This window comes from Kribbella sp. NPDC059898 (assembly GCF_042730855.1).
Classification (GTDB): domain Bacteria; phylum Actinomycetota; class Actinomycetes; order Propionibacteriales; family Kribbellaceae; genus Kribbella.
The window spans coordinates 273,983-326,823 of the sequence record NZ_JBHWKR010000011.1 but is presented as its reverse complement, the minus strand read 5'-3'; the positions used below and the strand labels follow the sequence as shown (position 1 = coordinate 326,823).

52 protein-coding genes and 1 pseudogene (1 of these 53 cut by a window edge) are annotated in these 52,841 nt (G+C 67.8%); 22 read left to right on the top strand and 31 right to left on the bottom strand.

The annotated features are described in order from the left end of the window. Positions 1–1,148: FAD-dependent oxidoreductase (locus ACFV9C_RS31195; RefSeq protein WP_380199122.1), on the bottom strand; the 1,148-nt coding region annotated here is incomplete at its 3' end. Positions 1,149–1,205: 57 nt separating this feature from the next. Further along, on the bottom strand, positions 1,206–2,039 hold the full coding sequence (locus ACFV9C_RS31190; RefSeq protein WP_380199121.1) for an alpha/beta fold hydrolase: 834 nt from the start codon (positions 2,037–2,039) through the stop codon (positions 1,206–1,208). A 103-nt stretch (positions 2,040–2,142) separates the two neighbouring features. On the opposite strand from ACFV9C_RS31190, the gene ACFV9C_RS31185 reads away from it, so the two are divergent. After that, entirely contained in the window at positions 2,143–2,511 is a 369-nt protein-coding gene (locus tag ACFV9C_RS31185; RefSeq protein ID WP_380199120.1) for a winged helix-turn-helix transcriptional regulator, read from the top strand. 278 nt (positions 2,512–2,789) lie between these two features. Here ACFV9C_RS31185 and ACFV9C_RS31180 read toward each other — a convergent pair whose 3' ends face one another. Then, positions 2,790–5,651: a helix-turn-helix transcriptional regulator gene (locus tag ACFV9C_RS31180; RefSeq protein ID WP_380199119.1), complete on the bottom strand. Its 2,862-nt coding sequence runs from the start codon at positions 5,649–5,651 to the stop codon at positions 2,790–2,792. 135 nt (positions 5,652–5,786) lie between these two features. On the opposite strand from ACFV9C_RS31180, the gene ACFV9C_RS31175 reads away from it, so the two are divergent. Together ACFV9C_RS31175 and ACFV9C_RS31170 are read left to right on the top strand one after the other, a co-directional pair. Continuing rightward, positions 5,787–6,353 (top strand): dihydrofolate reductase family protein, encoded by a 567-nt coding sequence (locus tag ACFV9C_RS31175; protein WP_380199118.1) that lies wholly within the window; start codon positions 5,787–5,789, stop codon positions 6,351–6,353. Between the two features lie 26 nt (positions 6,354–6,379). Then, entirely contained in the window at positions 6,380–8,098 is a 1,719-nt protein-coding gene (locus ACFV9C_RS31170; protein ID WP_380199117.1) for an MFS transporter, read from the top strand. Positions 8,099–8,572: 474 nt separating this feature from the next. Here the strand turns inward: ACFV9C_RS31170 and ACFV9C_RS31165 are convergent, their stop codons facing one another. Together ACFV9C_RS31165 and ACFV9C_RS31160 are read right to left on the bottom strand one after the other, a co-directional pair. Further along, positions 8,573–9,001, bottom strand: coding sequence for a DUF3237 domain-containing protein (locus tag ACFV9C_RS31165; protein WP_380199116.1), 429 nt, complete (start codon positions 8,999–9,001; stop codon positions 8,573–8,575). Positions 9,002–9,033: 32 nt separating this feature from the next. Beyond that, positions 9,034–9,252, bottom strand: coding sequence for a hypothetical protein (locus ACFV9C_RS31160; protein WP_380199115.1), 219 nt, complete (start codon positions 9,250–9,252; stop codon positions 9,034–9,036). 219 nt (positions 9,253–9,471) lie between these two features. Here ACFV9C_RS31160 and ACFV9C_RS31155 point away from each other — a divergent pair, with 219 nt between their 5' ends. Together ACFV9C_RS31155 and ACFV9C_RS31150 are read left to right on the top strand one after the other, a co-directional pair. Further along, on the top strand, positions 9,472–10,887 hold the full coding sequence (locus tag ACFV9C_RS31155; protein ID WP_380199114.1) for a hypothetical protein: 1,416 nt from the start codon (positions 9,472–9,474) through the stop codon (positions 10,885–10,887). 78 nt (positions 10,888–10,965) lie between these two features. Beyond that, a complete protein-coding gene (locus tag ACFV9C_RS31150; RefSeq protein ID WP_380199113.1) occupies positions 10,966–13,683 on the top strand; it encodes a LuxR C-terminal-related transcriptional regulator in 2,718 nt (905 codons plus the stop codon). Positions 13,684–13,712: 29 nt separating this feature from the next. Here ACFV9C_RS31150 and ACFV9C_RS31145 read toward each other — a convergent pair whose 3' ends face one another. Then, entirely contained in the window at positions 13,713–14,594 is an 882-nt protein-coding gene (locus ACFV9C_RS31145; RefSeq protein ID WP_380199112.1) for an NAD(P)-dependent oxidoreductase, read from the bottom strand. Beyond that, a complete protein-coding gene (locus ACFV9C_RS31140; protein WP_380199111.1) occupies positions 14,591–15,553 on the bottom strand; it encodes an aldo/keto reductase in 963 nt (320 codons plus the stop codon). Before ACFV9C_RS31140 ends, ACFV9C_RS31145 begins: the two co-directional genes overlap by 4 nt. A gap of 162 nt (positions 15,554–15,715) precedes the next feature. On the opposite strand from ACFV9C_RS31140, the gene ACFV9C_RS31135 reads away from it, so the two are divergent. The 5 genes from ACFV9C_RS31135 (at position 15,716) to ACFV9C_RS31115 (ending at position 19,394) form a co-directional block, all read left to right on the top strand. After that, positions 15,716–16,204, top strand: coding sequence for a hypothetical protein (locus tag ACFV9C_RS31135; RefSeq protein WP_380199110.1), 489 nt, complete (start codon positions 15,716–15,718; stop codon positions 16,202–16,204). A 62-nt stretch (positions 16,205–16,266) separates the two neighbouring features. Next, positions 16,267–17,748 (top strand): GAF domain-containing protein, encoded by a 1,482-nt coding sequence (locus ACFV9C_RS31130; RefSeq protein WP_380199109.1) that lies wholly within the window; start codon positions 16,267–16,269, stop codon positions 17,746–17,748. A gap of 99 nt (positions 17,749–17,847) precedes the next feature. After that, positions 17,848–18,387 carry a sigma-70 family RNA polymerase sigma factor gene (locus ACFV9C_RS31125; RefSeq protein WP_380199108.1) on the top strand — a complete coding sequence of 180 codons (540 nt, stop codon included), beginning with the start codon at positions 17,848–17,850 and terminating at the stop codon, positions 18,385–18,387. 75 nt (positions 18,388–18,462) lie between these two features. Next, positions 18,463–18,675: a DUF1275 family protein gene (locus tag ACFV9C_RS31120; RefSeq protein ID WP_380199107.1), complete on the top strand. Its 213-nt coding sequence runs from the start codon at positions 18,463–18,465 to the stop codon at positions 18,673–18,675. 26 nt (positions 18,676–18,701) lie between these two features. Further along, positions 18,702–19,394: a response regulator gene (locus ACFV9C_RS31115; RefSeq protein WP_380199106.1), complete on the top strand. Its 693-nt coding sequence runs from the start codon at positions 18,702–18,704 to the stop codon at positions 19,392–19,394. A gap of 12 nt (positions 19,395–19,406) precedes the next feature. Here the strand turns inward: ACFV9C_RS31115 and ACFV9C_RS31110 are convergent, their stop codons facing one another. Further along, positions 19,407–19,775, bottom strand: a complete 369-nt coding sequence (locus ACFV9C_RS31110; RefSeq protein ID WP_380199105.1) for a response regulator — start codon at positions 19,773–19,775, stop codon at positions 19,407–19,409. A 189-nt stretch (positions 19,776–19,964) separates the two neighbouring features. On the opposite strand from ACFV9C_RS31110, the gene ACFV9C_RS31105 reads away from it, so the two are divergent. Next, positions 19,965–20,867, top strand: coding sequence for a hypothetical protein (locus tag ACFV9C_RS31105; RefSeq protein WP_380199104.1), 903 nt, complete (start codon positions 19,965–19,967; stop codon positions 20,865–20,867). A gap of 24 nt (positions 20,868–20,891) precedes the next feature. After that, positions 20,892–21,392, top strand: a complete 501-nt coding sequence (locus tag ACFV9C_RS31100) for a Dps family protein (protein WP_380199103.1) — start codon at positions 20,892–20,894, stop codon at positions 21,390–21,392. Between the two features lie 445 nt (positions 21,393–21,837). On the opposite strand, the gene ACFV9C_RS31095 is transcribed toward ACFV9C_RS31100, so the two are convergent. From ACFV9C_RS31095 to ACFV9C_RS31065, 7 genes are read right to left on the bottom strand one after another with little or no spacing between them, the layout of a single operon-like run. Then, complete coding sequence (locus ACFV9C_RS31095; RefSeq protein WP_380199102.1) at positions 21,838–22,605, bottom strand: SDR family oxidoreductase; 768 nt, start codon at positions 22,603–22,605, stop codon at positions 21,838–21,840. After that, positions 22,602–23,354, bottom strand: coding sequence for an amidohydrolase family protein (locus tag ACFV9C_RS31090; RefSeq protein ID WP_380199101.1), 753 nt, complete (start codon positions 23,352–23,354; stop codon positions 22,602–22,604). The genes ACFV9C_RS31095 and ACFV9C_RS31090 overlap by 4 nt, the downstream gene beginning before the upstream one ends. Then, a complete protein-coding gene (locus ACFV9C_RS31085; RefSeq protein WP_380199100.1) occupies positions 23,351–24,091 on the bottom strand; it encodes an amidohydrolase family protein in 741 nt (246 codons plus the stop codon). The genes ACFV9C_RS31090 and ACFV9C_RS31085 overlap by 4 nt, the downstream gene beginning before the upstream one ends. Positions 24,092–24,122: 31 nt before the next feature. Continuing rightward, on the bottom strand, positions 24,123–25,367 hold the full coding sequence (locus ACFV9C_RS31080; RefSeq protein WP_380199099.1) for an amidohydrolase family protein: 1,245 nt from the start codon (positions 25,365–25,367) through the stop codon (positions 24,123–24,125). Next, positions 25,364–26,059 (bottom strand): cysteine hydrolase family protein, encoded by a 696-nt coding sequence (locus tag ACFV9C_RS31075; RefSeq protein WP_380199098.1) that lies wholly within the window; start codon positions 26,057–26,059, stop codon positions 25,364–25,366. The genes ACFV9C_RS31080 and ACFV9C_RS31075 overlap by 4 nt, the downstream gene beginning before the upstream one ends. After that, on the bottom strand, positions 26,056–27,717 hold the full coding sequence (locus ACFV9C_RS31070; RefSeq protein ID WP_380199097.1) for an ABC transporter substrate-binding protein: 1,662 nt from the start codon (positions 27,715–27,717) through the stop codon (positions 26,056–26,058). The genes ACFV9C_RS31075 and ACFV9C_RS31070 overlap by 4 nt, the downstream gene beginning before the upstream one ends. Beyond that, positions 27,714–28,961 (bottom strand): M20 family metallopeptidase, encoded by a 1,248-nt coding sequence (locus ACFV9C_RS31065; protein ID WP_380199096.1) that lies wholly within the window; start codon positions 28,959–28,961, stop codon positions 27,714–27,716. Before ACFV9C_RS31065 ends, ACFV9C_RS31070 begins: the two co-directional genes overlap by 4 nt. Positions 28,962–29,056: 95 nt before the next feature. Between ACFV9C_RS31065 and ACFV9C_RS31060 the strand changes: the two genes are divergently transcribed. From ACFV9C_RS31060 to ACFV9C_RS31040, 5 genes are all read left to right on the top strand, one after another. Next, positions 29,057–30,118 (top strand): Lrp/AsnC family transcriptional regulator, encoded by a 1,062-nt coding sequence (locus ACFV9C_RS31060; RefSeq protein WP_380199095.1) that lies wholly within the window; start codon positions 29,057–29,059, stop codon positions 30,116–30,118. 110 nt (positions 30,119–30,228) lie between these two features. Then, positions 30,229–31,158, top strand: a complete 930-nt coding sequence (locus tag ACFV9C_RS31055) for an ABC transporter permease (protein WP_380199094.1) — start codon at positions 30,229–30,231, stop codon at positions 31,156–31,158. 31 nt (positions 31,159–31,189) lie between these two features. Continuing rightward, entirely contained in the window at positions 31,190–32,164 is a 975-nt protein-coding gene (locus tag ACFV9C_RS31050) for an ABC transporter permease (RefSeq protein WP_380199093.1), read from the top strand. After that, positions 32,161–34,251 (top strand): dipeptide ABC transporter ATP-binding protein, encoded by a 2,091-nt coding sequence (locus ACFV9C_RS31045; protein WP_380199092.1) that lies wholly within the window; start codon positions 32,161–32,163, stop codon positions 34,249–34,251. Before ACFV9C_RS31050 ends, ACFV9C_RS31045 begins: the two co-directional genes overlap by 4 nt. 377 nt (positions 34,252–34,628) lie before the next feature. After that, positions 34,629–34,754, top strand: coding sequence for a hypothetical protein (locus tag ACFV9C_RS31040; RefSeq protein WP_380199091.1), 126 nt, complete (start codon positions 34,629–34,631; stop codon positions 34,752–34,754). A gap of 139 nt (positions 34,755–34,893) precedes the next feature. Here ACFV9C_RS31040 and ACFV9C_RS31035 read toward each other — a convergent pair whose 3' ends face one another. From ACFV9C_RS31035 to ACFV9C_RS30980, 12 genes are all read right to left on the bottom strand, one after another. Beyond that, entirely contained in the window at positions 34,894–35,634 is a 741-nt protein-coding gene (locus tag ACFV9C_RS31035) for a hypothetical protein (protein ID WP_380199090.1), read from the bottom strand. Positions 35,635–36,235: 601 nt separating this feature from the next. Then, entirely contained in the window at positions 36,236–37,321 is a 1,086-nt protein-coding gene (locus ACFV9C_RS31030) for a serine hydrolase domain-containing protein (RefSeq protein WP_380199089.1), read from the bottom strand. Continuing rightward, positions 37,321–37,749 carry a YybH family protein gene (locus ACFV9C_RS31025; RefSeq protein ID WP_380199088.1) on the bottom strand — a complete coding sequence of 143 codons (429 nt, stop codon included), beginning with the start codon at positions 37,747–37,749 and terminating at the stop codon, positions 37,321–37,323. Before ACFV9C_RS31025 ends, ACFV9C_RS31030 begins: the two co-directional genes overlap by 1 nt. Continuing rightward, entirely contained in the window at positions 37,746–38,189 is a 444-nt protein-coding gene (locus ACFV9C_RS31020) for an SRPBCC domain-containing protein (RefSeq protein WP_380199087.1), read from the bottom strand. Before ACFV9C_RS31020 ends, ACFV9C_RS31025 begins: the two co-directional genes overlap by 4 nt. A gap of 5 nt (positions 38,190–38,194) precedes the next feature. Further along, complete coding sequence (locus ACFV9C_RS31015; RefSeq protein WP_380199086.1) at positions 38,195–38,530, bottom strand: ArsR/SmtB family transcription factor; 336 nt, start codon at positions 38,528–38,530, stop codon at positions 38,195–38,197. 168 nt (positions 38,531–38,698) lie between these two features. Beyond that, a complete protein-coding gene (locus ACFV9C_RS31010) occupies positions 38,699–38,812 on the bottom strand; it encodes a helix-turn-helix domain-containing protein (RefSeq protein WP_380199127.1) in 114 nt (37 codons plus the stop codon). A gap of 15 nt (positions 38,813–38,827) precedes the next feature. Continuing rightward, positions 38,828–39,214: a recombinase family protein gene (locus tag ACFV9C_RS31005; protein WP_380199085.1), complete on the bottom strand. Its 387-nt coding sequence runs from the start codon at positions 39,212–39,214 to the stop codon at positions 38,828–38,830. A gap of 173 nt (positions 39,215–39,387) precedes the next feature. After that, positions 39,388–40,311 (bottom strand): SDR family NAD(P)-dependent oxidoreductase, encoded by a 924-nt coding sequence (locus ACFV9C_RS31000; RefSeq protein WP_380199084.1) that lies wholly within the window; start codon positions 40,309–40,311, stop codon positions 39,388–39,390. A 239-nt stretch (positions 40,312–40,550) separates the two neighbouring features. Continuing rightward, complete coding sequence (locus tag ACFV9C_RS30995; RefSeq protein ID WP_380199083.1) at positions 40,551–41,009, bottom strand: nitroreductase/quinone reductase family protein; 459 nt, start codon at positions 41,007–41,009, stop codon at positions 40,551–40,553. 40 nt (positions 41,010–41,049) lie between these two features. After that, a complete protein-coding gene (locus tag ACFV9C_RS30990; RefSeq protein WP_380199082.1) occupies positions 41,050–41,700 on the bottom strand; it encodes a hemerythrin domain-containing protein in 651 nt (216 codons plus the stop codon). After that, positions 41,697–42,566: an NAD(P)H-binding protein gene (locus ACFV9C_RS30985; RefSeq protein ID WP_380199081.1), complete on the bottom strand. Its 870-nt coding sequence runs from the start codon at positions 42,564–42,566 to the stop codon at positions 41,697–41,699. The genes ACFV9C_RS30990 and ACFV9C_RS30985 overlap by 4 nt, the downstream gene beginning before the upstream one ends. Before the next feature lie 57 nt (positions 42,567–42,623). Continuing rightward, complete coding sequence (locus tag ACFV9C_RS30980) at positions 42,624–43,406, bottom strand: SDR family NAD(P)-dependent oxidoreductase (protein ID WP_380199080.1); 783 nt, start codon at positions 43,404–43,406, stop codon at positions 42,624–42,626. A 195-nt stretch (positions 43,407–43,601) separates the two neighbouring features. Here ACFV9C_RS30980 and ACFV9C_RS30975 point away from each other — a divergent pair, with 195 nt between their 5' ends. Further along, entirely contained in the window at positions 43,602–44,045 is a 444-nt protein-coding gene (locus ACFV9C_RS30975) for a MarR family winged helix-turn-helix transcriptional regulator (RefSeq protein ID WP_380199079.1), read from the top strand. A gap of 38 nt (positions 44,046–44,083) precedes the next feature. Here ACFV9C_RS30975 and ACFV9C_RS30970 read toward each other — a convergent pair whose 3' ends face one another. Then, positions 44,084–44,719, bottom strand: coding sequence for a TetR/AcrR family transcriptional regulator (locus ACFV9C_RS30970; RefSeq protein ID WP_380199078.1), 636 nt, complete (start codon positions 44,717–44,719; stop codon positions 44,084–44,086). A gap of 81 nt (positions 44,720–44,800) precedes the next feature. Here ACFV9C_RS30970 and ACFV9C_RS30965 point away from each other — a divergent pair, with 81 nt between their 5' ends. Beyond that, positions 44,801–45,652, top strand: coding sequence for an NmrA family NAD(P)-binding protein (locus ACFV9C_RS30965; protein WP_380199077.1), 852 nt, complete (start codon positions 44,801–44,803; stop codon positions 45,650–45,652). A 250-nt stretch (positions 45,653–45,902) separates the two neighbouring features. Here the strand turns inward: ACFV9C_RS30965 and ACFV9C_RS30960 are convergent, their stop codons facing one another. The 3 genes from ACFV9C_RS30960 to ACFV9C_RS30950 all read right to left on the bottom strand — a co-directional run bounded on the left by ACFV9C_RS30960 (position 45,903) and on the right by ACFV9C_RS30950 (position 48,641). Continuing rightward, positions 45,903–46,667, bottom strand: a complete 765-nt coding sequence (locus ACFV9C_RS30960) for a tyrosine-type recombinase/integrase (protein ID WP_380199076.1) — start codon at positions 46,665–46,667, stop codon at positions 45,903–45,905. 460 nt (positions 46,668–47,127) lie between these two features. Beyond that, positions 47,128–47,865 (bottom strand): hypothetical protein, encoded by a 738-nt coding sequence (locus ACFV9C_RS30955; RefSeq protein WP_380199075.1) that lies wholly within the window; start codon positions 47,863–47,865, stop codon positions 47,128–47,130. Beyond that, positions 47,856–48,641 carry a hypothetical protein gene (locus tag ACFV9C_RS30950; protein ID WP_380199074.1) on the bottom strand — a complete coding sequence of 262 codons (786 nt, stop codon included), beginning with the start codon at positions 48,639–48,641 and terminating at the stop codon, positions 47,856–47,858. The genes ACFV9C_RS30955 and ACFV9C_RS30950 overlap by 10 nt, the downstream gene beginning before the upstream one ends. Before the next feature lie 279 nt (positions 48,642–48,920). Here ACFV9C_RS30950 and ACFV9C_RS30945 point away from each other — a divergent pair. From ACFV9C_RS30945 to ACFV9C_RS30935, 3 genes and pseudogenes are all read left to right on the top strand, one after another. After that, positions 48,921–50,295 (top strand): annotated as a pseudogene (locus ACFV9C_RS30945) (IS1380 family transposase). Positions 50,296–50,755: 460 nt separating this feature from the next. Then, entirely contained in the window at positions 50,756–51,820 is a 1,065-nt protein-coding gene (locus tag ACFV9C_RS30940; RefSeq protein ID WP_380199073.1) for a helix-turn-helix domain-containing protein, read from the top strand. After that, positions 51,817–52,841 carry the 5' portion of a hypothetical protein gene (locus ACFV9C_RS30935; protein WP_380199072.1) on the top strand. Its footprint extends 130 nt past the window's final position, so the window shows 1,025 of its 1,155 coding nt (coding positions 1–1,025); its start codon is at positions 51,817–51,819; its stop codon lies beyond the right edge, outside the window. Before ACFV9C_RS30940 ends, ACFV9C_RS30935 begins: the two co-directional genes overlap by 4 nt.

Sequence of the window (52,841 nt, the reverse complement as noted above, 5' to 3'; positions counted from 1 at the left end):
TCGTAGCCGCCGCCGAGGTACGGAAAGCGTGCGAGCGACTCGTCGGAGAGCTCGCTCGGGGGTTGGTAGCGATCGGCCCACAACGCAACGTGGTCTGCAATCTCGGCAAGCTCCGGGCGCGTCCTCGGGTTGTACTGATAGCCCGTACCGGCGATCACGAAGTCGAACAGATGCGATCCGTCGGCCGCATCGACACGCACCTTGCCGTCCTCGACCCGGGCATGGTGCCAGGGCGCGGACAGATGCACGCGGAACCCGCTGAACGCGGATGCATGCTGGACGGACTCCAGCGTGCAACTGCGCCCGGCCCCTGCCGCGCTCGCCTTGGCACGCCAGCGGTCGGCGTCGCTGCGCCGGTGGAAGTGTTCCCGTCCGCCCAGATTCTGTGCGGGACCCGCCTTCGGTCCTTGCACGATCAGCTCGGGACGCCTGGTGAAGAGGTGTACCTCACTCGCGCCGGCTTCAAGCGCCGTACCGGCTGCGTCGAGGGCGGACGCGCCGGCTCCGAGCACAGCGACGACTTGACCCGCGAGTGCCGGGAAGTCGATCCGGTCTCCTGTGTGGGCGGCGAGGTGCCTGGGCAGATCGGCGACCGGTGGAGGCAGGTACGGGCCGCCGGTGCCCTCGACGCCGTTGGCCAGCACGAGCTTCCGGGTGGTCTCCACGACCTCGTCCACACCGGCGTCCGGCCGGGTCACCGCGAGCCGCAGTACCAGGTGGTCCGCGGCCGGGGTGACGCCGATCAACCGGGTGTGGTTGCGGACGGCAACCTTCACGGTCTGCTCGAACCATGCGACATAGCCGGCCCACACGGTCCGCGGGATGCGGTCGAGTTCGTCGTACGCCGCCTCGTCGTACCGCCCCTCGTACCAAGCCCGGAAGCTGAGTTCCGGGAACCCGTACTCCGGCTCCGGCCACGCCTTCGGCGTCCGCAACGTCCGCATCCGCGCCGTCGTGGTCCACACCCCGGCCTCGCCGGGAGCCGCGGCGTCGACGACCGTCGCCCGCCCGATCCCTGCGCGCCGTAAGGCGAACCCGATCCCCAGCCCCGCCTGCCCGGCACCGACGACGACGACATCGTGATCGAACACCGTCGTCCGGACCCAGTTCGCCGGGGCCGGTCCGAAGTACCGCAGCTGGTCGCTCATTCGTCCAGATTAAGTCTACTGAATGAGTAGACATTGGATCGTCCGGATGCTGAGCCGTCAGCCGCCGGTGTACTGCCGCGCCAGGAAGGACGCGATGGCGGCAGCGAGCGCCGCCGGCTGTTCGAGCGGGATGATGTGACCGCAGTCGGGGACGCAGGTCAGCGTGAGATCGTCGGCGATCGCGACGAGTTGTGAGTGGATCGCGTCGCCGACGACGCCGCCACTGATGGCGAGGGTCGGAACGGTCAGCCTCGTCGTCGTCAGCGTTTCGCGGAGTTGCGCGGCGTTGCCGTCAGCCTCGCGGTACAAGTCGAAGCCGGCTCTGAGTGCGTCCTGCCCGGTGTAGGCAGCGACGAAGTTGTCGCGGGCGTCGGCCCCGATGTCGCGTCGCACGCTCGGACCGGTCAGGAACCAGTCGAGGTACTCCGCTTCGTTGCCGAGCAGCACCGTTTCCGCCAAGCCTGGTACCGAATGGAACCCGAACCACCACGGTGGCGCGAAGTTCTCGGCGCCCGCTACGCCCGGGAGGATCCCCTCCATCAGCACCAGTTGCGAAACCCGATCCGGATACCGTAGCGCGGCCAGGAACCCGGGTGGAACGGCGGCATCGATCGCGACGACTGCCGCTTCGGCGATCTCGAGCGTGTCGAGCAGTTGGACGACGTCGGCGGCGAGCGTTCCGGCGTCGCGGCCGTCGGCCGTGGGTTCGCTCGCGCCCAGGCCCCGGAGGTCCGGCGCCAGGACGAGGTGATGCCGGGCCAGCGGTGGGATGACGCGGTGCCAGAGGTACGAGGTGTGCGGCCATCCGTGGAGCAGCACCACGGCCGGGCCTTCGCCTGCGACCACCACGTTGAGTTCGGCGTCACTGACCGCCAGGCGTACGGACCTCACTGAGTAACCGCCTGTCATCAGGTAACCTCCAGTTACCGACCAGCCTGATCGACTCGGCTGGGCGTGACAAGAAGGCACTTTCGCGAAAGGTGGTGAGCCGGCGGTGACCGATCGCAGAGGAGACTTGTTCTCGGCCGAGTGCCCGACCCGGCATCTGCTGGACCGCATCGGCGACAAGTGGACGTCGATGACCGTGAAGCTCCTCGCCGAGCGGTATCCCGAGGCTGCGCGTTTCTCGGAGCTCCGGCGTGCCATGCCAGGCGTAAGCCACAAGATGCTGTCGCAAACCCTTCAGCGTCTCGCGGCCGACGGCCTGGTCACCAGGAGGGTCGAGGACTCGGTGCCACCCGCAGTGCACTACTCGCTGACCGAACTCGGCCGCTCACTCGACGAGCCACTGGCGCTGCTGCGCGAGTGGGCAGAAACCCATATGCCCGAAATCGACCGTCACCGGACAGCCGCGCCGCGATGACGATGCCGCGTCGGCGCGCGACGACTGATCGGCAGCACGATCTTCCTCGACAGCTTTGTCGTCCTCGTCGCCCAAGGACTGCTCATGGTCGGGTCTCAGGAGGCCGCGGACATCCTGCGCCGGCACGCGCCACGCCGCCGCCTGCCCGTCCTCGAGGTCGCCCGCTGGCTGATCGCCACCGGATCGTTGCTCTGGGCGGGCGCCCACAGCCGCAACGAACGGTGCGGCTTCGCGCCGGCGACACACCACGGCGGTGGGCCTTCGAGCTTGGCTGAGGTTCAGGTGAGTAGGCCCAAGGTCCGGGCCTGTGCGCTGGCCTCGGTGCGGGTGGTGGCGTTCAGCTTGGCGAGGATGCGAGAGACGTGCACGCCGACGGTGGCAGGGGAGATGTAGAGTTCCGCGGCGATCTGGCGGTTGGGCAGGCCGCGGGCGAGGAGCCGGAGTACCTCGTACTCGCGGGGCGTCAGGCCCATCAGGTCGGTCTTGGCGGCGGGTGGTTCCAGGCGGGCTCGCCGGGCGACGGCGGCGATGCGGTCGAGGTACATAGCGGCGCGCAGGGGAGTGGCCAGTTCGCGGGCTTCTTCGAGACGGCGACGGGCGCCGGCGCGGTTGCTGGTGCTGAGCGCGGCTTCGGCGGCGGCGATCAGGCACTCGATCGCGCCGGGGAGGTGTTTCAGCCGTCGCCAGTGTTCGGCAGCCTCGTCCCAGTCGGTCAGTCGGCCGGGTCCGAGTGCGGCTGCGATGGTGGTCCGGCATGCCGCCGGGTACGGCGTACGTGGCTGGAAGCGGTCCATCAGCAGGGTGAGTGTTGCGCGGATCTCGGCGACGTCGGCGGCGATCTCTTTGTTGCGGGGTGCCGTGGCGATTCGTGCGCGCTGGAGCATTGCGATGCGCATCAGGCCATCCCCGTCCGGACGGTGTGGCGCATCCGGGCCAAGGGCGTGCTGCAGGAAACCGGCGACCACCGATCCGGCCGATTCAGGTTCGTTCCGGGCGACAGCCAGCTCGCACCACGCGGCGGTGACATAGCCCAGCAGGTAGTTGCGCAGCACTGACGATCCGGCGGACAGCTCTTCGGGTGTTGGCATCAAGGCGACAGCCTGATCGAACTCCGCCCGGTACAGGTGCACTGTCGCGAGCTGCGAGCGCAATGCCAGTTCGTACAAGGTTTCGGGTTCTGCGGCGAGCGCCCGCTCGATCGCCTGGATGGCGTCGTCCCAGCGGCCGAGGCTCAGCTGGGCGAGCGCGAGATTGACCGTCAGCAGAGGTACGCGCCACTTGCCCATTCCGAGCAGTTCTGCCTCGCGGATCGCGACAGGTACATGGGCGACCACTTTCTCGAACAGTCCGGTCGCTCCGAGCACCGCACACTCCCAGAGCGAGTTGGCGACCAGGACGAAGTGATCGCCGCTCGCGGCCGCGATTCGCCGCGCGTGTGCCTGCGCCTCCTGTGCGGCATCGAGGTTCTCGCCGGCATACTCGGCGTATCCCAAGGCGGCATAGCCACGGCAACGCAGCCGGTCGTCGTCGAGCAGGCCGCCGATGCGCAGCGCGGCGAGAGCGTGCTCGCGGGAGGAGTCCGCATGCTGCGCGGTCGCCTGGTCGATCGCAAGCACGTAATGCAGCATCCCCAGCGCGTACGACGGCCGGTCCGGCGGCAGCAGTGCCTGTGCACGATCCACGTCCGCTCGCCCCGTTAGGTCCAGGCGACCGCGGAACTGCGCCCGGTTCAGCAGCAGGAGCGCGGCCCGCTCCGGCTCCTCGAGCCTGTCGACGAGCTCGAGCGCGGCCGTGCAGTGCTCCACACCTTGCTCTCCCTGACCCGCGGGCAGCGCCGCGGTGACGGCGCGCTCGAGCAGCTCGAGCCGAACCCGATCCCGGGCCGGCCGGACCGCCAGCGCGCGTTCGATATGCCGGAGCTCCTCGCCGTAGGCGAATCTCGCCCGCGCTTCGTCAGCGGCGACCACTGCCGCGGGGTAGGCCTCGTCGGATCGGCCGGCCAAGTACCAGTGCTCGGCTAGCTCGGCGGCCTGCAGGCCTCGAGCCGCAAGGTCCGGTCGCTGGGTCAGCGCGGCGGCGGCGCGCGCGTGCAATCGGCGTCGCTGGCCCGGCAACAGGCCGTTGTACACCGCCTCCCGGATCAGCGCGTGCCGGAACGCGTACCCCGATGCCGTCGGCATCAGTTGCCCCCGATCCACCAGCTCACGCAAAGTCTGGTCGAGCTCATCGTCTGGAAGGTCGACGAGCAGGGTGAGCAAGTCGTGGCTCACTGACGCCCCGGCTGTCGAGGCGACCGCGAGGACCAGTCTGGCCGTACCCGACAACCTCGCGACCCGCGCCTGCAGCAGCGTTCGCAGTGCGGTCGTCGCTGCCGGGGTTGACCGCTGTTCGCGAGCCAGGGCCTCGATGAACAACGGGTTCCCGCCGGACCTTCGATGGATCGAGGCAGTGCGTGCCGGATCGTACCTGCCGTCGAGCGCCGTCAGGAGCTCGGCGACGTCTCGCTGCTCCAAGGGCTCCAGCGGCAACGTCGCGATATCCGTGCGCCGCCCGAGCTCGGCGACGAGCTGACGCACCGGATGGCCGGCCGGCAGTTCGCCGGTGCGGACGGTGCCGATGAGCAGGACCGGCAGCCGGCCCAGGTTCCGGGCGAGGTAGCCGAAAAGCTCACGGCTTGCGCTGTCCGCCCAGTGCAGGTCCTCGATCACGAGCAGCAACGGACGGCGAGCCGCCGAGCCTTCGATGAGGGCGATCACCTCGTTGAGCTGTGCGAGCCGGTCGGCAGGGTTCCCCGTCCCACCCGGTAGCAGGCTCCGTAGTGCCTGCCGCGATGCTGTGCCGCCGTCGGCCTCGACGAGTTGCTGGATGACCGGGAGGAACGCGACGTACGGGAAATGCTCGGCGCCGAGCTCGGGACAGGTGCCTGTGACGGTCAGCCACCCCGGTGCGAGGGCCGCGGTGAGCTCGGTGATCAGCCGGGTCTTGCCGATCCCAGCCTCGCCGACCACCAGGACCCGTGCCGAGCCGCCGTCGTCGACCTCTTTGGCGGCCGAACGAAGCGCGGCGAGCTCGGCGCTGCGACCGACGTACGGCACGTTCGACGGCCCTGGGGTGAAGCGGGACAGATCGTCACCGGACATGGATATACCGCAAACCATGGATTCGCTGCAGTCGATCGGCCAGCACGCTTGATCCTAAACCGGCTCCGGGCCGCGAGGGGCGGGCCCCGAAGCCGACCACACATCTGACGATTGCCATTGTGTAAGGAGCAGCGCGTGTCCGAGAACAGGATCGTCGTTTCGGTGCAGCTGTCGCTGGACGGGCGGACGGCCGGACCTGCGGGAGAGCTCGACTGGTTCGCCGTCAAGGACGAGCTGCATGAGCACTTCGTCACCGAGCACAGCCAGGCCGGGGCGTTCATGTACGGGCGCCGGACCTACGAGGGGATGGCGGCGTACTGGCCGACCGCCGACCAGGACCCGGACAACGATCCGTGGCTGATCGAGTACTCGAAGGTGTGGAAGTCGATGCCGAAGGCCGTGTTCTCGAGGACGCTGACATCGGCGGAGTGGGACACCACGGTACTGCGAGATGTCGCGGCTCTGGACGCTTTCCGGGCACGGGCGACGGGGGATCTCTATCTGCTCGGCAGCGGCCGGATGATCACCGAGCTGACGGCTGCGGAGCTGGTCGACGAGTTCCAGCTCTACGTCCATCCGTCGGTGCTGGGCCGTGGCCCGTCGCTTCTCGAGGGTCTTTCGCGGCGGCTCGACCTGGAGCTGGTGGACAGCCAGACCTTCGACCGGGCCGTGACGAAACTGACCTACCACCGCGCGCAGTGACGACGAACAAGCGAGAGGCACCGGAAATGGATGACACACGAGCGGGGCTGAAGCAGTGGTTCGGGCTTGCGGTGCTGGTGCTTCCGACGCTGGTGGTGGCGTTGGACATGAACGCGTTGTTCCTGGCGTTGCCGCGGTTGAGCTCCCAGTTGGGCGCGAGCGGTGCGCAGCAGCTGTGGATCACCGACAGCTACGGGTTCATGGTGGCTGGGCTGGTGATCACGATGGGCACCTTGGGCGACCGGATCGGCCGCCGCCGGCTGCTGATGATCGGGGCGGCGGGATTCACGATCGCATCCGTCCTGGCCGCGTACGCCACCACCGCGCCGATGCTGATCGGCGCCCGGGTGGCGATGGGCATCGCGGGCGCGACCCTGATGCCGTCGACGCTGGCGCTGATCAGCAACATGTTCCGCGACGATCGGCAGCGCGGCAACGCGATCTCGATCTGGGCGACGTCGATGTTCGCGGGTGCGGCGCTCGGACCCGTCTTCGGCGGCTTCCTGCTGAGGCATTTCTGGTGGGGATCAGTGTTCCTGATCGCCGTACCGGTCATGCTGCTGCTCCTGATCACTGCGCCGGCGCTGCTTCCGGAGTACAGCAACCCCTCGGCCGACCGGCTCGACCTGGTCAGTTCGGCGCTCTCGCTGGCAGCGGTGCTCCCCTTCGTCTACGGTCTCAAGCAGTTGGCAGCCGGCGTCCACAGCGGGCGGGTCGTCCCTGTCGCCGCCATGCTGGCCGGCGCGATCCTCGCGTCGTTGTTCGTACGGCGCCAGCTCGCGCTGCCGGATCCGCTCCTCGACCTGCGGCTGTTTCGCAACGCCCGGTTCAGTGGCGTCCTGACGACGTTGATTCTCGCCGGCGCGGTGATGGCCGGGGTCGGTCTGCTCGTGACGCAGTACCTGCAGAGTGTCCTCGGCTACGATCCGGAGCGTGCGGCAATTCTGTTCGCGCCGATGGGGTTGGGTGTGGCTGCCGGAACGATGCTCGCACCTCGCCTGACGCGCCGTCTCGCGCCGGGAACGGCGATCGCGGCAGGTCTCGCGTTATCGGTGCCCGGATGCCTGCTGCTCGTGTTCGTCGGGCACGGTTCCGGTCTCCTGCTGATGATGATCGGAATCTGTCTTCTGGCTCTCGGTACCGGTCCGTTGTTTGCACTCGGGACCGGTCTGGTGCTGGGATCAGTGCCCCCTGAGCGGGCAGGCTCAGCCGCTTCGTTGTCGGAGACCGGCAACTACCTCGGCGGCGCGCTCGGCCTCGCGGTACTGGGCGCGCTCAGCGCGGCGATCTACCGGCGAGGAATGACCGTCGCCGGCGCACCCGAAGCCGCGCGGCAAACCCTGGCCGGCGCGATCTCCACCACGCACCACCTCCCGCCCGGCGAGGCAGCCGATCTCATTCACACAGCTGCGGACGCTTACCTCACCAGCCTCCACGCCATGGCCCTGATCGCCGCGGTGACGTTCGCCGCTCTCGCCGTACTGGTCGGCTTCACCAGCCGGCACCAGTTCCTCGCTGTGGGTCGAAGCGGTCGTCGCCACCAGCGCGCCCATCCGAGCAGCCAGCTGAACAGCCAGGGTGCCGACGCCGCCGGCCCCACCGGAGATGAACACCCGGTCACCCGCGGTAACGCCCAGCTCGTCGCGCAGCGCCTGCAGGGCAGTCAAACCGGCCAGCGGCAGGCCGGCCGCCTCGGCGAAGTTCAGCGACTCGGGCATCTTTCCCCACCTTGGCGGACCTTGTAGTCGATCGGGTTCAGTCCTGCGGCTCGGACCGGATGAGTACTTCGCCATCGCCCGCTTCGGGCACAGGAACGTCCCGGAACTCCATCGCACTCGCGTCCCCGTAGCGGGTCATCACGTATGCCTGCATGTCAGTTGCCTGCTTTCACTGCGCCTGGCCGTTGTGTTGCCAACCCGGAAACTGCGTGTACGGCGGCGCGGACCCGATCGCTGACCGCCGCTGGGATCGCGGGCGAGTCCCGATGAGTCCAGAACAGGCCCGTCGGCATGGGCGAGAACCCGGCGCGCCGGGCCACGGCCCGCAGTGACAGCCCCGCGTCGCCGTCCTCCTCCAGCAGCTCCCGCGCCGCCCGCAGACACGCGGCGCGGAGATCCCCATGATGGTAGGGCCCCAGCGCCTTCGGCATCAGGTACCTCGCAAAGTTGACGCCGCTTACATACGCTCCGATGTTAGCACTGCCTACATGGCGCCTACGACTAGCGGATCTCGTACCACTCGTAGTCGACTGAGAGGTCCTCGTTGATCGTGCCCTTGCCGACGGCCTGGATGCCGTTGAGCCAGGCGTAGCGCTCGTCGCCGGTCTCGAAGCGAGGGGCGACGTAGACGGTCAGTGGGGGCGTGAGGCCGCGCGATCCGTCGAGGCGGCCGTGGTACTGCACGTAGATCAGGGCGCCGTCGTCGGTACGAATCGTCTCGCGGACGTCCAGGGTTCCCGTGCCGTCGGGACCGATCAGGATCCAGTCGCCGGTGGTGCGGCCCTCCATCTGTCCGCTCAGGCGTTCCCCTTTGACCTCGACGCTGATGCAGTCGACGATCAGCCGGGTTCCGGCAGGTCCGGTGCCGACCTCGATCGCGGGCTTGCTCTGGAGCCGCATCGTGCACAGCGGCAGCAGTTCGATGGCCATGATTGCTCTGCTTTCGGTAGTCGTGAGTACTTCTAGCGAGGTGTACGGCGCAGTTCGATCAGCTCCAGGCCGAGTGCTTCGATCTGGTCGAGCACGCCGTACAGCGCTGCCTGGTCGGGCAGTGCGCCGGTGAGCACGGTCTCCGTGCCGTAGGCCCGCGCGTGCAGGCCGGGGAACGCACCGAGCAGGGTCGCGCCCAGCAATCCGCGGATGCGGATCTCGTACCAGACCGCTGTCGGTGGTTCGTCCATGAGTTGTGTCCAGCCTCGCGTCGTCAACTCGGCCCATCGTGCTGGCCGGGTTGGTGATGCGGCACCACACGATCTTGATGATTCGTTCCACCGGCCGGTGCCTGCGGAAATCATCAGAACCATGTGGCGCGGGGTCATCAACCTCGATCGGAGTCTTGGAGTTGCCGGCCGGGAACACAACCGTCGGCGATTTCGGTCAATCGAAGGAGGACCTGAACGATGTTCAGGAAGTTAGGCCTGCCCACAGGCGTGGGCGTACTCGCGGCTGTCGTCGTACTCGCGGGCGGCGGGGCCTTCTCCGCGTCCGCCGCGCCGACACCCACCCCGACGCCGGGGTCGAGCAGCAGCATCGATCCCAACGACAAGAGCATGTACCCGTTCGGGTATCCGCAGGGTGGTGCCGCCGTCAAGGCGCCGCCCCCACCCGGGGAGCCGACGCTGGCACCGGCGTATGCGACGAAGACGACGACCCGGATCTATGGGTCGGATCCGTATGAGGAGGCCGTCTCGGTCGCCCAGCACATCTGGACGTCCGCGCTCCCGGAGAACGTTCCGGCCAACGCGGCCAACAACGCGGATCGGACCAGGGCCGTCACGCTGGTCACGACGGACGATCCGCTGACAGCGATCACCGCGACGCCGCTGATCCACTTCCCCGACGCCGCGCCGATCCTGTATGTCACGAAGACCGCTATCCCCGACGTGACGTTGAACGAGTTGAAGCGGCTGGGGCCGGTCGGTATCGCCCGGTTCAACAACATCCACGCGTTCCTGGTCGGCGCGGCCGCGAACCCGGGCGTCGAGAGCCAACTGAAGGCCATCGGGATGAAGTACGACGAGGTGACCGGCGGCGACATTCCGACACTCGCGGATACCGTCGACAAGCTGTACAGCTCGATCTCGAACCCAGACTTCGACGTCGCGACCATGCCTGGCATGGAGAACGTCGTGATCGGCTCGATGGACGAGAAGGACTGGCAGTACGTCCTGCCGGCGACGCACTGGGTCGCGCACATGCCGACGGGCCTGTTCTGGACTCATCGGGACTCGCTCCCGACCCAGACGATCGACGCGCTGAAGCGGCGCGGCGGTAAGGCGCGGATCTACTTGTTCGGCGGGCCCGACCAGATCTCGGCCAAGGTCGCCAAGCAGCTCTACCAGTACGGCGAGGTCGTCCGGGTCTCGAACGACGACCCGGTCGCGTTCAACTCGCCGCCGCCGGACTCGCCGGCGGCTACCGCGATCGCGTTCTCGAAGATGTGGGACCCGGCGGGCATGTTCGGCTGGAAGATCACCGGGCCGGGCCATGGCTTCACGCTCGTCAACATCAACGACTGGCAGGGCGCGATCGCGTCGGCACCGCTGTCGCACCTCGGCTTCCACGCGCCCCTGCTGCTGACAGACGACGCGAAGACGCTGACGCCTGATCTCGCGAGCTACTTCAGCATGGTCTCGCCGTCGTTCCTGAACACACCTGCTGATGGCCCGTACAACATGACGTATGTGCTCGGCAGCTGGGACCAGGTCAGCTGGGATCAGCAGGTACGCGTCGACTCCCTCTCGGAGATGCACAACCGGCGCGTGGTTGGCAGCGACACCGGCGGCACGTACGGCGACAGCCAGCCTGGCGCCTAGCAGTTGCCAGATCCACGGACAACGCACGGACCGGGGCGGCGCTGGCCGCCCGGGTCCGTGCGGAGTTAGGTTCGTGTCATGAGCTCGAGTGCCCGGCCGGAGGCCGCCGACAGCCCGGTCGGTGCCGCCCTCACCGGTGGGATTGTCGCCCGCCGCGAGCTGTTCGCGCGGCTGGGCAAGGCTGCGCGGATCACCCTGGTGTCCGGGCCTGCGGGCAGTGGCAAGACCCTCTTGCTGCGGTCGTGGATCGACGAGGCAGGGCTGGCGGATCGCGCCGTCTGGCTGCCGGTCCGTGGCACGGAGCGTGAACCGGAGCAATTCTGGCTCGCGCTGGCACGTGCACTGCGCCGTTCCACCGCTGGGGCCGAGCTCGTGCGCCCGTTGTCCGCCGCTCCGAACCTGGACGGCGGAGAGGTCGCGGAATGGCTGTTGACGGACCTTGCCGCGCTGACGGAGCAGGTCTGGTTGATCATCGACGACCTGCACGAACTGCGTTCGACCGAGACCCTGCGTCAGCTCGAGCTTCTGCTGCTGCGTGCGCCCGACCAGCTTCGGCTGGTGCTCGCAACCCGGCACGACCTGCCGCTGGGGTTGCATCGGCTGCGCTTGGAAGGACAGCTCACGGAGATCCGCGCGGCAGACCTTCGCTTCACCGCTGCCGAGGCCCGGGAGCTCCTTGAAGAGGCCGGGCTGCGGCTGCCGGACACGGCCGTCGCCCTGTTGCACGCTCGGACCGAGGGATGGGCGGCCGGGCTCCGGCTTGCGGCGCTCTCACTGGCCGGTCACCCCGACCCGGAACGATTCGCGGCCGAGTTCGCAGGCAGCGAGCGCACCGTCGCCGAGTACCTGCTGGCCGAAGTGCTCGAGCGCCAGAGCGAGCCGGTACGGCGAATGCTGCTGCGAACCTCGCTGCTGGACCGGGTCAGCGGCGAACTCGCCGACCAGCTGACCGGTGGTTCGGGTGGTGAACGAATCCTGTACGACCTGGAGCAGGCGAACGCTTTCGTCGTCTCCCTCGATGCGCGTCGGTCCTGGTTCAGGTACCACCAACTGTTCGCCGATCTGCTGCTGCTGGAACTGCGCCACGCTGAGCCGACCGAGATCCCTGCGCTGCACCGCACCGCCGCCGCGTGGTTCGCGGGACACGGTTACCCGGCGGACGCGATCAGGCACGCCCAGGCAGCGGAGGACTGGAGCCTGGCAGCCCGGCTGCTCTCCGATCGCTGGCTCGGCCTCTACCTCGACGGACAACGCGCCACCGTGCGGGATGCGGTCGCCAGGTTTCCCGTCGGCGTGCCTGTGCCTGATGGCGAGCTCGCCGGGTTGAAGGCGGTATCGGAGCTGATCGGCGGCTCACTGCCGGAAGCTGAGCGGCAGCTCGCCCTGGCGACGCGCAACCTGGCGTCGCTCCCGGCGGACCGGCGGGCACGCTGCGGGGTGCTGCTCGGCTTGGTGCGGCTCCTCTGCGCCCTGCACAGGATCGATCTTCCAGGAGTCGACGAATCACAGCGGCTGCTCACCCCGACCGGCGCCGCCGACGCGGCACAGTCCTCGACGGCGGCTGTTGCCCGAGATTTGCTTGCCGAGCAGGACCCGGACCTGCGCGCGATGGTGCTGATCCACCTCGGTATCGCCGAGTTGTGGACGGCCCGGACCGATGACGCGGACCGGCACCTCGCGGAGGGTGTCGCCTTGGCACACCGGATCCCGCAGCCTTATCTCGAGGTCACTGCCCTGGCACATTGGGCGGTGCTCGCCGAACCACAGTCGTTCGCGCTCGCCGCAGAGCGCAGCGAGCGCGCCGTGGAACTGGCCCGTCGGCATGGCTGGAGCGAGGAGCCGGTGGTCGCGGTGGCCTACGCGGCACTGGCAGACACGCTGATCTGGCAGGGTCGTCTGGACGACGCGGAGCACTGGCTCGAACGAGCCGAGCGCACACTGCCCGCCGAGGTCCAGCCGGCGGGCGGGGTGATGCTGCGCGGCGCCCGTGGAATGCTCGAGTTGGCGCGCGGCCGAAACAGCGAGGCGCTGGCAGCATTCCGTTCCGCCGAAGCGCTGACCGATCGCCTCGTCGCGGTGCATACGCTCGCCGGCAGGCTGCGAGCACAGCTGCTCGAAACGCTCGTCAGGCTGGGCGAATCCCGGCAGGCTGAAGCCGCTCTGGCTGCGTTGGACGTGCAGCAGCGCGACACCGTCGAGATGCGAACAGTCCTCGCTGTGCTGCGGCTAGCGCAAGGCGACCCAGCCGCGGCTACGAACGCCCTGGCGCCTGTACTCGATGATGCTTCCGTCCAGCCGCAGTCGCAGACCTGGGTAATCCGCGCTCTTCTGGTGGAGGCGATCGCCCGCGACGCCCTCCGCGACGGGCGCGCCGCCGGTCAGGCCCTCGAGCGCTCCCTCGAGCTAGCTGAGGCGAACGGGGTTCTCCTGCCCTTCGTCGTTCACCCGGCGCCCGACCTCCTCCAACGGCATGCAACCGACGGTACGAAATTCGGTCCGCTGATCTCCAGGATTCTGACTCTCGTGACCGGCACGGAAAGGGCTGCGCCACCTCGCACATCGGAACAGCGGCTGCACGAACCGCTGAGCAACAGCGAGGTCCGCGTACTGCGCTACCTGCCCACCAACCTGACTGCACCAGAGATCGCCGGCGAGCTGACGGTCTCGGTGAACACGATCCGAACCCACATGCGCCATCTCTACGTCAAGCTCGACGTGCACAGTCGCGCCGACGCCGTCAAACGAGCCCGCACGCTCGGCCTGCTGGCACCCTCTCGCGTCCTGGCGGCCGGCTGAGTAGAGGCGCACGACCAGCTACCCGGCTTTCAGCGGCGGGTCAGACGTTGGAGGACCTCGAAGACGCCGGCGATGTCGCGGTGTTCGTAGCCGAGGGCGCGGGCGAGGGTCAGGATCTCGTCAGCGCTGGTTGCTGTCGGCAACGGTACTGCGAGGGTGCGCCCGGCCTCGAGGGCGAGGACGAGGTCCTTCTGCATGAGCCGGATGTCGAACCAGGCCTCGTCCGGAAGGTCGAGCAATAACGCTTCGCGGGCTTGCAGCATCGGGGAGCCGATCGGGCTGGCGTTCATCACCCGGAGAGCGAGCCCACGGTCGACCCCGGACCGCTCGGCCAGCAACAGTCCTTCGGCCATCGCCAGGACCTGTACCGCGAGACTGATGTTGATCCCGAGCTTCAGTGCGAGCCCCTGACCGTTCGGGCCGATGTACGTCGGCCGGCCGAGCTCGCCCAGGACCGCCTCGACCTGGTGGTACGCCGTCTCGTCGCCACCAACCATGATCGTGAGCGTGCCGGCCCGCACCTGCGGGACACTCCCCGACACCGGGGCGTCCAGGAACTCGGCGCCGGCCGCGAGGACCCGGTCCGCCACCTCGCGGCTGGTCTGCGGGCTGACCGTGCTCATGTCGATCCAGACCTGGCCTCCGGACAGGGCGGGAGTGATGCTGTCGGCAACGAGTTGCAAGGCCGCGTCGTCAGGGATGGAGGTGATCAGGACGTCCGCGGCCTTCGCCAGTTGATCGGCGCCGTCGATCCATCGCAGTCCGGTTGCGATCTGTTCCGCGGCCCGTGCACGCGTCCGGCTCGTGCCGTAGACCGCGTAGTCGGCCGCGAGCAGACGTGCTGCCATCGCCCCTCCCATGTGGCCGAGGCCGACGAACCCGACAACGGGACGGTCGCTCGCCGTACTCATCGGTCCGATCCGATCGTGGCCAGGTCTGCGGCGCCGAGTTCGAGTCCGGCCGCGGCGAGGATCGGATCGACCTGGTCGGCGCGCCGCGCGCCGACGATCGCTCCGTCGACGGCGGGATTGCACAGCGTCCAGGCCACAGCGACCGCACCCGGGGTCACGTCGTGGCGCGCGGCAACGGATTTCAGCCGCATGACCAGTTCGAGATTCCTTGACAGCCGCGGTTCGCGGAACTGTTCGTCGCTGCGGCGCCAGTCGTCGTTGGGTAGCTGCGCGATCCGCTCCCGGGTCATCGCGCCGGTGAGCAGGCCTGACGCCATCGGCGAGTACGCGATGACACCGATCCCGTGCGTGTCGGCGTACGGCAGCTCGAGCTCGATCTCGCGGTCGATCAGCGAGTACGGCGGCTGCAGTGTCTCGACCGGCGCAATGCACTGGATCCGCTGCAGTTGCGGGATGTCGAAGTTCGAGACGCCGATGTGGCGAACCACGCCGGCGTCCTTCAGCTCGACCATGGCCGACCAGCCTTCTTCGAGGTCGTCCTCCGGGATCGGCCAGTGGATCTGGTACAGGTCGATCGCATCGACGCCGAGCCGTTTCAGGCTGGCCTCGGCCTCGCGCAGGATCGAATCGCGTTTCAGGCTGTGCACGACGGTCCGGTACCGGCCTTCGAGCAGCGAAGCCTTGGTGAAGACGTACGGGCGTTCGTGCTCGGGCATACCGGCGATCGCGCGCCCGACGACCTCTTCGGAGCGTCCGAAGCCGTACGCGGCGGCGGTGTCGATCCAGTTCACTCCGCCCTCGAGCGCCCGGTGGATCGCGGCGATCGAGTCGTCGTCGGCCTGCGGGCCCCACCCGAACTCCCAGCCTCCGCCGCCGATCGCCCAGGCACCGAACCCGATTCGGCTGATCTCCATCCCGGTATCACCCAGTGACACGGCCTTGATACCCGCCTCTTTCATCGTCTCCACCCTCTCCATCGACTGCGTGCTGTCCCCAGCATCGCCGGCCGGACCGGCGCGAGACGTCACTGCCAGCCGCCCTTGTATCCCCCTGGTAGCGGGAACATCGGTTGGACGCTGGCTGGGGCGATCGATCCCCGATCGGCACGGGATGCTGAGGAAATGAAACGTGCACTACTGGCCATCGGACTCGGACTCGCATGGGTCGTCCTGCTGCTGCTCGCAGTTCGTCACCCTGCGCTCCGCGTTGTGGCCGCAGCAATCCTGGTAGCGATCGCCGGCTCTGCGGCTCTGGACGCCGCGATGGTCCTCCGGCGGTCGGTACGGAGTCGGCGGCCGAGCGTTGCGCTCCAGCCGGCCGGTCCGCCGATCGAGGAGATCGCGGCGGCGCTTCGGCAACTGCTCTGGGATCACGACGAACTGCTGCGGTCGCCGGAGCGGGTCGCGCCTGCAGGGCGGCTGCGATGGTTGGAGAAGCGGATCGGCGACCGCGCAGTACAGGCGGCGCAGGCGATCGAGGTATCGCATCCGAGCCGGCCGGTGGGCGGTTACAGCAGACCGCAACTCGGGCGGCTGCTGCATGAGCTGACCTGTGCCGGGCTGGTGCTTCCCCGGTCGGTCGTCCTGCTCGCGCCGGACAACCGGCGCTGAGGGAGGCGCAGCCGTTGCCCGCCGTTGTGCGGCCGGGACGGCGATGGGACGCTCGACAGGTGGTGAGCCTCGGATTGGTCCGGCTCCGCGGGTCGTTGGTGTTGCAGTGCGTGGCCGCGTCGGCAGCCGGAGCCCTTGCCTTCTTGCTGGCTGCCGTCGTGTGTACGGCGGCCCGGGATCACGTGCCCGCGGTGGTCGTCGGTCTACTCCTGCTGATCGTAGTCTTCGGCATCGCTCGGCTCGGCGGGATCGTTTACGCGCTCCCGGTCGGCGTCGTCGTGATCCTGGCCTTCGACTGGTACCTGCTGCCGCCGTTGCGCACGCTGGACGCGGCCACCGTGCTGCTGCTGGTGCTGTTCCTGGTGATGTCGGTGATCGTCGCCGCGGTGACCAGCGAGGCGAGCCGTCGCTCGGTCGAGGCCGAGAGGGCTCGTGGCGACCTCGCGGACACCCAGGCAGCATTGCGCCGGCTGGCCCTGCTCGTTGCGGCCGGCGAACCGCCCGCAACCGTCTTCGGGGCCGTCACCCAGGAGGTGGCGCGGCATTTCGGCGGTGATACGGCCCGGATGATCCGGTTCGAGTCCGACGGTACGGCGATGTTGCTCGCCAGCGACGGGACGACCGGGCCGCATGTGCGCATCGGCGCGCCCTGGGAGGGGTATCCGCCGACCGGCCTGACCGCGACGGTACAGCGCACCGGGGAGGCCGCTCGGGTCGACGACTACGCCTCGGTCCCGGGCGGCGAGCCGTATCTGCGCGAAGGTCTGCGCGCGGCCGTGGCGATGCCGGTCCACGTCGACGGGCGGGTGTGGGGGCTGATCGCTCTCGGGTCGAGGCACGGGCCGTTGCCGGCCGGCGCCGAGGACCGGTTGACGGACTTCACCGACCTGGTCGCGATGGCGGTGGCGAACGCACAGAGCCGTGCGGACGTGATGACGTCAAGGGCACGCTTGGTGACAGCGGCGGACGAGGCCCGCCGCCGGATCGAGCGGAACCTGCACGACGGCGCCCAGCAGCGGCTGGTCTCGCTGGCCCTGGGTCTGCGGTCGGCGGCGACGGGCTTCACCGGACCGGAGGAGACCCGTGCCGAGATCGAGCAGATCGCGATCGAACTGGTCGAGGTGATCGACGAACTGCGAGAACTCTCCCGCGGCATCCATCCGGCGATGCTGTCCGAGTCGGGACTCGGCCCGGCGCTCCGAGCCCTCACCCGGAGGTCGGCCGTCGAGGTCAGGCTCGACGCACGGATCGAGGGCCGGCTTCCGGAGGCGGTCGAGGTGGCGGCGTACTACGTTGTCTCGGAGATGCTCGCCAACGCGGCCAAGCATGCGCAGGCGACTGTCGTTCGAGTGCGGGCGGAGGTGTCGGACGGCCGGCTCCTCCTGCTCGTACAGGACGACGGCATCGGCGGTGCCGATCCTGCGCGCGGCTCGGGGCTCGTCGGACTGAAGGACCGCCTCGACGCCCTCGGCGGGTCGTTCACCGTCGACAGCCCGCCGGGCGCCGGTACGAAGGCCGTCTGCGAGCTCCCGATCACCAGCTGAGTTCCTGCTAGCGGGAACGCCGGAATTCCCACCACCGTGCTCGTCGGTTGGGTGCTCACCGCGACGACAGCACCGTCCGTTCCACGCGATGCTCCAGTGGTGCGATCACTTCGTAGTACCCAGGAGCTCAAGGAGCGCTTCGAGGCCGAGGCGGTCCCGCTACGTCCTCGCCTGTACGCCGCTGCGCTGCGGCTGACCGGAAATCCCGCCGACGCCGAGGACCTGCTGCAGGAGACGTATCTGCGTGCCTATCGAGGCTTCGCGGGATTCGAGCCCGGAACCAACCTGCGCGGCTGGCTCTTCCGGATCCTGCGCAACGTCTTCATCACCAGCTGTCGCAAGCGCCGGAACGAACCGATCACCGTCTCCGACGAGCGGTACGAGACGACCGGCCGCGTCCTGCACGGCGTCGCCGCCTCCGCCGAAGCCACCGTGATCGACGCGATCCCGGACCACGGGCTTCGAACGGCGCTCGCGTCGCTCCCGGACCGCTACCGGCGCGTCGTCCTGCTCTTCGATGTCGGCGGTTTCAGCTACCAGGAGATCGCGGACCTGGTCGGGATTCCGCGGGGGACCGTGATGTCGCGGATCCATCGCGGACGAAGGGCCTTGCGTGCGGACCTGGAGCGTGCGTCGTGATCGCGATTCTGCGGGAGGCCTGGCACACCGCCGTACCGGAGGACGACGATCGCCACGGACCGCTGCAGCCCACTGATGCTCGTGCTCACAGTCGTCACCGGCCTGGTCGAGGCCTTCAGCTATCTGTCGCTCGGTCACGTGTTCGTCGCGAACATGACCGGGAACGTGGTGTTCGGTGGATTCGCGATCGCCGGTGTACCCGGGTGGCTGCCACGGCCCCTCGCAACGGTCTGTCTCGTGGCGCGTCGGCCCGCCTCGTCCCGCGCACCGTGGACTCATGGCTTGTGACGGCGACATCGGACATACTCGGTGCCATGGCGACCAGGCCGTCACCACAGCCGAGCGGGCATGACCACGCTCGCACACGTGTGCTGTTGGCCGAGGACGACGTACTTCTGCGGGAAGGGCTCGCGAGACTCCTGCAGCAGGCTGGGTTCGAGGTTGTCGGGCAGACCGGCGACAGTGCGTGGATCCTGCCGCTGGTGCGTGACGAGCAACCCGATCTGGTCGTGCTGGACATCCGGATGCCTCCGACCAACACCAGCGAGGGCCTGGACGCGGCGCGCCAGATCCGCACCGAGTTCCCGGGAGTCGGCATTCTGGTGCTGTCCGCTCACACAGAGGTCGAGCATGCGATGGAGTTGCTGGCGACCGGTGAACGGATCGGGTACCTGCTGAAGACGCGGATCACGGACGTCGACGAGTTCATCCAGACGCTGGAGCGGATCGTGCGTGGCGGTTCGGTGATCGATCCTGCCTTGGTGCAGGAGCTCCTCAGCACGCGACGCCGCAATGATCCGCTGGCCGGATTGAGTGAGCGGGAGCAGGAGGTCCTCGCCCTGATGGCCGAGGGCCGGTCGAACGCGGGCATTGCCCGGCGGCTGTGGGTGACCGAAGGCACGGTGGAGAAACACGTCCGGCACATCATGGCGAAGCTGAGCCTGCCGGCGACCGACGACGACCATCGGCGGGTGCTCGCCGTGGTGGCGTACCTCGAGGCCCGCTGACCGCAGGGCTGGTCAGGCAGTGAGCCCCAGCACGTTGCGGATCGCTGGGACGGACAGCCTGGTCTTGGGCAGGAAACCGGCGACCGGACTGGCCGATATGCGGTCCGCGTAGTCCTCCTCGGCATGCGTGGAGACCAGGATCACCGTGGTCGGCGCCAGTTCGGTCTGGTCGGTCAGCCGGCGTACGACGTCGAAGCCGCTCTCCTTGCCGAGGTCGATGTCGACCAGGGTGACGTCCGGCCCGAAGTCCCGGGCGAGGCGGACGGCCTCGTCGCCGTTCGAGGCCAGGGCCACGACGTGCATGCCCTCGCGCTCCAGTAGACCGCGTGCCGCCGACAGGAAATGGGGGCTGTCATCGACGATCAAGCAGCGCAACTCCATGGCTCCAGAATGCCGAACCGCGCAGCGCCCAACAATCCGGCTAGCTGGAACCCTTGACGGGGCCGATCTTCCGGCTGGCCGGTACGGCGGATTGCCGCTCGCAGTGACGAAATCCGGTCGTTCCGTCGGCACCGTGGGAGGTGTCAAACCCGGAGTCGTCGAGAGGTACTGGTCGTGAGGCTCGGATCAATGCTGAGGGCAACGGCAGTGCTGCTCTGCCTGCTGGGACAGACGAGCGGGCCGCAGTGGGTGATCACCCACGTGTCGGCGGTCACACACGACGATCCGGTGCCCAACGAGTCACCTGCCGCAGCACCCGCCGAGCGCGCGGGGGAGCGCCTCGAGGCGATGTCGACCGCCGACCGCGACCGGGTCGAGGCGACGATCGCTACGGCCGACGCCGACGAAAGGCCGTACGTCGTCGAGGCGGTGGCAGCCGGGCACAGCGCCGGTGAGGTTGCCTCGTTCGCGCGGCTGATCCGGGGCAAGCAGCCGCACTGGCTGCACACTCACCTCGATCTCCTCGACCCGAACGGATCCGGGTGGGTCGACTACCGATCCGCTCCGGTGCAACAGCCCGACGACACGAGCTGTGGGCCGATGACCATCCTGATGGCACGCGCGCTGGCGGACCCGCTGTACGCGCTGTACCTGACGACCGGCGACAGCACGGACCGGGCGAACGCGGCTGCGGAACAGTTCCAGGCACGGCTGACCGCCGAGGAACACCGCATCCACGCCGAGACCAACCGCTTCTGGCCACAGCGGCTCGGCTCGACGCCGCTCGGGATCAGCAACGAGCTGAATCGGTACGCCGACGCTCTCGGAACCCGGTACCGGGCGCGGCTGGCTGATCGGCCGGCGCTGGCTGAAGCGGCCGATGCCGCAGGCAACGGTTATCCCGTGCCGGTGCTGATCGGCGACTGGATCCCGCGCCACTACATCTTGCTGATCGGCCGCGCCGGCGCCGACCTGCTCTATTACGAGCCCGGGTACGCAACAGTCGGCAGCCTGAACGAGCAGGACTTCCTGCACGGAAAGCTCGCTGTCATCGGATTTCACCGCAGCTACGCGGTGGTCACCCCTTCGTGAACCCCACCCGAGGAGAGATCGCTCATGACAACCATCCACGGCACGTCCCGAATCGGCTCGAACGGATTCGAGCCGAGCCCACGACTCCGGGCCGTCCTCCAAACGGTCCTCGTCGACCTGATCGCGCTGCACCTGCAGGCAAAGCAGGCGCACTGGAACGTTGTCGGGCACAATTTCCGCGATCTGCACCTGCAACTGGACGAGATCGTGGGCACCGCCCGGGAGGCAAGCGACACCATCGCCGAGCGCATGCGCGCCCTCGGAGCCCCCGCCGACGGACGGGCACCGACCGTCGCCGGGACCTCCAGCCTGCATCCGCTGCCCGCCGGCGAGTTGCTGACGTCGGATGTGGTCGACCTCGTCACGGGCAGCCTGCGCGACGTGGTCGCTACGATCCGCACCGTCCACGACGAGGTCGACGCCGACGACCCATCGACCTCCGACCTGCTGCACGCGATCATCGACGGACTCGAGAAGCAAGCCTGGATGCTCAGCGCCGAGAACCGCGTCCCGAACGCGCGCTGAGGCCCGCGCCTGCCTGTCCCTCCACACGAAAGAGAGCCAGGCAGTGCGGAAGGGTCGGCGTTTCGGCGGCTCGAGGACCACCGGAACTGTGTGGCCGACTCCGGCGATTATTCCAACAGGGAAATGTGATCCACCGGATTCATCGCAGCGACTAATCGCCCGACCAGCTGACCGCCATGCCCGGGATCGATCGCGCATCGACGGCAGTGTCCTGTTTCGGCGTGCGTGAGCCGTCAGCTGTCTCATTCCTGCATCTGGCCGGTCGGCCGAGCGGCTCTGTCGTGTTCCAGTCGTCGACAGTCATCAGGCGGAGGTCTCGTAGATGTCGGCGGTGCGCCACCTTGCTCCGGTCGTCGTACGTCGAGGCGGGACGTCGGGGCTGTCGCAGCAGCGAGAGACGTGACCCGGCCGATACCGCTGGCCACTCCAGTGATCAGGAGCGCCTTCACGGCATCACGTGTCCACTGTTCGGGCCCAGGGTCTGTCCGGTGTAGAGGTTTCCACCGGGTTCGCTGGCCAGCAGGACGGCTGTCGGAGCGACCTCGTGGGGCTCGCCGGATCGCTTCAACGGCAGTTCGGCCATCAGCGTTCGCGTCCACTCGTCGGACAGGGTGCCGCCGAGCGGCGTGTTGATCGGGCCGGGAGCAATGCAGTTCGCGGTCACCCCGGTGCCACCCACCTCGCGTGCCAGCGATTTCGTGAAGCCGATGACGCCCGCCTTCGCGGCCGCGTAGTGCGCCAGACCGGCTCCACCGCGCTGACCGACCTGCGACGCGATGTTGATGATCCGGCCGAAGCCGGCCGCGAGCATCGGCGGCAATGCGGCCCGCGAGCACAGGAAGACGCTGCGCAGGTTGATCGAGAGCATCTCGTCGAACAGGGCCGTCGGCATGTCGAGTACCGGTGACTCGGTCAGGATGCCGGCGTTGTTCACGACCACGTCGACGGCGCCGAGCATCACGCGAGCCGCGCCGAACAATCGCTCGACCTCGGGCTCACTCGACACGTCGGCCTGGACGGTCACCACCTCATGCCCGAAGGCGGCACAACGCTTCCGTACGGCGTCGAGTACCGGTTCGCCGGTGCGGTCGGCCAGGCACAGACGTGCCCCGGCCTCGGCGTACGCGAGAGCGATGGCGGCCCCGATGCCGCTCGCGGCGCCGGTCACCAGCGCCGTGCGTCCGTCCAGTGCGGCGATCGGTACCCCGGTCACGCGCTCACCGCACCGAAGATCCGGGCGGAGTTGCCGCCGAGGATCAGCTCGCGCTCTGCCTCGCCGAAGTGGGCCATGTCGACTCGCAGGCGCTCGTACCTCATCGTGAACAGGGGAGAGGCGGTGGCGAACAGCAGCCGCTCCGGTCCGAACTTCGTCACCACGCCCTCCAGAAAATCCTCGCGGTACATCGCACTCGTCTGCACCTGGACGTTCGCGTTCGCGAGTGCGAGTTCAGCGTCGAACCCGGACAGCCCGGAGATGTTGAACTGACCGCCGTTGGTCAGGACGAACGGGTTCTGCGGGGTCCAGGCCGCGGCTGCACCCAATTGCAGCGGCTCCGCGAACAGATGGAAGCCGGCGGCAACCATCACCGGCACCGACAACTCCGCGGCGCACTCCACGATGGGCCGGACGAGTCGTACGTCGTTGATGCGGAAGTGCTCCTCCGACGGATGGAGGAAGAGCCCGCGGGCGCCACCGGCGACCGCGCGGCGCAGCTCGGCGACTGCGTCGTCGCCCTCCCACGGATCGACGCGGCACAGCGGGATCAACCGGCCCTCGGCGCCCGCGGCGGCGGCCGCGAGTGCGTCGTTCGCGGCCCGGAACTCGCCGCGATGGGGATGGACAGGAACGGCGACCGCCGCATCGGTGCCGATGGCATCCATTCCGGCCAGCGCGGTGGCGGCGTCCTGCCCGTACCCGAAGTGTGAAGTCCCGAGGTAGACGAGTCCGTCGACGATGCTCATGCCGCCAGCCCGAGGAGCTGCTCGGCGTTGCCGCCGAGGACCAGTCCGGCCTGATCGGCGCCGAGTGCGGCGATGACGACCTTCTGACGCTCGAGCGCGGGCGAACTCACCGGGCCGTCACTGCCGAACATGACTCGCTCGGCGCCGATCCGCTCGACCGCGGTGAGGATCTTGTCAGGGTAGGGCATCGCAGAGGTCTCCAGAATGACGTTCGGGAACCGCTCGGCCACCTCGAGCGCCTCGTCGACGTGGAAGTACCCGCCCATGTGGCCGAGGATGATGATCGAGTCCGGGCAGGCGGCCGCGGCCTGCGCGATCGACAGCGGCGTACTGAGCGGCTCGTCGCCACAGTGGAACAGCGTCGGTACGCCGAGCCCGCCGGCGTACCGGATGAGATCGATCGTCGCTGCCCCTCCGGGGTGTTGCAGCGTCGACACCGGATGCAGCTTGAGGCCCTTGAAGCCGAGCTCGGTGACGGCCTGTCTGAGCAGTTGCCTCGAGATTTCCAGGTACGCCGGATTCAGCCGGACGAACCCGTAAAGCCGGTCGGGGTAGCTGTTGCACGCCTCGGCGATCAGCTCCAGACCGCGTGGGTTGAGTCCCGGCAGGTCGGTCAGCGTCATCACTGCCGACCGCTCGACGCCTGCCTCGTCCATTGCACGGATACAGTCCTCGGCCGACATCTGCCAGCCCAGCGAGGTCCCCTCCTCGATGTGCATATGCATGTCGAAGATCATCGGTCGTCCTCCATCGTCGTGGTGGTCCCGCTCATGCCCGGGCCTCGGCCAGCACTGGCTCGATCTCCGTGAGAGTGCGCTCGACCCAACCCAGGTCGACCAGCCGGCCGCCGGTGACGACGCCGGCCGGGCGGCGAAGGATCTCCAGGTCCTGTCTCGGGTCCTGCTCGGCGATCACCAGATCGGCGCGCGCCCCGACGACCAGGATGCCGATCGGCGCGTCCTCGTCGGCGCGCCGGACCAGCGTTCCAGCGGTGACCGTGGCTGCGCGGAGGGCCTCGGTCGCGGTCATACCCCGTTCGGCGTACATGGTCAGCTCGTCGAGCAGGCCGCCGATCGGGTTGAGCGCAGTACCGGCATCGGTGCCCGCCGCGATCCGGACGCCTGCCGCGATCGCCTTGGCCGTACTCGCCCGGTAGACCTCCCGTGCCTTCAGACTCTTCGCGACGGTGGCGGCCGGGATGCCGATGCCCGCAGCGATCGGGTTCAGCGCGGTCACCGTCGGCACCAGCGTCACCCCGGCGTCGATCATCTGCTTGTGGTTGTCGTCGTCGGCGAACGCGGCGTGCTCGATGGTGTCGACGCCGGCCGCGATCGCGTTGGTGATGCCCTGGGGCGCGTGCGCATGGGCGGCGACCAGGACGCCGGCCTTGTGGGCCTCCTCGATGCCGGCTGCGAGCTCCGGGATCCCGAGCTGCGGTACACCCGGGTTGCCGGGTGTCGAGATTCCGCCGGTCGCCATCAGCTTCACCACACCGGCGCCTGCGGCCAGCTGCTCGCGGACGGCCAGCCGTACCTCGTCCGGCCCGTCCGCGATCCGGCCGTAGTCGGCGCAATGCCCTCCGGTCATCGTGATCGGCCGGCCCGCGGCGACGACGCGCGGGCCGGGCAACTCACCCGAGTTCACCTCGGCGGCGTAGTGCAGGGTCATCCGGTCGGCCGAGCCGAGGTCGCGCACCGAGGTGATCCCGGCCCGGAGCGCCAGCAAACCGTTGTGGAAGCAGGTCATCGAGCGCACGAACGGCGTACGTTCCCAGTGCAGGTACGGCGCCGCGTGGGCGGCCAGGTCGAAGTGGACGTGGCAGTCGATCAGCCCGGGCAGCACGACCGCGCCGTTCAGCTCGACTTCGGGGGTCCCGTCCGCGCTGACCTGATCCGCGGTCAGCTCCGTGATCACTCCGGCGCGCACCACCAGTGAACCGAACGGCTCGGCCTTCAGCTCCTCGCCGGTCAGCGCGATCCCGTTCCGCAGGATCAGATCGGACGTGCGGCTCATGCAATGGCCTTTCTGTTGCTTGCAGCAACGTTCCAGGAAGCTTCGACACCGGCCGTGGATGCGATGTCGAAGCGATGCCGCATCAGCAGCATCGACGCGTCGTGCTGGGCCCGGTCGTCGCTGCCGACGCCGTCCTCGACGATGACCACGTAGTAGTCGTTGAACAGCGCGTCGCGCGCGGTCGACTCGACGCAGCCCTCCGTCGTGCACCCGGCGACCACGACGGTCTCGATGCCGTTGCTGCGGAGCAGCAGGTCGAGGCTGGTGCCCCAGAACCCGCTCGATCGCCACTTCGGTACGACGAGCTCACCGGGCAGCGGCGCGAGCTCGGTCACGAACTCGTGTCCGGCATCGCCCTGCTCGGTGAAGCGGAACCGCCCGCCGGTGATGTCGCCCTGCCGCTGGAGGCGGAGATTGAACCTCAGCTGCGCGGGCGACTCGCTTCTCCCTCCGGGCAGGGACGTCATCTGCACGTGGACGACCAGTACCCCGGCCGAACGAGCCGCCGCGAGCAGCGTTGCGATCCTGGCCCGCACCGGTGGATACATCGACAGGTCCACGCCGAGCCGGTCGAAGGCGAAGCCCGGCTCGACGAAGTCCCGTTGCATGTCGATGATCACCAGCGCCGCCCGGGACGGATCGACGAGTTCGCCGATCTCGGTGAGGACCTGCTTGCCCGCGATCTCGATCACGTGAACGACGCCGCGTGGTAGTAGGAATAACCGGTCGGGCCGAAGTGCACGTCGGCGAGGTTGGCCGTACCGGAGTACACACCGCTGACGTTCCACAGCGGCAGGAAGATCGCGTCCTCCATGAGTGTGGTGGTGACCTTCTCGTATGCCGCCGTTCGCGCGGCCGCGTCGACGATGGCGTTCGCCTTCGGGATGGCGGCGTCGATCGCGGGGTTGCGGTAGTGCGCCCAGTTGAAGCCCGCCTTGATCTGGCTGCTGGTGACGAGGTTGTTCAGCAGGTACGGGTCGACGTCGTAGTAGAAGATCGCGGACAGGTTCTGTACGCCCTGGTTGTACGACGCGGCGGCGGTCGTGAACGGCTGCGACTTGGTGGTCGAGGCGAAGCCGACCTCCTTGAGCGCGTTCACGACGTACTGGGTAGGCAGGTCGAACCCGTTCGCGCTCTGGATCAGGATGTCCAGGGAGAGCTTCTGGCCGCCCTTGCTCCGGGTACCGTCGGCGCCGGCCACCCAGCCCGCCTGCTCCAGCAGGCTCTTCGCCTTCGCGGGGTCGTAGGCGTACATCGTGTCGTTGGCCTTGACGTAGCCCGGTGTGCTCGGCGTCAGCACGTTGTACGCCGGTGTGAACGCGCCCCGCAGTACGCTCTCGTTCAGCTTCTTCTGGTCGACCGCGTAGAGGATGGCCTGGCGGACCTTGAGATCGTTCGTCGGCCCCTTGTCGACGTTGATCGGGAAGCCGTACGGCTGGCCGGTCGACGGCATGTCGTAGTGCTTGAACTGCGAAGCCTTCTTGATCGTGGCGATCGTGTCGGGGTCGAGGTTCATCGCCATCTGGATCTGGCCGGCGCGCAACGCGTTGTAGCGGGCGTTGGTGTCGAGCAGGATCTTGAAGTTCAGCTTCTCCAGCTTCGGCGGGCCGGCCGGACCGAACACGGTCGGCCCCCACTGGTACTTCGGGTTCTTCGCCAGCCCGACATGGTCCTGGGCCACGTAGTCGACGAACGTGAACGGACCGGTCCCGGTCGGGTGGGAGGCGATGTCGGCGCCGTACTTCTTCAATGCGGCGGGCGACTGCATGCCGAAGACGATGCCGGTCATCTCGTGCTCGAAGGCCGCGTTCGGCTGGCTGAAGACCACCTTCGCGGTGTACTGGTCGACGACCACTGTCTCTGTGTAGGGGCCGAGGGCGCCGCGGGCCGAGCGGGACTTGGTCGTGGGATCGGCGATGTGGTCGAACGTCGCCTTGACCGCTTCTGCGTCGAAGTGCGTGCCGTCGTGGAAGTCGACGTCCTGGCGCAGTGTGAACGTGTATGTCGTGGCGTCCTTCGACACCTGGTAGCTCTTGGCCAGGCCCGGGTGGAAGACGTTCTTGCCCGAGCCGTCCGGCAGCCACCAGATCAGCGGGTCGTAGATGTGCGAGATGATCATCGAGACCATCGCCAGGCCGGTCGCCGCGGGGTCGAGCGAGTCGGGTTCCTGGTAGATGCCGACCGTGAGGCTGGTCGTCTTCGCTCCGGACCCGGTGCCGGATGCCGTGCCCTGGCAGGCCGCCAGCACCGAGCTGCCGCCGAGCGCGACCAGGCCGGCCGCGCCCGCCTTCAGCAGGGTGCGACGGCTGAACAGCGCCGATTCGTTCAGAGGTGCTGGTTCGAGGCTCACGAGGGACTCCTTCTGCTTTCTTGATCTGCTGTTTGCGCTCCGAGCCGCTCGAGTGACCTGACGGCCAGCTCGGCGTGGAGCAGCGCGCCCCGCGTCATCACCGCGTCGTCGAACCGCGCCAGCGGGCTGTGGTTGCTGGGCGCGCCGGCCAGGTCCTCGGTCATCGAGGCGCCGAGCATCAGGTAGCTGCCGGGGACGGCCGCCAGCACCCGCGAGAAGTCCTCGGAGCCCGGCTCCGGAAACTCCATCGGCACGAACTGGTCCGGGCCGAACACGTCCGCCACCACATCCGCGACGAAGGCGGCATGGTCGGGATCGTTGACCGTCGCGGGGTATTCGCGCACGTGCTCGACGTCGACGTCGAGCCCGTGTACCTGGGCCACGCCCTGACAGACCGCGGTCGCCAGCCCGCCGATCGCGTCGCCGGTGGCAGCCGAGAAGGTCCGGACCGTCGCCTGGAACTCCGCGGTGTCGGGAATGATGTTGGCGGCCGTACCACCCGACACGACGCCGACCGTCACGACAACCGGGTCGAACACGTCGAACCGCCGGGTGACCATCGTCTGCAGCGCGGTGATCATCTCGGCCGCGGCCGCGATCGGATCCCGGGCCGAGTGCGGCGACGAGCCGTGACCGCCGCGCCCCCGCACTGTCACCTTCAACTTGCTGCTCGACGACATCATCGTGTTGCCGCGAGTGGTGAAGACGCCGTTGGGCGTCTTGTTCGAGCGCACGTGCATGCCGTACGCCGCACTCACGGCCGGGCCGGCAGCGGTCAGGACGCCCTCGTCGATCATCGTTCCGGCGCCGTCCCAGCCTTCCTCGCCGGGCTGGAACATGAACACGATGTCGCCGGCGAGCGAGTCCCGCTGTGCGGCGAGCAGCCGGGCCGCGCCGACGAGCATCGCCATGTGCAGGTCGTGACCGCACGCGTGCATAGCTCCGTCGAGCTCACTGCTGAACGGTTCGCCGCTGCGCTCCTGCACCGGCAGGGCGTCCATGTCGGCGCGCAGCAGCACGGCTGTGCCGGTACTGCGACCGCCGCGGAGGACGCCGGTGACTGAGGTGATGCTCTTGCCGAGGGTGAGCTCGAGACCGAGGTCGCCGACCGCCTCGAGCAGCGTCTCCTGGGTCATCGGCAACTGCAGCCCGATCTCCGGCCGGCGGTGCAGCTGGTGCCGGAGCTCGGTCAGCTCCGGTCCCAGTTCCGCGACGTCGGAACCGAGGGTGCCGCTGATCGTCATGCCTTCTCCTTGCTTCGCGGGAGTTGGCTTCAAGCTAAGATCACATCTGTTACATTGTGATTTCGTGCTTGATTTCATTCACGATCGGGGAATTTGTGAAGGAATCCACCATTCTCACGTCTGATGACCGGGAGCTCATCGGAGCCCTCCAGGTCGGTCCGCGGACGCCGTGGACCGACATCGGCGAGGCCCTCGGGATCAGTGGGATCACCGCGGCGCGTCGGTGGGAGCGGATCAAGGCCAGCGGGGTCGCGTGGGTGACCGCGGCCCCCGGGATGAGCCGGCGCGCCGAGCAGTGCGTTGCCTACGTCGAGGTCGACTGCCTGCCGGGCAAGCGGATCGAGGTGGCAGCCGAGCTCTCGCGGCACGAGTTGGTCGTGACGGTCGAGATCACCACCGGCACGGCGGACATCATGCTCACGATCGCGGCGGCGAACCTGCAGATGCTGTCGCACTACCTGCTGGATCACCTCGGCGCGATGGAGAGCGTGCTCAGGAGCAGAGCGCGGATCGCCACCCAGATCTACACCGAGGGATCGCGCTGGCGGCTGATCGATCTCCCCGAGGACATGCTCCGGGTGCTCGAGCGATCCCGGCCGAAACCCGAGCCCGACCAGGGCGGCGAGAGCGTCACGATGACCCCTGACGTGCAGCGCCTGGCGGGTCTTCTGACCATTGACGGGAGGGCGTCGTACGCGGAGCTCGCGGCGGCAACGGACCTCAGCCCGACGACGGTGCGCAGACACGTCTCCGGCTTGTTGCGCAGCGGCATGCTCCTGCCCCGGACCGACGTGGCGGCCGAGCTGTCGGGGTCCCCGGTGCAGGTCTACCTCTGGGCCGACGCCCCCGTTGAAGGGCTGCCCGCGACGGCCCGGACGATCTCGCAGATCCGGCAGGTGCGGCTGTGCGCCACGGTGTCGTCGGCACCCAGCATGCTGATGTGTGCGTGGCTGCAGACCGTCGAGGAGGTGCACCGGCTCGAGCTGGCGATCGCGAGCCGGCTTCCGCAGGTCCGCATCATCGACCGTCTCGTCGTACTGCGGACGGTGAAGCGGATGGGCCGGCTGCTGGACACCAGCGGCCGCGCCGTCGGTGTGGTGCCGATCAACATCTGGGAGGACGGGCTGGAGCACCCCGAGGATGCCGGCAGGCGCTGAAGGAATCCGCCAAAACCAGCGCGACTCTGAAGCTTGCGACCGGCCGGAAACCCGTGACCGCAGGATCGCCGGAAATGTGCGCGTGACAATGCGGGGCTACAAAATCCTTTATGTCCTTCGTGTTCCGCCGCTTGCTCGCCTCGATCCCCGTGATCGTCGGCGTGACGATCATCGCGTTCCTGCTGATCCACCTGGTCCCCGGCGATCCGGCGCAGGCCATGTTGTTCGGCTCCAACGCGAGCCCGGAGCAGATCGGCCAGCTGCGTGACCAGCTCGGTCTGACCCAGCCGCTGTGGCAGCAGTACCTCACCTTCGCCGGTGACCTGCTGCACGGCGATCTCGGGACCTCCTACGTCACCCACAACTCCGTCGCCTACGAACTCGTCTCCCGGACGCCGAGCACGCTCGCCCTGACCGGTACGGCGATGCTCGTGGCCGTCGTCATCGGCGTACCGCTCGGGCTGGTGGCCGGCCTCCGGCCGAACTCCGTCCTCGACAACATCGCCCGGTTCGTGTCGTTCCTCGGCGTCGCGATCCCGTACTTCTTCCTGGCCCTGCTGCTGGTGCTGATCTTCGCCTTCCACCTCAACTGGCTGCCGGCGATCGACAACGGCAGTTCCAGCGGCCTGGTGCTGCCCGCGCTCTCACTGGGCTGGGGGTACGCCGCGATCCTCACCCGGCTCATCCGCGGCCGGGTGATCGACGAGTACCGCACTGACTACGTGAAGTCGGCGCGGGCCCGTGGATGTTCGGAACTGCGGGTGCTGCTCGCGCACGTCTTTCGCAACTCGTCGGTCCCGGCGGTCACGATGATCGGTCTGCAGTTCGGCAACATCCTCACCGGTGCCGCGGTGACCGAGGTGATCTTCGGCCGGCCGGGCGTCGGCAGCTTCCTGGCCACGTCGATCACCTCCAAGAACATCCCCGTGGTGCAGGGAGCCATCGTGCTGGTCGGCCTCAGCTACATCGTCATCAACCTGATGGTCGACCTCGTCGTCGGTGCCATCGATCCGCGTACCCAGCTGAGCACCGCATCATGACCGACAGCCGCCTGTCCCGAGGAGACTTCACATGACCACCGTCGCCCTTGCCCGGGCCGCTCGCGCGGCCCGGCGCGGCACCCACAGCCGCTACGGCCGGATCTTGACGTCGGCCGCCATGGTCATCGTCCTGCTGGCCTGCGTCCTGCTGCTCGTCCATCCCGGCTGGCTCGCCCACACGAGTCCACTGGCCGACAGCGACGATTCACTCGCCGCACCCGGCGGCGCCCACCTGTTCGGCACCGATCAGCTGGGTCGCGACCTTTACAGCAGAGTGATCTTCGGCGCCAGACCAGTGCTCGCGGCAAGTCTGGGCGGCGTCCTGCTCGCCACGCTGGCGGGGGTGGCGATCGGCCTGATCGGCGGGATGGCGCCGCGGGCGGTCAGCGTCCTGGTGATGCGGGTCGTCGACGTGTTGCTCGCCCTGCCGGTGCTGCTGATCGCACTGATCCTGATCGCGACCATCGGGGCGGGGGTGAAGAGCATCATCCTGGCGCTCGGCGTCGCCTACACTCCTGGTTTCGCCCGCGTCGTCGAGGCGTCGGTGCGCAAACTGCGCTCGATCGAGTACGTCCAGGCCGCCAGGATCTTCGGCTCCTCCGGATTGCGGACCGCCGTCCGGCACCTGCTGCCCAACCTCGTCACCGAGGTTGTGGTGATGATCAGTAGCGCCGTCGGCTGGGCCGTTCTGACCGCGACCACCCTGAGCTTCCTCGGCCTCGGCGTACAGCTGCCGAACCCGGACTGGGGAAGCGACCTCGCGGCCGGCGCCACCAGCCTGTCCACCGCGTGGTGGCTGTCGACCTTCCCCGGCCTCGCAATCACGGTCACGATCCTGATCGCCAACTTCAGCGGGGACTGGGTGATGACGCTGCTCGACCCGGGTGGCCGACGCACGTTGACGAGATTCCGCGCGTTCCGCGGCCTGCGCACGAGCCTGCCCGCACCAGATGAGACACCGGCCGACGCCAACCGTCGTACGACGGTCCGTGAGGAGCAACCATGACCGCGATCTCCACCGCCGTACCGGCCTCGCCCGGCGAGCTGGGCGAAACAGTCCTCAGCATCCGCGATCTCCGGGTCGAGATCCGCACAGCGAACGGTGTCGTGCGTCCGGTGGACGGCGTCACCTTGTCGGTCCGGGCCGGTGAGACAGTCGGCCTGGTCGGCGAGTCCGGATCGGGGAAGACGATGACGGGGATGTCGGTGCTGCGATTGCTGCCGGCCGGCGGATCGATCGTTGGCGGCTCCATCGATTTCGACGGACGCGAACTGACCACGCTGAGCCCCGGCGAGCTCCGTCGGCTGCGTGGCAACGACATCGCCGCTGTCTTCCAGGATCCGATGACGTCGCTCAACCCCACCCGCACGATCGGCAGCCAACTCCGGGAGGCGTACCGCATCCATCGGCCCGGGACGTCGGTCGCCGCGGCCAACCGCCGCGCGGAGGAGGTGCTTGCACTGGTCCGGATGCCGCGTCCGAGGGAACGCCTGCGGGACTACCCGCACCAGCTGTCCGGCGGTATGCGGCAACGGGCGATGATCGCGATCGCCTTACTGTGCGAACCACGTCTGCTGATCGCGGACGAACCGACCACGGCGCTCGACGTGTCCATCCAGGCGCAGATCCTGGAGCTGCTCGACGAGCTGAAGAGCCGGCTCGGCATGGGGATCATTCTGGTCACGCACGACCTCGGCGTGATTGCAAGCCACGCCGACAAGGTCGCGGTGATGTACGGCGGCCGCATCGTCGAGGAGGCGCCGACCGCCGAGCTGTTCGCGGCGCCACGGCATCGGTACACCCAGGCGTTGTTCGAGTCGATGCCGACGATGGAGCTCGACTCGCGCCACCCGCTGGCCTCGATCCCGGGGCTGCCGCCGCAGTTGATCGACCTGCCGCCGATGTGCCGGTTCGCGCCGCGCTGCCGGTTCGCGACCGATGAATGCCGCACCGAGGACCCCGGGTCCGTGAATGTCGCGGACGGCCACACCCATTCCTGCCTCCATCCCCGCCCCGCCCAACGCATCGACGACGAACGCCTGTACGCCGACGCGCTTGCCGAGTTCCAACCGAACCGGAAACAGGGCCGGCCGCTGGTGATGCTGGAATCGGTCGTGAAGCAGTTCCGGATCAAGAATCCCGCGACGTTCCGGCCGCGGCGGGTGCTGCACGCGGTCTCGGACGTCAGCCTCGACGTACTCGAGGGCGAGACTCTGGGTATCGTCGGCGAATCCGGCTCGGGCAAGACGACGGTCGGCCGGATGATCGTCGGACTCGAGCAACCCACCGGCGGCGTGGTCCGGTTCGACGGCCGGGACATCAACCGGCTGACCCGGGCCGGGCAACGAGCCAGGGCCGGTAACCTGCAGTTGATGTTCCAGAACTCGGCGGCCGCGCTCGACCCACGGATGAACGTCGCAGACCTGATCGCGGAGCCGCTCGACGTACAGCATCTCGGCAGCCGGGCCGAGCGGCGGGCCAAGGTGATGGAGTTGATCGACGCTGTCGGCCTGCCTCGGACCGCGGCCGAGCGACGTGCGTACGAGTTCTCCGGCGGCCAGCGTCAACGGATCGCGATGGCTCGCGCCCTCGTCCTGCGGCCCAAGGTCGTGGTGGCCGACGAACCGGTTTCGGCGCTGGACGTCTCCATCCAGGCACAGATCCTGAATCTCATGCGCTCGTTGCAGGCGGCGTATTCGCTCACCTACGTGGTGATCTCGCATGACCTCTCTCTGCTCCGCTACCTGTCGGACCGGATCGGCGTCATGTATCTGGGCAAGCTGGTAGAGCTCGGTCCGAGCGCCGAGGTCTACGCCGCCCCTCAGCACCCATACACGGCCGGGCTGATCGCGTCTGTCCCGATTCCTGACCCAGGCCGACAGGCCGAACAGCAGAAGGCCGGCCTGTCCGGCGAGATCGTGTCAGCAATCGACCCGCCCTCAGGCTGCCGGTTCCGGACCCGCTGCCCGTTCGCCACCGACCTGTGCGCCGAACAGGAACCGTCTCTGGACCAGCGAGACGGCCCACACGCCGTCGCCTGCCACTACCCACTCACCACCGTAGCGCCGGATGCGGACATAGACAGAGGCTGAGTTCAATGGCCGCCACGGCTCCACCCGCAAGCCCAGTCGCCAACACGGTCGGCACGAAACCGCGCACGCTGACGGCTATGACGAGGAGCTCCTCGTGTTCCGCAGCGGATAGGTCATGGCGCGGATTCGTCGCGACCCAGCCAGGCGTTGGATGCGGCCCGCAAGGACGGGACGATCCGCCAAGTGACCTCGACCACGATTTCCTGCGCCGGTACCGGGAGCGACTGCCGGCCAGGGGGAGACCAGTATCTTCAACCGCTCGCACTAAGCGGAGGTGCTCGTCGTGCGCGTGCGCCACGAGAATCTCATCCGCCAGAAGCTGCCGCTCGGGACGCGTGGATCCGCGGGTGGCATGACCAAATCGAACCCTGGGGAGTTTGGCGCAGGTTGGTGGCGCGTCGGGTGAAGGTGCCGGGGCGGTTCTCGCGTTCGGCGAGTGGTTGGAGGCCGGTGAGCAGGGTGACGGCGGCGTCGTACTCGGCGGGTTTCCGGGGGTGATCTGAGCCCGAAACCGGCGTAGCAATTTCATCCGTACCCGCGCGGCCTCACCGTGGACGACCCGTCGCAGCAGCCGATTCTTCTCGGCGATCGGCAGGTCGGCGACCCAGTCGGCGACATCTCCGCGATCGTCGGCGGTCTCCTTCAACGGCGGGGAGGTTCGGGCCGCGATCGCGAGCAGGTCGTCAGCGAGGCGGAGGAAGTCGGCCAATGCTCGCTGTGCCGCGGTGAGCGTGCGCAGTGGCGCTCCATCAACAGGTTCGGGTCGCCCCGGAAGTCGCCCCTGTGGTACTCGTTCACGAAACTGGCGGCCGCGAGCCTTGCCCGGATTGAGTGCGATCGGACCGCGGCCTGTTCGTCGTCGTCCAGTGGCCGGTCGATCGCCAGCAGGCTTCGGTTCGGCGGCTTACCGGGACTGTCCGTTCGGATGTGCCTCGATGATGGTTTCTGCAGCCTGAGGGCTGCTGTCTGTTCGTCGTGCTTGCGCAGCATCCGCAGCACGGTGGCGGGTGAGGGGTGTTGTCCCTTCTTTTTGCCGGTGGTGATGACCAGGCGCTTGGCGACATCGCGCAGGCTCGCTCCCTGCTCCCGCAGGTGAAGCGCCATCGACAGCATGTCCGGGTCGGTCACGCCGGCGCCGCTGATGGGTCTTGCCGCGTTTGCAGGCTTACTCGTGGCCTTCCAGGGTGCGGTCGCGGATGTATTCGCGTTCCATGCCGGACAAGGCCGCCAGCACGGTGAATACGACCCGGATGGGTTGTGCGAGCCCTGGAGTTCGCCGGTGAGGAACTCCAGCCCGATGTCACCGGCCTTCAGTTCCTCGGCCAGGGCCGCCAACTCGATGCTGCGACCGAGCCGCTTGTGCTCGTGAACAACATCGGTCACCCGGGCTCCCGGAGGCGCGGCTCTCATCGGCGCGCTTGGCCGCGGCTTCGAGCTCGGCCCGCCGCGTCGCGCGGGTGAGATCTTCTCGGAGAACACGCGGGAGACACCGGCATGGTTGAGGGCATCGAGCTGGAGTCCAGCGACTGGCGCGTGGTCGACGCACGGACGTACCCGATCCGTACACGCCCGGCAGGTTCGACACCGGCCTTGACCGGCCGTGGCAGCTCGGTCCACACTGCCCCCGGCCGGCGTATCCCCGGCGTCGCCACGCTCAACACTTTCGCCAGCGCGCTGGCACGAGCCGGAAGCGGGCCGTGTGGTACTGCACCGCGACCTTCCTCTTCGTCGTACGCACGCAGACCCGGGCGGGACGGCACAGGTCGACATCGGGCAGGCGTGCGCTTCCACGCGCCGGTAGTCCTGGCGACCGCTGGTCACAAGGCCAGACCGTTTCACGAGTGCGGTCATCAGACGTTCGTCAGATGAACGCCCCGTGTGCGCCCGTGTAGGGGCAGAGACTGGGAACGGGTGTCGGCGTACTACTTGGAGTGCAGAGGCAGGTACGGGTAAACATACAGAGCTACGGCCCGCGCAGCGGGCGTTAGGCGAGCGGGCCGAGCTCGGCGGTCACGATGTCGGAGAGGCGTTGCGCGGTGGCGAAGCCGGGGGTGAGGCGGTTCTTGGTGACCGCGAACGATGTCCCCGTGGCGGGGTTGACGTAGGCATAGCTGCCCCCTCCGCCGGGCCAGCCGAGGGTGGTCGGTGCCTCGTCCGTTGGGGCGCCGATGCGACCGAGCGGATAGCCCAGGGCCAGCCGTGCGGGGTTGCCGAAGACCTGGTCGGTTCCTTCGAAGGCGACCGTCGACAGCTGCGCCAGCTGGTCCGCGGCGATCAGCCGGTCGTCCAGGATCGCCGCGTACATGGTCGCGATCCCCTGTGCGGTGAAGGTGCCCACTGACGGAACGTCGGCCTGGAGGAAGTCGGGGCTGTTGCCCATCGACGCCCGGGGTTGCCGTTCCCACGGCGCCAGGATGCTGTCGTGCTCGGCGGGGTCGGCCGGATGCGGCTCGGCGTCCTCCAGCCGGGCCAGCCGAGCGAGCTCGGTCGGGGGCACGCCGAAGTACAGCTCACCGACGATCCCGAGGGGCGCGGCGACCCAGTCGTGCAACAGCCGCCGCACCGGCTGCCCAGTGACCCGGCGCGCGATCTCGCCGACCAGGAAGCCGAAGGTAAAGGAGTGGTAGCCGGTCCGGGTGCCGGGTCGCCACAGCGGTTCCGCCCCGGCGATCGCCGCGCAGACCCGTGGCCAGTCGGCCAGGTCGGCGGGGCCGAGCCCGCCGGGCATCGCCGGCACTCCCACCGTGTGCGTCAGCACCTGCCGTAGGGTCGCGGTCTCCTTGCCGTGCACCCCGAACTCCGGCCACACCTCCGCCACCGGCGTGTCGTAGCCGACCAGGCCATTCCTGACCAGCAAGTGGGCGATCAACGCGGCCACGCCCTTGGCGGTGGAGAAGCTGAAGAACAAGGTCTGCGGGATCACCGGCCGTCCGGTCATCCCGTCGGCAACGCCGGCGACGACGTCGACGACCTGATGGCCCCGATGGTGGACGGCGACCTGCAGGCCGGTCTCGGCCCCAGTGGCGACCAGTTCGTCCACGATGTCCTGGACCCGGCGTTGGAGCGTCATCACAGCTCACCGCGCAGCACGGCCTGGCCGGTGTCGGCGTCGAAGGGCACCGACGCGTGCTCGTGAACGATCCTCCAGGCGCCGCCCTGCAGGCGGAGGCAGCTCGTCGCGCGCACCCACATGCCGACCTCGGCGCCGTCCCGCATCCTGCCGCTGATCCGGACCAGGAAGTGGCAGAACGCGAGATCGGCTCCGGCGGTGATCTCCAGGTCGCGGATCTCGTGCCCGATCGGCGTGCGGTACGAGGCAATCCACCTCTCCAATCGGCCGGTCGGGTCCTCGCCACGGCGGACGAACGGGCCGATCGCGTCGTACAGTACGAGGTCGTCGTCGTAGTCGGCGGCCGCGGTGGCGGCGTCCCGGCGGCCGAGCGCCCGGGTGCGGGTCTCCAGCAGCTCGCGGATCTGCCGGTCGCTGTCCGCTGTCATCGCCCGGCCACCTGACGGCCGAGGGCGTCCAACCAGTCGCCGGTGCCCTGCTCGCGCCACTCGGGCTGTTCCCGGTCGTCCAGGAACGTGCCCTGTTCGGTGAGTACCAGGCGGGTTCCGTCGCCATCGTGAGTGAACCGCACGGTGGTCAGCGACACGGTCGACAGGACCTCGTCGGTGAACAGGGTCGTGGTGTAGACGATGCGCTCGCCGGGGACGATGTCGCAGTACTCGCTCCTCGCGACGAGGTCGACCCCGTCGCCGCCGTGCACGGCCTCGGTGCCGCCGACCCGGAAGTCCAGCGAGTAGCGGCCGTCCTCCGCCGCGAACCACTTCGCCTTCGTGTCGCGGTCGGACCAGGCCGCGAAGACCGCGGCGGGCGAGGCGGCATAGGTCCGCTCCAGCGTGAACGTGCTGTGTTTCACCGAGTGGTCGGTCATGATCCTCACTCCTTCGTCTGGTTGTCGAGGACCGCACCGAGGCGGTCCAGGCGCTGCTCCCACACCGTGCGCTGGCGCTGCAACCACGCCTCGGCGTTGCGGAGGCCGACCGGATCGATCTGGCAAGTGCGGACCCGCCCGACTTTCTCCGACCGCACCAGCTCGCTGTCCTGTAGCACTCGGAGGTGCTGGACCGTCGCGGCGAGGGTCACCCCGAGCTGGGCCGCCAGCTCGCTCACGGTGGCCGGGCCTCGGGTCAGGCGCTCGATCACCGCCCGCCGGTTTGCATCCGCGAGCGCATGGAAGACCCGGTCCGCCGCCTCCAGCTCATGCTTAAGCATGCACTTAACCTTAATCGCTGGATCTGAAAAGTCAAGTACAGACTTAAGTTTCTGCCCACTCGAGGGCGGGCGCCGACCAGCAGGACCGACCTTGGCCAAAACGAACAGAAGTACGCCGACAACGGCGGTGCCGGTAAGGGACGCGTCACCAGCGGCAAACGAGGAGCGCTAGGCGCTGGCAGTGCTCGTGCGATGGCGCTCGAGGACCCGGTACACCGTCGGGCGGGAGACCTCGAACAGCTCGGCCAGTTCGGCGATGGTGTGTTCGCCGGCGGCATGCAGTTTCAGCCGGTGCGCCTACCAGGCGGTCGACAGCTGCGGCGCCCGGCCCTTCAGTTTGCCTTTGGCGCCGGCGATCGCCATGCCTTCGCGGGTCCGCATCCGCAGCAGTTCGACCTCGAACTCGGCGAACGTGGCGAGGATGTTGACGAACATCTTGCCCATCGGATCGGTCGGGTCGAATACCATCGTCCCGAGCTGCAGCCGGACACTCCGGGCGGCCAAGGAGTCGCCGGCGCGCACAGCCGCCAGCGACTGGTCGAGTCCCGGCCGCGCGCGGGTGGTGCCGGAGTAGGCCTTGTCCAGATAGATGTGCTCGACCTCGACGCCGAGCTCGAGCAGCATCTGCCGGTTGGCCTCGAGGTCTTGTTTGTCGATCGAGCAGCGCGCGTAGCCGATCAGCATGCGCCGTACAGTACGGGCGACTGATGTCGATGTTCGAAGTCCTCCGCACAGATGTTCGTACTCGTCTGCAAAGGCCGTGTCGCCGCACAACGCCTTGCGGTGCGCCTGACCAGTGGTGACGATCTACTTTGGATCTGGGCGCGCCTTCGGGAGTCCGGATCCGGTCGGGTCGATCAGTCTGGTGCTGTGACCCATTTGAGGCTGAGCTGCCAGGCTGCAGCGCGTGCGGCGGGGTCGTAGGAGATGTCGGGGGAACGCGTCTCCTGGTCACGCACGTAGTAGCGGCCGGAGGCGGTAGTGAGGCTCGGGTCGGTGGCCAGGCGCAGCGCTGCCGAGGCGCCCTGTTCGGGGGTCAGCAGCCTTCGGTGGATCAGCGAGCGGAACGGCGCGAGCACAGTGGGCAGGACCTCGTCGACGATGCCGGTGCTCACGATTCCGGGGTGCACCGCGTTCACGGTCACGCCTTCGTCTCGGCACCGGTCGGCGAATTCGTAGCCGCAGATGGTGGCCAGCAGTTTGGCCCTGGCATAGGCGGCGAACGGGACAAACCCTGTGGCCGGATTGAGTTCGCGCACGTCGGCAATACCACTGAGGTCGAGCGGAACCGGACGCGGGCGACCGAACCATGGCGGGCGGACGTTGGACATCGCCGCCGATACGACGTTGACCACACGGGCCGGAGGGTCCGCCCGGAGGCGGTCACGCAGGAGGTAGGTGAGGCTGAACCCGGCGAGGTGGTTGACCGCCAGATGCGCTTCGACGCCGTCGACGGTCAGCCATCGGTGCCGGTAATGCGCACCGGCATTGTTGATCAGCATGTGCAGAGCATCGTGTCGCGCCGCGAACTCGGCAGCGAGCCGGAGCAGGTCGGTGCGGGACGCGAGATCTCCGGTCAGCACCTCTACCCGGTCGGCACCCACATCGGTCGCGATTCGGCGGCGCAGCGCGTCTGCTCGCTCGTGGTCCCTGCTGGTGATGACGACATGAGCGCCGGCCCGGGCCAATTCGGTCGTGATGACCCGGCCCATCCCTCCGGTACCTCCGGTGACGAGCGCGATACGGCCACGCAGGTCGATTGGGACGTCGGCGGCGCTCATGCGGCGATTCGCGGGGCTTGGCGGCAGCGCACACTGCGTTCAACGACGGCCTTGACGGTCGCGTCCATCATCTCGGCCGTGGCGCGTAGACGCCCACTACCGGACTGGTGACGGCGAGCATCGCAGGAGCCCGCAGCTCGGACATGGTGAATCTCCTTGTTCTTCCTTGTTTAGCGACCCCGACGACGAGGCCTTGAGGGATTCGGCGCCGACCACACGGGAACCGGTTGCGAGCAAGGTCAGTCCTGCGGCGTCAGACGAATGATCGGCAGTTCGCGATCCGTTTTCTCCTGGTACTGCGCGAACCGTGGTGCTGCTGCGGTGATCTGCTTCCACGCCGCCTCGCGCTCAGGTCCGCGCAACTGCTGGGGCGCGACGGCGATCGTGCGGCCATCGACCTCCGCGCGGACCTTGTCCGGGTGCGCGCCGATGTTGTAGTACCAGCCCGGATTGCCCGCAGCGCCATTCGCGGACGCCACGATCAGCCAGCCTCCATCCCCATCGGGGAAGTAGCCGACCGGCGTTGTGCGCTCGGCACCGGTCTTGGCGCCGGTGGTCGTCAGCACGAGCGCGGTGAAGCCCATGAAGCTGCCGCCCTTACGGCGCAGCCGTCGCGCTGCCATTGTGTTGAACACGCGGACGAACCGTCCTGCGGGAACCTTGCCGCCGCGCGTGCCCGCGCGTGTGTCGAAGCTCATCAGTCCTCCTCAAAGCCATGGTGTCGGATCGAGTGTTGGGTCAGCCGCGGATCGCGGCGGTTTCGCGGGTGAACTGGCGGCGGCCGATCAGCTTGTAGGCCAACCGGGCTGGCGCCGGCACAACCTGTAGGAACCTCTGCCGTTCCGCGTCATCGGCTTCCTCGGTGATGTGGCCGAGGATGACGAGCCGCCGCGTGAGCGGAATCGCGCTCATGCCGTGCTTGCCGAGCGCGTCCCATTCGCCTTGGGTCAGGGTGACCGCGACGATCGGGAGCAGTTGCTGCTCCTCCTCGGCCAGGTGATTGATCAGGGTCGGCATCGTGGCGTCGATGACCGATGCCATCCGCTCGCCTGCGGCGGCGTTCGCGCTCGCTGTCCACCCCGGCAGGTCCGCGGTGACGGCCGTGACGGCGTCGTTGACCTGCGCGTGCTGCGCGTCCATCCGGTCCATCAGCTCCGGGTCGAGCGTGGTTCGCTTGCGCAGCAGGGGAAAGAGGAGTTCGTCCTCGCCGGTGTGGTGCGTATGGAGGAAATGCAACATCTCCTTCGCGTGCGCGCCGATGACCTTGGACCGCGCACGATTGTCGGCCGCGGAGCGGAACAGTCGCGGTAGCTGACCGAACTCCCGCCGGATGACGCGATGGATCAGCACCATCTCGTGGGTGTCGACGAAGGTTCCGGACGTGGTCATCGTGACTCCCCGGCTGCCACGGCGTCGCGGACGGCTTCGTGGGCGGTGATCGCTGGCCGGCCGATCAGCTTCTCCAGGTCGTCGCTGGCGGTGTAAAGCTCGCCGCGAGCCAGGCCGGCATCGGCGTCGGCGACCGCGGCGGCCATCTCCGGGGGTAGCCCGGCGCCGGTCAGGGTGCCGGTGTAGTCGCCGGGCGACATGTCCTGGTAGGCGATGTGGGTCCCGAGGACGTCGCTGAATGTGGCCGCGAGTTCGGTCAGCGTGAACGGCGTCCCGCCGAGCTCGTAGGTCGCTCCGAGGTGCCCGGGCTGCGTCAGTACCGTGGCGGCCGCGGCCGCGAGGTCCCGCCGGGCGGCCGCGCTGACCAGCCCGTCTTGGGCGCTGCCCAGCAACGCGTGGTACTGGGTGATCATCGGGAGCTGGTCGGTGTAGTTCTCCAGGTACCACCCGTTGCGCAGGATGACGAACGCCGATCCGCTGTCACGCAGGTAGTCCTCGGTACGGCGGTGTTCGTCCGCGAGCGCCATCTGTGCCGTCGAGGCATTGACGAGGCTGGTGTACACGATCTGGGAGACACCTGCTCGGATCGCCGCGTCGATGGCGTTCCGGGCGTTGCGGAATCGCTCCCCGACCGTCGTCGTCGAGACCAGCAGAACCGTGTCGGCGCCCGCGAAAGTGTCGTCCAGCGTGGCCGGGTCGGCGAAGTCGGCGCGCCGTACCGTGACGCCTCGCGCCGCGAGGTCGGTGAGTTTGCCGAGGTCCCGGCCGGTGGCCACGATCTCGGCCGGCGGAGTTCCGGTAGCGAGGAGTTCATCGGCGACGAGCCGGCCGAGGTGACCTGATGCTCCGGTAATGACAGTGGACATGAGCTGTTCCTTCGATGGGGTTGTGAAGTGGATGAACTGCGGCTCGCCGGCGGCTGATCAGCTCCAGCCGCCGTCGGCCTCGATGGTGGCGCCGGTGATGTGAGCGGCTTCCGGGGAGAGCAGGAACGCGACCACGGCGGCGATGTCGTCCGGCTGGGCGAACCGGCCGAGTGCGCTCATCGAGCGGACGAGCGCCTCGAACGGCACGTCGGCGAGCGCGGGGTGGGTGTAGTCGGCGCCGTAGCTCATCGCCATACGGGTGGCGGTGGCGCCGGGGGAGATCGCGTTGATGGCGATGTTCCGCTCGGCCAACTCGGGTGCCAGGTTGCGCACCATGGCCGGAATGGCGGCCTTGCTCGCCGCGTACAGGGCGTGGTGGTAGACCGACAGGCGCACACTGACCGAGGCGCTGAGCACGATCCGGCCGCCGTCGGTCATCGCGGCGACCGCCGCCTGAGTGACGAACAGTTGTCCGGCGACGTTGGTCTGAAACAGCCGATCGAAGTCGGCCTGGGTGATGGTTTCCAGGGCGCCGAAATGCTCAACGCCGGCGTTGCTGACCAACAGGTCCAGGCCGCCGAACCCGGCCACCACCGCGTCGACCAACTCGTGGGCCTGCGCCGCCTCGGTGAGGTCGGCCCGGAACGCCGCCGCCGTACACCCGTTGTCGTTGAGTTCTCCGACGAGCGCGTCCGCGGCGGCCTTGCCGGACCGGTAGTTGACCGCGACCCTGGCTCCCTGGGCTGCGAGGCGCCTGACGATCGCGGCGCCGATCCCGCTGCTGCCTCCGGTGACCAGGACCCGCTTGCCCGTCAGGCTTGATGTCGCTGTCGATGTCATGGGCTATCCGTGCTCTCTGCCATAGTGATCCAGTCAGCTATCTTTAGTATTTAGTCAATGATCGTTACTACTGTAGCTACGCCGTCAACCCGCAACCAACCGCAACGGATGTGACCTGGACGGCAATCCGGCCGGACGACCTTGACGTAGGGTGTGGACCTCGTGGATTCAGGCGGACGACGGAGCCGAGGACGGATGGACGACGCACAGCTGGCTGACTTGGGGGTGTTGTTGTTCATCCCGTACCGGCACATGGAGGACCGGATCTTCCGAGCCCTCCAGGCGGCGGGGTTCGACGACTGGACCCTCGCCCAGTGCAGGGTGTTCCAACGCGTCGCTCCGAACGGTTCTCGCCTTACGGACCTCGCCGATCAGGCGCAGATGACCAAGCAGAGCACGGGCGTACTGGTCGACCAACTGGAACGCCTCGGCTACGTCCGCAGGGCGCCTGACCCGACCGACGGTCGCGCCCGGCTGATCGTGATCGAGAAGCGCGGCCGGCGGGCGGTCGACGTGGCGAAGGCGGCAGCCGACGAGATCCTCTCGGAGTGGAAGTCGTACCTGGGCACGCGCAACTTCGCGTTGCTGCAGCAGATCCTGGGTCAGCTCCGGGAGATCACAGATCCCTACTCGCACTGAACCCGGCCAGCCCGGTATAGTCAGATCTGTTGACTAACTCAGGTGACCGGCAGCGCCGCGTGGTCCTGGATGTGGGCGATGATGGCATCCAGAGCGGCCTCGAGGGCGTCCGTGGTGCGCTGGGCTTGCGCGAGGACAAGCCCACCCTGCACCGCTGCCAGCAGCGCAAGCGACAGCGTGATGGCGTCGGTCTCCGGCCGGAGGGTGCCGTTGTCGATCATCGCGGCCAGGCCGGCGCCAATCGCCTCGGACCATGCAGTAAAGCTGGCAGCCAGGGCGTCACGGGCCCATGGACTTCCGTCGGACAGCTCACTGGACAGGCTGCCCAGCGGACAACCCCCAGCGCCGTTCTGCCGACGGGCGGCGTCGACCACCACCTCGCGCCAGGACCGCAGCGCTTCGACGCTGTCGAGCGTGGCCAGCAACGGTGTCTGGTTCGACAGGATCAGCTCGGACTGGAACCCGATCACCGCGCGGGTGAGGTCGTCCTTGTCGGCGAAGTAGTGATAAATCTGCGACGAGCTCACCCCGGCGGCATCCCGGACCGCGGGGGTGCCGGTGCCGGCCACGCCATGGCGGTACATGAGATCGGCCGCGGCCGCGACGATCCGATCCCGGGTCGCGCGTCCCTTCCGCGTACTGGGCGCCTCCGCCGGCGCTGCGCGTGTCGACATCGAACCCTTCCCAGACTGGACTTGACTATCCAATCGTAGCCTGCCAGATTGGATTGGCCAATCCAATCTGAAGGGGACACCATGATCCTGGTTACCGGCGCGACCGGCACCGTCGGGTCTGAGGCCGTGCAACTGCTGTCCGCGCGGCGCCAACCCACGCGGGCGTTGGTCCGCGACCCGTCTCGCGTCGCCCACCGCGGCGATCTCGCGGAGGAGATCGGGATCGTCACCGGCGATTTCGAGCGGCCGGAGACGCTGACCGCAGCTCTGCGCGGCGTCGACACCGTCATTCTGGTGAGCCCGGCCGTGCCGGCCCAGGAGATCACGGTCATCGACAGTGCTGCCCGGCAGGGCGTGACGCACATCGTGAAGGTCACCAGCAAGGCGTCGGCCGATTCTCCGGTCGGCCGACGGCGAGGACAAGCGCGCATCGAGGCGCACCTGGCGACCACCGGCCTCGCGTACACCTTGCTCCGGTCGAACGCGTACATGCAGAACCTGTTCGCCCTGGCTCCGATGGTCAAGCAGACGCGGGGTTTCCTGATGTCGGCCGGCGAGGGACAGGTCGGGATGATCGACGCCCGTGACGTTGCCGCCGCCGCGTGCGCGATCGCCACCGCGCCGACCGCGCACGCGGGCCACACCTACTGCCTCACCGGCCCGGGCCTGATCACCTACACCGACATCGCGAAAGAATTGTCCGGCGCGCTGGGACACGAGATCGAGTACCGCCAGATTCGCACCGACGAGCATCGGGCCGCGATGATCCGGGCCGGTGTGCCCGAAGCCGTCGCGACCTCGAACGCCCAGGCGTTCGGGCTGATCGCCGAGGGCGACGCGGCTTGGCTGACCGACGACGTGGCGGCCCTCACCGGCACCGCGCCGCGCAGCCTGCACAGCTTCATCACCGAGCACATCGCAGCGTTCGCCTGAACAAGTACCACCGTCAAAGCCAGGTGTCCGGCGACGGCGCGCACGGCCCTCATCACCGCTGCTCCTCAGTCTCGTGACCGGTGGGTTGGCAGCAGACCCAACCGGTGGCGTGAGGTGTTGTGGTCCAGCGCCATCCGGCGCGAACGAGTTCGCTGGTGACGACGTCGGGCAGCTCGGCTAGATCGGTTGTCGATGTCCGGAGTCGGCTGCACAGATGTTCGGAGTGCTCTGCACAGGCTTGCCGAACCGGCTACTGCTCGCTGGTCAGTGGCTGGCGTTCGCCTTCGAGGTCGACTTGGTGCCAGAGGACGGCGAGGGATTCGCCGATGCGGACGCCGGTGCTGAGCATGAAGGTGGTGAGGTCGGGGAGGTCGGCTTGGACGGCTTGCTCGTCGGCGGCGAGCCTTTTCCGGAGGAGGGTGACTTCTTCGCTGGTCAGGGCTCTTGGCTGGTTGTTGGGTTTGGCTTCGATGGTGTCTACTTCGCGAACGGGGTTGACCGAGATGGCGCCGTAGCGGACTGCGAGTTTCATGGCCCCGGATAGGACGGCGCGGCAGGTTCTGGCAGTGGGGGCTCCTGGGTGTTTCTTGATCTTGGCGAGGACGGTGTCGATGCGTGGGGTGTTGGCTTGCCCGATGCGGAGTTCGCCGAGGGCTGGGCGGATGTGGTTCTTGAGGACGCGTCGGTAGGTGTCGAGAGATGTGGGGGATCGCGTGCCGTCGGCGATCATCTCCTCGAAGCGTTGTTCCCAACGGTCGAGGAGGTCGTTCATCTTGTGCATCGTGGTGAGCACGCCGGACTGGTTCGTCCTCGCGCGATCCTGGAGCTTCCTCATCAGGTTTCGCTCGGCGGCTGTCTTGGTCCTCCCGAACGCGGAGACTTGGCCGGACACGGCCGTCGTGGTCGCGGACTCTGGCTTGTGACTTGTGTTTGAGGGCTTGCCGTTGTCGTCGGTCTGCACGACCCATGTCGCGATCTCGCCCCAGGTTCCGATGGGCAGTGGTGGCCTCGCCATGTCAAGCCTCCAACCGGTGGAGTGGTTGGAGGCGCAAGGCTGGGCGGGACCTCGAATCGGCGAAGTCGGCACCGATGCGAACTGATGTGATGTGACGCACAGTTACGATCACATGAAGACCGCGATCGTTGTCTCGGCGGAGTTCGCGGGAGCCATCGTGAGGCCGGGAATCGGCAAAGTGGTGCGTAAGTGGTGCGCGGCAGACATGACGAAGCCCAGGACACTCGCGTGACCTGGGCTGTTGGTACGCCGCCAGGGACTCGAACCCCGAACCCGCTGAATTCCGGCTGAGGATGATCAGGGATTGTCGATGATGCGCGGAAACTCTTACAGGTAAGGGATTCGTTGGTGGCGAGGTTCGTATCGGTTCTCATCGCTGACTATCCTCTCGCGCTGAATCAGGTGCGTAAAGAGGTGTGCATCTGGCCCGTATGGGCCGGATCGGCGTCCTTGAACCGCCTCAAATCGAGCGGAGGTGGAGTCCGGCGTTGCGGACCAGCTTGGTGAGGTGGTCGTCGAACGTTCTGAGGGCCAGATCGAGGATCAGTACGCGGTCGCGCCAAGGGCTGAATCCGAGTTGTGACCAGTAGCCGGCGAGGCGTTGGTGTGACGCCTTTCGCGCGGCTGCGCCGCGGGTGCCGGGCTGCATGGCATCGAGCGCGACCAGGCCGCAGCCTCGGCCGAGTTCGTTGATGGCGGTGCCGGTGCCGAGCAGACCGAGTTTGTGTCCGCGCCACAGCGGATCGACTTCGGCGGAGTTGACCAGGATCGCGTCGCTGGAGAAGCCTTCGAGTCCGGACTCGATCTCATACTCGCCGTTGCTGCGCTCGGTGAAGAGCAGCGAAGCGAGATACTCCAGGTCGGCTTCCCGTGCGTCCAGAGCGTCGAAGACTCCGCTCTGGCTGAGATCGACCTTGACCAGGTGCGCGTGGCCGACCGTGAACTCAATTCCGTCGTTGGTCTCCGTGCCTCGTTCGGTGATGGTCTCGAGCAATTGGAAGTCCGACGGATCGTCAGTTGTGAACGAGTGCCAGGTCAGGCGGAAGGAGGCGTGGTAGTCGACTGCTCCGGGCGGGTAGTGCTCTTCGCCGGGGAGTGCCAGGTCTGTGGCCAGGCGGACGGAGAAGGTTCTCAGCAGGCTCGATGCGGTGTCCTTGCTGAGCTGTTTTAGGAGGGGTTCTGCGTTGTTCAGAGCCATGGTTTTCCTTCGTGGAGCGTGACTCCGGGTTTGTGGCTGGAGCGGCAGGGCAGGGAGTTCCGGCAGGGGAGTCGTGCGGACGTCGGGTCTCCACAAATGATGAACCAGTCGCCGGTGTACTCGTTGCGCGTCAGGAAGGTCTTCCTGTTGCAGAGAACGGTTCGATTGGCGTAGGTCCGTTCGACGGTGAACCACTCGGAGGTGTCCTGCACGCGTTCGTACAGGCGTGGATCGTCCGACCATTTCCAGCGTTTCAGCTCCAGCCGGCTGCCGCGCTCGGGAGGCCTGGACATTTCGCGCTCCCGTTGCAGGGCGGCCTCGGCCTTCTCGCGCGCCGCTCGCGCTTCGGCCTCGGCTCGCTCGATCTCCCAACGGGTCCGGCCGTCGCTCCGCTTCCTGTGGTTACCGCGTTCGTGGCCTTTGTCGTCGGTGCACGAGCAACCAGGTTCAGCGCCGCAGGCCGGGCATTCGTGGTTGTCCCGAACAGGGTCGTTCACCTGCACGACCGAGTCGTCGTACAGGCCACTGCCGCGTGGATCGACGAAACGGCAAACGAACTTCTCCGTTCCGTAGGTGACCGACTGGAAACCGCCTTGGCGGCCGACAACCACCTCGGTGATTGGGCCGTAGGTTTGGACCGCCTTCTCAGGGGTCAGTCGCTCGGTGACAGCCACGCGCCCGTTCTCTGTCCACTCCTGGCCGATAACCGGCTCACCGACTCTGCACCAGGCGATAGGTTTGCCGCACCAGCCGTCGAACAGAACCGCGTCACTCATCCCGCAGACGCTAGTACCTCTCCGTCGATGCATCCAGTGATACAGCGTGTCACAAGCTGCAACCCGGTCGGGCGGGACTGGAACATGAAGCCCCAGCAGTCGGGGCGTCGGCCTGGCGCTCCGGATCGGCGGCTCGGAGTGCACGTTTCTGCGGGACTAGCCTTGGCGTTCACAGAAATTGGTGCGGAACGTGAGGTGAAAAGGCGAGAGTGCCTTGTCTGTAAGGGAAAATTGGACTTGCGAAGGACCAAATGATATCGAACGGGAAGGCACTCTCGGGTGAAGCGTAGCAAGGGCAAAGCCCGGTTCAAGGTGTCGGCGGATGGTAATGGGGGTCGTGTCGCATGCCGGGACCGTGCTGCTGCGGGAGCTGGCGGTCGAGACCGGGCTGGTGAAGGAGTGAACCGAGGCCTTGATCGACACCTATCGGCTGCCGCTGCTACATGCACCGGGCCAGGTGCTGGTGGACCTGGAGGTCACGATCGCCGAAGGCGGCGACGCGCTACGGCACCGGCGGACGTTGCGGGACCAGCCGCGCCTGTTTGGGCTGGTTGCCTCCGACCCGACGGCGTGGCGGGTGGTGGACAAGGTCGATGCTGTCCGGCTGGAGGCGTTGCGGGCAGGGCGGGCACGAGCCGGGGAGTGGGCCTGGGCCGCCGGCGCGGGACCGGATCTGTCCCAACAGATGTGGTTGCACTTCGATGCGACCCTGCTGACCGCGCACTGAGGCAAGGAGAACGCCGCGCCCACATGGAAGAACGGGTTCAGGTTTCATCCGCTGGTGTGCTACCTGGACCGACCGGACATGTCCGGTCGGGAGGCGCTGGCCGGGCTGCTCCGGCCCGGGAACGCCAGCTCGAACACCGCCACCGACCACGTGAAGGTGCTGGACCTGGCGATCGCCGCACTCTCCGAGAACGCCAGCCCCGGCCCGCCGTCCCGACGGGCCCAAGGTGATGGCCAGTGCCGACTCCGCCGGCTCCACCCACGTGTTCGCCGCGGCGCTCCGAACCCGCGGGATCGGGTTCTCGCTGGGTTTCCCCCGTCGACGAGAACCTGCAATAAGCGATCCTGGCCACCCCGAAACACGCATGGACTGAGGCTTACAACGCCGACGGACAACCCCGCCGCGGCGCCTGGGTCGCCGAACTCACCGACCTGCTCAACCTGGACAACTGGCCAGAAGGGTCCCGCGTCATGATCGGCAAAGAACGACCCCACCCCGGCGCCCAACTCACCTTCACCGGCATCGACGCCCACCCTCACCGCCTTCCTCACCGACACACCCGGCGGCCAACTCCCCGACCTCGAACGGCAACACCGCACCGACGCCCGCGTCGAGGACCGCATCCGCACAGGCAAAGACACCGGCCTGCGCAACCTGCCCTTCTACGCCGACACAGCCAACGCCTGCTGGCTCGGACTCGCCCTCATCGCCGCCGACCTGCTCGGCTGGTCCCAAGCCCTGTGCTTCACCGGAACCCTCGCCCGCACCGAATCAGCAACCTTCCGCTACCAAGCACTGCACGTCGCGGGACTCCACGTCCGCACCGCCCGCGGCCGGCACCTCCGACTCGACACCGACTGGCCCTGGGCCACCGAACTCACCACCGCGTTCCAACGCCTCCGCGCCGCCCCCTGGCCAGCGACCTAGCCACAGCCCCCGATCCCCACAACCCAGGGACCCCGGAACCCGCCCACCCGACGCGACAGCCGGGCCACAGCCACGCTACCAACCCGACCGGCACACACCGAACATCCAAAACACCAACCACCAGCGACACGCCGGAATCCCATGAAATTTCGAGGCTAGCTCGTCGTGCTGCGTCCCGCCTGACAGAACGGTAGCGGCAGAAGCCCGGTTTGTGGACCTAACGGCCGTGGCCGCGGCATCCGTCGTGCCGTGCGCGGGAGGTGGCCGTGTGTAGACCGCGTTTGCGACGACACGCCGCCGAGCACATATGCACAAGGCCGTCCAAAGTGTGCGATATTTATTCCTGGATCAGTCCTTCGTTACGATCTGGATCGAGATACGGACTAAGAGTGATCGATTTGTGGAGTGTTGGCTACTCCTCTGTGGCGGCTTCGCCGTGGTGAGCGTAGCGGTTCCTCGGATGGTGACTGTGGTGCGAGAGGCCAAAGGGTGGTCGCAGCAGGAGTTGGCGACTCACGCCCATTTGTCCCAGGGTTATGTCTCGAAGATCGAGAATGGACTCCTGCCTCTCGGCGGCGAGGTGCTAGAGGTCGTGGCCAAGGTGCTCGACTGTCCTACTTGTCTCTTGCTCGCCGAGCGGACGGTGCGTGGAATCGAGGTGACCTGCCTCCATCATCGGCGTCGGCGATCGAAGTTGGGTGCCGCTGCGGTGAGGAAGGTGGAGGCTACCGCGCACCTGAGCCGGTTGACGGTCGAGGCCCTGCTCGAGGGGATCGAGGTCGGTTCCGTACGCGCCCTCGAGCGTCTGGACGACAGTGCGGCGAGCGATCCGGCCGGTGCCGCAGCTCGAATGCGCCGTCGGTGGGAGATCCCACCGGGCCCCATCGAGGACATGGTGCGGTTGGTGGAGGCGCTCGGGGTCGTTGTCGTCTTGCGGTCGCTTGGATCCCACGCGCAGGATGCGGTGAGTTCCTGGCCGCAAGACGGTGTACACCCCGCGGTGATGCTGATGAACGCCGGACAGAGTCCCGACCGCGAGCGGTTCACCCTGGCGCACGAGCTCGCGCACTTATTGCTACACCGCGTTCCCGGAGATGATCAGGAGGGTGAGGCGAACAAGTTCGCCGCAGCATTCCTGGCCCCGGCTGACGACATCGAACCTGAGCTCCGAGGCCTGACCACCGCTGATCTCCGGCGATTGCTGGATCTGAAAGCGCGGTGGAAGGTCTCGATCGGCATGTTGATCCAGCGTGCGAAGGACCTGGACTGTATCTCCGAGCGGCAGTTCAAGGAGTTCCGCATGAAGCTGACGCGATTGGGGTGGAACGTCAACGAGCCGGTCGACCTGCCGATCGAGACACCTACCTTGTTGGCGCGTGCGATCTCGATCCAGCGCAGCCGTGGACGAACCGTCGATGACCTCGCCGCGGCCGCTCTGATGACGCCTGCAGCGTTCGAACGCCACTATCTCGATACACAACAGATGAGCGCAGCGGAACAACTGACTGTGGTGAGGCCTCTATGACGACAGCGCCCGAACCGCCGGCCTTGCAGCCGATTCCCTCGACCTCGCTCCTGGCGGGTCTCGACACGGGACTACTGATCCATACCGCGCATCGACCGAAGAAGAACGGTCCGACAGCCGGAGTACAGGCGATCCGGGACTTGCTGGCACGTGAACGGGTCGGCGTCGTCTACGCGATGCCCGGTGCCGATGCGTCCGAGGTCGCGAGTACCGTCCATCACACCCGCGCAGCTGCACCTGACGCGGTGATCTTGTTGGACGCCGATCGTTACACGGGTGCGCGCCGCAAACTCGCCGGCGAAGGTCTGTCGGACGGCTGGGTCGAGATGCAGCACAGGCTCGGGTTGCGATGGGCCTTGACCGACTCTGGATATGTTGCGGCCGGGGATCGAGAAGGTCTGCGTACGATCCTCCATCAAGCCGCGCGCTTGCAGCAGCACAGTGGACCAGACCGTGGGGTGCTGGCTGGTCTGCCATTGGCCAAGCAGTGGCTGACCGACGACGCGGATGCTCTTATCAGCGAGATCATGTCGGCCAGCATCGCCACAGCTCTCATGCTCGAGGACCCGCAGGACCCGCTCGCTACCAGAGGGGCCGTATCCGGACTGATCAGTGTGCTCGGTTGCGAACTCGCACCGGGGCTACTTCGCTGTGACATGTCGGCGCTGGGTGCCCTTGCGTACGGCGCGTCGCTGGTCGCGGTCGGGGATCACTCCTCGCGTCGCCACTTCACTCCAGTTCCCGATCCGACAAAGCCGCAATTCGGGTACGCCCCGAAGCCTGCGATGCTCGTCCCGGAACTCCTCGGCTACTTCCACCTGGCGAAGATAGAGCTGGCAATCACCGCAGCCCCGGCTCTGAGCGTGTGGAAGTGTGCTTGTGGGGCGTGTGGCGGTACCCGGTTGGACACAGTCATCAACTCGGTCGATCCGCCCGTTCGAGCCTTCGAGCATTCGGTCTCCAGCCTTGCTCGTCTCGGACGGCAACTGTTCGCTGAGTCAGAACCCGTTTGGTGGCGGGA

What these genes read in the sequence shown, in the direction of transcription:
- ACFV9C_RS31180 (WP_380199119.1), bottom strand. Translation starts at nt 5,651, where the DNA reads ATGTCCGGTGACGATCTGTCCCGCTTCACCCCAGGGCCGTCGAACGTG.
- ACFV9C_RS31170 (WP_380199117.1), top strand. Translation starts at nt 6,380, where the DNA reads ATGGATGACACACGAGCGGGGCTGAAGCAGTGGTTCGGGCTTGCGGTG.
- ACFV9C_RS31165 (WP_380199116.1), bottom strand. Translation starts at nt 9,001, where the DNA reads ATGGCCATCGAACTGCTGCCGCTGTGCACGATGCGGCTCCAGAGCAAG.
- ACFV9C_RS31160 (WP_380199115.1), bottom strand. Translation starts at nt 9,252, where the DNA reads ATGGACGAACCACCGACAGCGGTCTGGTACGAGATCCGCATCCGCGGA.
- ACFV9C_RS31155 (WP_380199114.1), top strand. Translation starts at nt 9,472, where the DNA reads ATGTTCAGGAAGTTAGGCCTGCCCACAGGCGTGGGCGTACTCGCGGCT.
- ACFV9C_RS31150 (WP_380199113.1), top strand. Translation starts at nt 10,966, where the DNA reads ATGAGCTCGAGTGCCCGGCCGGAGGCCGCCGACAGCCCGGTCGGTGCC.
- ACFV9C_RS31145 (WP_380199112.1), bottom strand. Translation starts at nt 14,594, where the DNA reads ATGAGTACGGCGAGCGACCGTCCCGTTGTCGGGTTCGTCGGCCTCGGC.
- ACFV9C_RS31140 (WP_380199111.1), bottom strand. Translation starts at nt 15,553, where the DNA reads ATGAAAGAGGCGGGTATCAAGGCCGTGTCACTGGGTGATACCGGGATG.
- ACFV9C_RS31135 (WP_380199110.1), top strand. Translation starts at nt 15,716, where the DNA reads ATGAAACGTGCACTACTGGCCATCGGACTCGGACTCGCATGGGTCGTC.
- ACFV9C_RS31120 (WP_380199107.1), top strand. Translation starts at nt 18,463, where the DNA reads ATGCTCGTGCTCACAGTCGTCACCGGCCTGGTCGAGGCCTTCAGCTAT.
- ACFV9C_RS31115 (WP_380199106.1), top strand. Translation starts at nt 18,702, where the DNA reads ATGGCGACCAGGCCGTCACCACAGCCGAGCGGGCATGACCACGCTCGC.
- ACFV9C_RS31110 (WP_380199105.1), bottom strand. Translation starts at nt 19,775, where the DNA reads ATGGAGTTGCGCTGCTTGATCGTCGATGACAGCCCCCATTTCCTGTCG.
- ACFV9C_RS31105 (WP_380199104.1), top strand. Translation starts at nt 19,965, where the DNA reads ATGCTGAGGGCAACGGCAGTGCTGCTCTGCCTGCTGGGACAGACGAGC.
- ACFV9C_RS31100 (WP_380199103.1), top strand. Translation starts at nt 20,892, where the DNA reads ATGACAACCATCCACGGCACGTCCCGAATCGGCTCGAACGGATTCGAG.
- ACFV9C_RS31090 (WP_380199101.1), bottom strand. Translation starts at nt 23,354, where the DNA reads ATGAGCATCGTCGACGGACTCGTCTACCTCGGGACTTCACACTTCGGG.
- ACFV9C_RS31085 (WP_380199100.1), bottom strand. Translation starts at nt 24,091, where the DNA reads ATGATCTTCGACATGCATATGCACATCGAGGAGGGGACCTCGCTGGGC.
- ACFV9C_RS31080 (WP_380199099.1), bottom strand. Translation starts at nt 25,367, where the DNA reads ATGAGCCGCACGTCCGATCTGATCCTGCGGAACGGGATCGCGCTGACC.
- ACFV9C_RS31065 (WP_380199096.1), bottom strand. Translation starts at nt 28,961, where the DNA reads ATGACGATCAGCGGCACCCTCGGTTCCGACGTCGCGGAACTGGGACCG.
- ACFV9C_RS31055 (WP_380199094.1), top strand. Translation starts at nt 30,229, where the DNA reads ATGTCCTTCGTGTTCCGCCGCTTGCTCGCCTCGATCCCCGTGATCGTC.
- ACFV9C_RS31050 (WP_380199093.1), top strand. Translation starts at nt 31,190, where the DNA reads ATGACCACCGTCGCCCTTGCCCGGGCCGCTCGCGCGGCCCGGCGCGGC.
- ACFV9C_RS31045 (WP_380199092.1), top strand. Translation starts at nt 32,161, where the DNA reads ATGACCGCGATCTCCACCGCCGTACCGGCCTCGCCCGGCGAGCTGGGC.
- ACFV9C_RS31030 (WP_380199089.1), bottom strand. Translation starts at nt 37,321, where the DNA reads ATGACGCTCCAACGCCGGGTCCAGGACATCGTGGACGAACTGGTCGCC.
- ACFV9C_RS31025 (WP_380199088.1), bottom strand. Translation starts at nt 37,749, where the DNA reads ATGACAGCGGACAGCGACCGGCAGATCCGCGAGCTGCTGGAGACCCGC.
- ACFV9C_RS31020 (WP_380199087.1), bottom strand. Translation starts at nt 38,189, where the DNA reads ATGACCGACCACTCGGTGAAACACAGCACGTTCACGCTGGAGCGGACC.
- ACFV9C_RS31015 (WP_380199086.1), bottom strand. Translation starts at nt 38,530, where the DNA reads ATGCTTAAGCATGAGCTGGAGGCGGCGGACCGGGTCTTCCATGCGCTC.
- ACFV9C_RS31005 (WP_380199085.1), bottom strand. Translation starts at nt 39,214, where the DNA reads ATGCTGATCGGCTACGCGCGCTGCTCGATCGACAAACAAGACCTCGAG.
- ACFV9C_RS31000 (WP_380199084.1), bottom strand. Translation starts at nt 40,311, where the DNA reads ATGAGCGCCGCCGACGTCCCAATCGACCTGCGTGGCCGTATCGCGCTC.
- ACFV9C_RS30995 (WP_380199083.1), bottom strand. Translation starts at nt 41,009, where the DNA reads ATGAGCTTCGACACACGCGCGGGCACGCGCGGCGGCAAGGTTCCCGCA.
- ACFV9C_RS30990 (WP_380199082.1), bottom strand. Translation starts at nt 41,700, where the DNA reads ATGACCACGTCCGGAACCTTCGTCGACACCCACGAGATGGTGCTGATC.
- ACFV9C_RS30985 (WP_380199081.1), bottom strand. Translation starts at nt 42,566, where the DNA reads ATGTCCACTGTCATTACCGGAGCATCAGGTCACCTCGGCCGGCTCGTC.
- ACFV9C_RS30980 (WP_380199080.1), bottom strand. Translation starts at nt 43,406, where the DNA reads ATGACATCGACAGCGACATCAAGCCTGACGGGCAAGCGGGTCCTGGTC.
- ACFV9C_RS30975 (WP_380199079.1), top strand. Translation starts at nt 43,602, where the DNA reads ATGGACGACGCACAGCTGGCTGACTTGGGGGTGTTGTTGTTCATCCCG.
- ACFV9C_RS30970 (WP_380199078.1), bottom strand. Translation starts at nt 44,719, where the DNA reads ATGTCGACACGCGCAGCGCCGGCGGAGGCGCCCAGTACGCGGAAGGGA.
- ACFV9C_RS30965 (WP_380199077.1), top strand. Translation starts at nt 44,801, where the DNA reads ATGATCCTGGTTACCGGCGCGACCGGCACCGTCGGGTCTGAGGCCGTG.
- ACFV9C_RS30960 (WP_380199076.1), bottom strand. Translation starts at nt 46,667, where the DNA reads ATGGCGAGGCCACCACTGCCCATCGGAACCTGGGGCGAGATCGCGACA.
- ACFV9C_RS30955 (WP_380199075.1), bottom strand. Translation starts at nt 47,865, where the DNA reads ATGGCTCTGAACAACGCAGAACCCCTCCTAAAACAGCTCAGCAAGGAC.
- ACFV9C_RS30950 (WP_380199074.1), bottom strand. Translation starts at nt 48,641, where the DNA reads ATGAGTGACGCGGTTCTGTTCGACGGCTGGTGCGGCAAACCTATCGCC.
- ACFV9C_RS30940 (WP_380199073.1), top strand. Translation starts at nt 50,756, where the DNA reads ATGGTGACTGTGGTGCGAGAGGCCAAAGGGTGGTCGCAGCAGGAGTTG.